This is a genomic window from Campylobacter sp. 2018MI10 (assembly GCF_018501175.1).
Lineage (GTDB): Bacteria > Campylobacterota > Campylobacteria > Campylobacterales > Campylobacteraceae > Campylobacter_E.
The window spans coordinates 1-57,671 of the sequence record NZ_JAHCZD010000006.1 but is presented as its reverse complement, the minus strand read 5'-3'; the positions used below and the strand labels follow the sequence as shown (position 1 = coordinate 57,671).

Below are 57,671 nucleotides of genomic sequence, written 5' to 3'. Positions count from 1 at the left end.
TAGTAATTGATTATAATCATCCTTATGCAGGAAGAGATTTATTATTTACCGTAAATATTAAAGAAGTAAGAGATGCTACTCCTGAAGAATTAGAAAGTGGTGCAGTAGCACAAGCTGGTGGATGTGGATGTGGAAATCACGGACATAGTGGTTGCAAAGGCGATGGAAGTTGCGGTCATCATCACGATGATGAAGATGATCATCACCATCATCACCACGGCGGCGGTTGTTGCAGAGGTTAAGAGCTAAGGTTTAGCTAAAATTGTTAAGGCGATTTATTTCGCCTTATACTAATATTTATTATATACTCAAAGTATTCAGTTTTTTAAAATTAATCATTTTTATAATTTTATTTTTTATGTCAAATCTTTAAAATACATTTATTGCTATCAAATTCATAAATTACAAGCAATTTTGAATATATAATCGTAAGTTATAAATATACAAAACTTATTATTTTTAACTTGATTTTTAATTCAATCATAAAAAAGTGCTAAAATTGTGATATTAAAAATATAGATTGTATTAGTATTACAAGTTAAACTTCGTTTATTATTTTAATAATGGAATTTATATTTTTATAATATTATACAAAATGTAAAAAAGATTTATAATAGCTGTAATTAAAAGATTTTAATACTTGTATTATAAGATTTGATAATAAAATAAATTAAAAAGGAAAAATATGAATTACGCATTTTTATACCCAGGTCAAGGTTCTCAAAGTGCTTTTATGGGTCAAGAATTATTTGATAATTTTGAGTTTGTAAGAAAAACTTATGATGAAGTTAGTAGTTTTTGTGGTATTGATTTTAAAGAATTAATTTTTAGTAAAAATGATAGATTAGATATAAGTGAATTTACCCAACCTGCAATATTACTAAATAGCATTATGTATTATAAAGTATTTGAAAAATTATTAGAAGAAAATGGAATTTCTTTAAGAAAAAAAGATGATATAAAGCCTTTTATTAGTTATGAAGACACTCCATCTTTAGGACATTCTTTAGGAGAATTTTCGGCTTTATGTGCAAATAATGCACTTGAATTAAAAAATGCTTTAAAGCTAGTAAATATGCGTGGAAAATATATGCAAGAATGTGCAAGTAGCGAAAATCCTGCTTCTATGATGGTTATTTTAGGTTTAGATGATAATTTAGTAGAAGAAATTTGTGCTAAAGCAAATAAGGAAAATAAGCAAATCTATGCGGCAAATTACAATTGTGATGGTCAAATAGTTGTAGCTGGGCTTAAAAAAGATTTAGAAAATAGCATAGATGATTTTAAAAATGCTGGAGCAAAAAGAGCAATGCTACTTAATATGAGCGTAGCAAGTCATTGCCCTTTAATGCAAAGTGCAGCTAATAAATTAGAAAAAGAATTGTTATTTAATGATGATTTCATACCAGTAATCTCAAATGCTTTTACAAAGCCTTATAGCACTAAAAATGAAGCTATTTTAGCTATAAAAGAGCAACTTATTAAGCCTGTTTTATATAAACAAAGCATAAAAAGTATAGAAAATAGCGTTGATGGTTTTATAGAATTTGGAAGCAGTGTTTTATGCGGACTTAATAAAAAAATAACAAACAAACCAAGTATTAGTATAAAAAGCCTAGAAGATATTGAAAATTTTATAAAAACATTTAAGGAAAACCTATGAAAATAGCAATTTTAGGTGCTATGCGTGAAGAAATTGAGCCAATTTTAAATGAGTATTCTTATAAAGAAAGTAAATATGCAAATAATACTTATTATTTCATTGATTACGCAGGTCATGAACTAATTATTGCTTATTCAAAAATAGGCAAAGTAAATTCAGCCCTAAGTGCAAGTGTAATGATAGAAAAATATAAGGCTGATTGTTTGCTTTTTACAGGCGTTGCAGGGTCGCTTAATCCTAATTTAAAAATAGGTGATTTATTAATTGCAGAAGAATTAGTGCAGCACGATATAGATATAACAGCATTCGGACACAAACCTGGCTATGTCCCTGAAACTAGCGTTTTTATAAAAACAAGTGAAAAATTAAATAATATTGCTAAAAAAGTAGCAAAAGAGCTTGATTTAAATGTAGTTAGCGGCATTATTGCGACATCAGACCAATTTATTTGCGATGAAACTAAGAAAAATTGGATTAAAGATACTTTTAATGCTGATGCGGTTGAGATGGAAGGAGCAAGCGTTGCTTTAGTTTGCGAAAGCCTTAATGTGCCTTGTTTTATACTAAGAGCAATTAGCGATGATGCAGGTGGAAATGCTGATGTTAGTTTTGATGAGTTTTTAGAACTAGCTGCTAAAAATAGTGCTAGATTTGTCTTAAAAATGTGCGAACATTTGTTTAAAAATGAGCTTAGCAAAAGACTTATTAAAGAAGTAGCAAGAGCTTGTGATAAGTTTAATTTGATTGAAGAAGGCGATAAGGTTTTAGTAGGACTTAGCGGTGGAAAAGATAGCTTAAGCTTACTGATGCTGCTTAAACATATGCAAAGAGCAGTCCCATTTAAGTTTGAATTTGAAGCAGTAACGCTTAGTTATGGAATGGGTGAAGATTATAAATATCTAAGTAATTATTGCAAGATTTTAGGTATAAAGCATACAATAATTGAAAGTAATATTTATGAGATTTCTAGTGAAAAAATCCGTCAAAATTCAAGCTTTTGCTCGTTTTTCTCTCGTATGAGAAGGGGATATTTATATACTTATGCTAAGGAAAATGGCTTTAATAAATTAGCTTTAGGACACCATTTAGATGATGCTATTGAGAGCTTTTTTATGAACTTTACTTATAATGGAGCTTTAAGAACACTTGCTGCGAAATTCACTTCAGCACAAGGAATTACCGTAATTCGTCCTTTGATATTTGTTCGTGAAAGAATGTTAAGAGAAAATGCTATCAAAAATGGTCTTAAAACAATAGGTGATGAAGCTTGCCCTGCTATGAGATTTGATGTGAAAATGCCACACGCAAGAGCAGAAACAAAAGAGCTTTTAGCAAGTCTTGAAGCACAAAATCCAAAATTATTTAAAAGCCTTGAAAACGCCTTTTTTAACATTCATTATGATACTTTTTTTGCAAACGAAGGTGCTAATTATTGCAAGGAATAATTTTAAATACCTTTAGCGTTAGGGATAAAGATTTAATAGTCTTTATCCTAAGCAGCGAAGAATTAGTAAAATGCTATAGATTTTACGGAGTTAGACACTCACATTTAATAGTCGGAAATATTATTGATTATGAGCTAAGTATTCAGCCTTTATTTTTGCCAAAACTACACTCAACAATGCAATTAGCCTTGCCTTGGAATGATTATGAGATTATTAAGGCTTGGCAGAGTTTTTGTGTGCTTTTATATGAGCATTTAAAAGATAATCAAGAGTGCGGAAGTTTTTATTATGATTTAAGTTTAAGAATAATTAATAGATTAAAAACTCAACATTATAAAAGAGTATTTTTAGATGCTTATGCTTTGATGATTGAGTATGAAGGTAGGCTTTATTTTAGTGAAACTTGCACGGAATGCAATAAAGAATTAAATGATTTTTTTTCTTTAGGAGAAGGATTTTTAATGTATTGTAGGGGTTGTAAAGTGAGTGTAAGTATCAATAAAATTAAGATGAAAGATTATCTAAAAAATAAAAATTCAGCTATATTTGAAGATAGTGAAATAGATTTATTGTACGAAGTATTTTCTAAAAAATTATAAAACTACAAAAGCTAAATTAAATTCTTTATTTTAAAAATCTTAAACAATATTACAATGAATTTGAATTTTAAATAAAATTTATTATCAATATAACTATCATTTATTTAAAACTTATAAATATTATGATAATTATTTTTGTTATTAACTAAAAATATTATAGAATATCATTTTTATTATCAATTAAGGAGATATTTTGAGAAAATCTTTAAAACTTTCTTTGGCTTTATGCTTATTTGGTGGTGTTGGCTTATTGGCTAATGAGAATGCTAATCTTGATACTATTGAAGTAAATGCTAGTTCAATCGGATATTCTAATGTTGATTCGCTAAAAATCTCAAACAAAAACGCAGGTGCAATAAGAGATGTTATGCGTGATATTCCAGGTGTTTATGTAGCAGGGACAAATCAGTTTAATCAAAAACTTTATATGCGTGGCGTAAATGATAGGGGTATTAATATTACTATTGATGGTGCAAGACAACGTGGAAATATTTTTCATCACTCGGCTGATTTAGTTTTAGATGTTGATTTATTAAAAGCTATTGATGTTGGCGTGGGTGTTTTAAGTGTTGCTAATAACTCAGGTGCTTTAGGTGGTTCGGTTGCGTTTAAGACTGCAAGTGCATTTGATTTATTAGAAGGTGATGAGAGTTTTGGTGGTAAGTTTAAGACAGGCTATTCAACTAATAATAAAGAATGGCAAAAAAGCATAATGGCTTATGGTAAAACTGATAATAATTTTGGTCTTTTAGCATATATCAATCATAAAAATTATGGCTTCGGAAAAGATGGAAATGGCAATGATATTGGTGGTAAGGGTCATGATTTAAGCTATTTATTTAAAGTAAATTATGAAAAAGATGAGCATAAAGCAGGTCTTAGCTATGAGCATACTGAATATGATGGTGATTTTCCATTTAGAGGTGAGTTTGGTGGCTCGGTGGCATTTGATACAGGCACACTAAAAGCAGGAGAAAGAGCTCAACCTATTTTGCCTCAAATTATGCAAAGAGATACCTATACATTTAATTACAATTACAATCCAAATGAATTAATTGATAGCGAATTTAGAGTTTATCATACAGAGCATAGGCTTATAAAAGATGAAGTTCCAAATTATGCAGAATTTAAAAAATCAGGTGGTAAAGCATTTTTATCAAATGATGGGGTAAAAACCACAGGTGCTTATTTAAACAATAAATCAAGATTTGAAAATACTAGCTTTAATCAAGAAGTATTTTATGGACTTGAGTGGTATCAAACTACAAGTTTTAGAAAAAATCATGCAAATATGAAAGATGCAACAAATGGAGCGATTACAGTAACTCCTACTAAAAATCATCCTAAAGAAGTAGCAAACAACCTATCAGTATTTTTACAAGATACTATTCAAATCGGTGGATTTAGCATAATTCCTGGAGTGAGATTTGATAGATTTACTATAGATAATTTTGGCAAGAAAACTCAAGGATTTAATAATTTTAGTCCTGCATTAGCACTTGATTATAAGGCAGAAAACGGCATTAATTTATTTGCTGGGTATTCAAAAGTATTTAGAGGACCTGATCCGATTGAAGCTTTAAGACTTAGCGAAAATACATTTAATACAAATTATATTGATGAGAATTTAGAGCCTGAAACAGGTGATGCTTATGAAGCTGGATTTGGGTATAAAAATAACTTTAATGAACATAATGTTAATTTTGTAGCTAAATATTTTTATACTGATTATAAGAATTTAATTAAAGAAAATGTAAGCGTAACAACTACTCAAAACGGACAAAATGTTACAAATAATTACAATCGTATGAATATGGGTAAATCTAATGTTCGTGGGGTTGAATTATATGCTTCTTATGCTTATGAGAATTTAAAATTTAGTGCAAGTTATACTCATCAAACAACAAAACATAAAGACAAAAGTAAAGTTGGTGGCGTAATGGCATATAGTGATAGTGGGGATAAATATACATTTAATGCTGAATATTTTGCTAGTCCAATTGATACATTATTTGGTTATAACCTAATAGCTTTTGCTGGTAAGACTTTAGAAGATGGAACTAAAAAAGCAGGTTATGGAGTAAGCGAAATATATGCAAGTTATATGCCTACTCAAAATCTTGAAATAAACTTAAGCGTTGGCAATCTATTTGATAAAACTTATGTTTCACATTCTCAAAGAAGATTTGGGGTTGAGACTGCAAACGACTATGAAGCAGGAAGAAATATAAAACTAGGCTTTAGTTACAAATTCTAAACTAAAAAAGGCTTTTTAGCCTTTTTTAGAATATCAATTATTAGGAGAAAATGTGGAATTTTTAAAAGAATATTTAGATTATTTTGTGTTTGCGATATTATTTTTTATGAGCTTTTTAGTTTTGGCATTTAGTATTGAAAGGCTAATATTTTTTAAAAATATTGATATTAAACATTATAAATGTAAAGATGAATTAGAAATAGCACTTAGTAAAAATCTCACCTGTCTTTACATCGTTTATCAAAACGCTCCTTATATAGGTTTGCTTGGCACGGTAATAGGCATAATGATTACATTTTATGATATGGCAAATGCGGCTACTATGGACGCAAAAAGTATTATGCTAGGGCTTTCGCTAGCACTAAAAGCAACAGCACTTGGACTTGTTGTAGCAATCCCAACTCTTATGATATATAACGCATTTATTAGAAAAGTTGATGTTGTATTATCAAGATTTAAGGAAAATAATGAGAGTAAATAAAGAAGGCTTAAATCTAGTTCCATTTATTGATATTATGCTAGTTTTACTTTGCATTGTTTTAAGTGTTAGCACCTTTATAGCAGAAGAAAAAATCGCTATAAACTTACCAAAATCAGAAAATAGCGTAAGCATTGATGATAAGCAAAAAGTATTTATAAGTATTAATGAAACTGGCGAGATATTTTATAATGAAAGTTTGCTTAGCGTAGATGAATTAAAGACAAAATTATCAAGCATTAGTAAAGATGAAATTGTAATTTTACGCTCTGATGAGAACGCTAGTTATAAACATTTTGTAAAAATAGTGGATATTTTAAAAGAGTTAAAGCATGAAAATTTTGCTATTGCAACAGAAAAATAAAATCGCATTTTTCATCTCCTTTTTAGTTCATGCGGTTTTGTTGGCGTGTTTTTTTAGAATTGATGTAAAGACAAGTGAGATTAAAAATGATAAAGCTTTAGCGGTGCTTTTTTATGCTCCTAGCATACCTCAAAATGCTGTTAAAGAAGAAATAATTGAAGAAATCAAAGAAATAAAAGAAGAAATAATCAAAGAAGAGATAAAAGAAGAAAAATTTGCTTTAAAACCTAAAAAAAAGCACCATAAAAAACCAAAACCAAAGCAAGAAGTAAAAGAAATTAAAAATTCTCAAGATGAGCCAATCACACCTCAAAACGAACCTTTAGCAAGCAAGATAAATGAAGCTAAACCAACTACTACAATTAGTAATAATACTCCTGCAGGTGGGAATAATCAAGATGAATTAATCTCTCATATTCAATCAGTTTTAAATAAAACTGCTAAAAGCAATTATCCTATGAGTTCAAGAAAAAGGCGTGAGCAAGGAGTAGTGGTTGTAGGATTTACCTATGATTATGGTAAGGCAAAAAATATAAAAATACTTAAGCCATCAAAATATGAAAATCTAAATCAAGCAGGAATTAAAAGCGTTGAGATAGCGAAATTTAAGCGTTATGAAAGAGTTTTAGATATTAGTGTGCCGCTTAAGTTTAGTTTACATTAAAAATTAGTGCTTAATTGCACTAATTTAAAAATTATAATTTAGATTAAAAGTATATAGCCTTGAATTAGCGTATTTATAACATAATTCGTTATTGCAATTAAATACGCTGATTTTATTTTTGCTATTTAAAATATTTAAGATATTAAAACTTATTTTTAATTTAGTATTTTTAATATTTTTAGTATAGCCAAATCCTAAATTCCAATTCAAATATGACTTAAGTTTAGTATCGCTAAATATTTGCATATTTAAATTCTTATCGTATTGTGAGTATAAATCATTTTTCGCTGAATGATAAGTTATTTCATTAATCAAGTTAAAATTATCATAAAATAAATTATGAGTAAAATTAGCTATAAAAGGCTCATAAACAAATGGCAATTCACTTGATTTTATAGTTTTACCATTATAGATTATGTTTTTACCAATTGTGCTTAAATAATTAGTCGCACTACCTTTTTTATGTAAATAGCTAAGATTTAAATCAAAATAATTTTTAGTATTAAATATACTAATTTCATTGCTAGATAAATTAAGACTTATAATATCATTAGCTGTTTTTTTGCCATTATAATAAACTTTATAATTATTATCAGTATCTTTTATATTTTCTAAGCCTAATTCTTCTTGATTTGCTGAATAAATTTCATTATAAGTTTTGCGTTTAATGTATTTTAATAGCATTTTAAAATATTTAAATTCTGCGTTGTAATATAGGCTAAACTCATTAGCATAAGGGCTTTTTAATCCCATAAAAACTCTATCTTTTTGCCATTTTGTATCTTGTATCCAAGGGCTATTATAATCAATTCTTGAATACTCTTCATATCCACTAAAATAATCATCATATAAAATATAAGCTAAAAGCCCTTTATCATAATATTTATTAAATCCAAATCCTAAAAATTGATTATCATTTAAATAATACTCAAGTCCTGTTCTAGGGGCTATATTAAATCTTTTGCTAAGACTATTATAATCATTTCTAAGACCTAATCTAAAACTAAAATTATGATATTTAATATCGCTTTGTATAAATTGAGCGTAGTTGTTTATTGATTTTTTAGCTTTTGCAAAATGTGTTTCATAATATGAAAAATATTGATTATTTATGCAACTAATATCATTTTCTTTACAAGCTAGAATATCAATTGGTTTTTCATATCTTGTATAAGGATTAATTCTATTTATTTTACCTTGATTTTTACTAAGTTCAAAACCAAAATTAAAGCTATATTCTAAATCATTATTTTTAAATTCATTAGTTTTAGCGTCTAATTTATATTGATATGATTTTTCAGTTTGTAAGGTATCTCCTAACCCACCATAACTTTGCTTTATACCTGAAGGTAAAATGAATTGATACTGAACTTTTTTATCATAAATTCTTGAAGAATTTGATTTTAAAAATGATAAATGCTGATTAAGATTTATATTTTTTAATTCACTTTCAAGATTAAAAGCTAGGCTAAATCCACCATAATTTACTTTCATATTAGAATCAATTACGCCTTCTTGAAATTGATTTATTAAATAAGGATTATAAATAAAAGTTGAGCTAAGAATATGGTTATCATAATCTTTTTGAGTTTTTAGCAAAATTAAGTTATTTGTATCGCTAATTTTATTTATTGTATATATATCTTTTTGCTTTATTTTTGTATTTGAATAATTACTACTTGCAAAAAATAAAATTCCAAAAGTATCATTTAAATATGAGCTAAAATTAGCACTGAAATATCTTTTATAATAATTACTAAAATCTTGATAACCATATCCACTAGAATATTTTTGCCTTATTTTATCATCTATAAAAATATTATCTTGAAAGCTATATCCAAGACTAAATCCACCGCTTGGATTTTTTGATGGGCTTTTGATTTTTGCATCAATTACTCCACCTAAAAATCCACCATAACTAGCACTTACAAAACTATCATAAATGCTTAAATTATCTATAATTTCACTATCTATATTAAGCGAATATGAACCAAGAGATGGGTTATACCAGACATTTTTATATAGCGTTTTTGACATAGCTGGTTGAATGGTGCTTGTTATGTTTATTCCATCTATAAACATTTGATTTTGATAGGTTTTAGCACCGTTGATTGAAAAATCATCTGGCTTTAAAGAATTTGAATTATCGCTATCTTTAGTGGTAATTCTTATATTTGTATGATTTTTGATAAGTTCATCTAAAGTGTGATTTTGTTTTATTTGAGTATTAAGATAGGCTTTATTGTAAATAGTGTTAGAAAATTCTAAATAATCAATATTTTGCACTGCATTAATATTGATTTCATCTAAGGTATTTGCATAAATATATGTAGCTAAAAATATGCTTAGCTTAATTTTATTTTTGCAAAATTGCTTCATAGCCATCTTTTGCTAAACATTTTAAAAGTGATTTTTCATCATAAGTTTTATCACTTATTTTTAGAGTTTTAGAATTTAAATCTACTTTATAATTTTTGCTAACTTTACTAGCACAAAAACTAATAAAATCAACACAAACTTCACAAGCCATATCTTTTATAAAATAAACATTTGCATTAAGATTAAGTGCTAAAAGCATTATAAAAAATGCTTTCATTGTTGCACTGCTTTATAGCCGATTTCGTTGATTTTTTCTACTATTGCTTTAATATCTACATCTTTAGCAAAAGTAATAACTAAATCTTTAGAATTAAAATCAGCCTTATAATCTTTAACTTCAGCAATACTTTTAGACGCTTCTATTATTTTTTTAGCACAACCATTGCAACCCATATTTTTTACATTTAATAAATAACTTACATCAGCAAAAGCTAAACTTGATAAAATTGACACAAATAATAATTTTTTCATACATTCTCCTTAAAAAATATTAATTATAAAAATCATTTCTTAAGAATAATTGAAAATAATTATAAATATTATATAAACAATTAAATTAGAATTTAAAATATTATTTTGATATTTTAATATTAGCTAATTTTTAAATATAATTAAAAATTATTTTTATATAAAGGTTTATATTGTTTAAAAAATATTTGTTATTTTTATTTAGTTTAACTTTTTTAAATGCTTTAATTATCAATGAAAATGAAGTGATTTCAAATCAGATAATTACAAATGAAGATATAGATAATGAAGGCGTCATAAATAGTGATAAAAATCAATTTTCTGGTGTTTTTAATAATAATTTTGGTGCTACTTTAAGTGGTAATTTTTCTACTTTTAATGAGGTGTATAATGGTGGATTTTTTGAAGGCTCATTTCATAATATTCAAATGTTTGTTAATAATGGATATTTCTTAAGCACCAATACTACTACAAATCAAGAGTTTTTTAATCTATATGATGGAATGATAGAAGCTAATCATAATAATTTTTTTAATATGCAAAATTATGGCTTAATTTATGGAGATGATAATATTTTTTATGATTTTATTAACTTTCAAGAAGGCTGGATTTTTGGAGATAACAATACTTTTAATGGAGATGTTTTAAATGATACTGATGGGCTTATATCTGGAAATAATTTATCATTTAAATCAATTTTAGAAAATAATTCATATATTTTTATAGATAATAAAGCTAGTTTTAATGAAGTGATTAATAATGCTGTTATGGATGTAAATAATGCAGAATTTATTGGCGAAGTAATCAATAATGATACTATCAATGGGGATTTTTTAGAATTTAAAAATAATCTAAAAAATAATCAAAATAGCACTATTTCTGGAGAGAATTTAACTTTTGCAAATACTTATAATGATGGTATGATTTTAGGTGATATTACTACTTTTAATAAAGAATTAGATAATGATATTAATGGCTGGGTTATTGGAAATGATATTACCTTTAATGATAGGGTTATTAATAATGGCGATTTAGTAGGAAGCAATTTTAAGTTTAAAAATCAATTAGAAAATACTTTAAATGTAGATAGTATTTATTCTAGTTTTGAAAAGATAAATAATAGTGGATTTTTTACAAGTTATAAATCTACTTTTAATAATACCATTACTCAAAGCGATAATGCGTATTTTTATGCTAATGCATCTGCTATTAATGCTGATATTTTAGGTGGGGATATTGAGATTGCTTATAGTAATTTAGCTAATGAAGAATTAAAAGTAAAAAATGCAAAAATCAATAATTCTACAATTAATTCAAAAAATATGATTTTTGATAATTTGATTTTAAATTCTTCATCAATTTATGGTGGTTTTAGAGCTAAAACACTAGAAGCTAATAATAATAATTTTGTTCTTTATTTTAATGATGGTTTTAGTGGGGCTATTGTCGTTGATGAAGAGATAAAAGGCGTAAATAATGATATAAAAATTGTAAATTATCAAAATAATTTAGGATTTTTTCCTTTACTTTTAGCAAGGAGTAGTAAGGATTTAAGTAAAGATTTTGCTGTATATACTATAAAAGGCTTTAGTGTTTTTGGTTTTGATAAAGAAGTAATAGTAAAAAAAGAGCAAAATGGAGCTTTTTTGCTTGGGATAGGGGATTTTAACTCTTTAAATATTAGCGATATTAATGAATTATTTGATGATAAATATAAAAAGAATTTAGAAAATAATGCAATAAATAAAATTACAGCAAAAAATCCTGATATTGCAAAAATTGGTGTGGATAAAAAGCTAATTAATAATATAAAAAATAAATTCTATAAAGAAGACTTATTAAATTATTCTATTTCAAGATTAAATTTTGATAGCAAAAGGTTTGATTATTTAGATTATGAGTATTTAAGTGGGGATATAAATGATATAAATTATTGGCTAAATCTAATAAAAATAAATAAATCTAATGAATATAATTATTTTTATAATAATTTAGGATTGTTTTTATATAGCTTAAATAATGAAAGCAAAAATCATAAAATCTATGGCGGCGGATTTTATGCTAATTTTAATTTTGATAATTTTTATATAAATACTGATTTTAAATACAATGAGCACGAAGTTGCGATAAATCTTGATGATTTAGGGATTATAAATAAAGATTATTTTAGCGTTAATTCAAAAGTAGAATTTGGATTAAGTTATGAAAATTATTTTGTATATAAACCAAATATTGCTTTTGTTTTTGAATACTTACCAAAGACAAAATATAAAAATGAATATATAAAAGCTTTATTTAAAAGGCAAAATAATTGCTTTTTAAAATTAGGTTTTGCTTTAGAATACCTTAACAATGATTTTGCATTTTCGCTAAATAGTAATTATTTTAAAAGCTTAAGCAAGGATAAATTGCTTATTATAAGTGATGGATATTCTAAAGAAAATCTATATTTTAAAAATCTTAATAGTTTTGAGCTTGGAATACAAACTAAGTATTTATTAAATGATAGTTTAAGTTTGGATATTGATTTAAGTAAGCAGTTTTTTAAAGAATTTAATTCTTATTTTTTTAGAATGGGTTTTGGATATAAGTTTTAGGCAAAATTATATATTTTGCCTTTTTATAAATTAAACATATGATTTAATGGGCCTCTACCACTTCCTAGATTTGGAGCAAATTCCATTGCATTTTGTGTATATAATTTAGCATCTTTTACAGCTTGTAGTTTAGAAAGTCCATTAGCTAAATTAGCAGCTATAGAAGCACTTAAAGTGCATCCTGCTCCGTGATCGTTTGTGGTATTTAAAGGTTTGCCGTAAAGCTCGTAAAAGTCTTTTCCATCATAAAAATAATCTATCGCTAAATCAAAATATTTTCCACCTTTAGCAATCACGCTTTTAGCACCTAAGTCTATTAATTTTTTAGCAGCATCTTTTAGTTTTTCTTTAGAATTAATCTCAAATCCACATAAAAGTTCGGCTTCTAATTTGTTAGGCGTTAAAATATCAGCGAATTTGATAAACTCATTTACATAAAGCTTAAAATCTTCATCTCCTATTAATCTAAAACCACTTTTAGCAAACATAACAGGGTCAATTACTATATTTTTAGGTTTATATTCTTTAAATTTTTCAATAGTTAATCTTATTAAATTAGCATCCCCCATTAATCCTGTTTTTAGTGCTTTTGGTGGAATATCTTTAAATACTGCATCAAATTGAGCCGATACAATATCTTCATTCATAACACAAGCACCATAAACTCCTTGAGTATTTACAGCATATACTCCTAAAACTACTGCCATTCCAAAAGTTTTATGCATAGTAAAGGTTTTTAAATCAGCTTCAAGTCCGCTACCACCACTGCAATCACTTCCTGCAATTGTTAGAACTGGATTTAACATATAAACTCCTTATATTGGTTAAAAGAGAAATAATACTCTAAAAATTTATAATTTTATTATAATATTTGCCTTTTTTATAAATTTATTAGGAACAAAAATGTTTAACCTTGATATAAACTTATTTTCTTACATTAGCGTTAGGGCTTTTTTAGCGTTTTTATTATCGTTTATTATTACATTAATTATTATGCCACTTTTTATTTCTTGGGCAAAGAGTGTAGGGGCAAATCAGCCAATTTTAAGTGATGCACCACTAAATCATCAAAAAAAATCTAATACTCCTACAATGGGTGGGGTTGTTTTTATTTGTGCTGCTTTATTATCTAGTCTTGTTTTTACTACATTTAATGTTTATAGTTTTAGTGCGATTTTGTGTATTGTTTGTTTTGGTGCTATTGGAATAATTGATGATTTAGGCAAGGTATTAAAAAAGGCAAATAAGGCTGGGTTAAAACCACGCTCTAAAATGATTTTAATGTTAATTGCGTCTTTAATAACAATATTACCTATTATGATATATGGGAATTTTAGCACAGAACTTTTTGTCCCATTTTATAAATATCCTATAATTGATATGAAGTATTTTGCTTTATTATTTTGGGTATTGGTGTTAATTTCTAGCTCAAATGCTATTAATCTAACTGATGGGCTTGATGGGCTTGCTTGTGTGCCTAGTGTGTTTTCATTATTTACATTATCAGTGTTTTTATATCTTAGCTCAAATGCTGTTTATGCTAATTATTTATTGTTACCTAGAGTAAGCGGGAGTGAAGAATGCGTTGTAATTGCACTTGCATTAATTGGTGCTTTACTAGGATTTTTATGGTATAACTGCCATCCAGCACAAGTATTTATGGGAGATAGCGGTTCTCTTACATTAGGAGCTATTGTTGGATATTTAGCGATAATTTCAAAAAATGAGATTTTATTAATTTTAATAGGTTTTGTTTTTGTTCTTGAGACTATTAGCGTTATTTTACAAGTTGGAAGTTTTAAAATATTTCATAAAAGGATTTTCAAAATGGCTCCAATTCATCATCATTTTGAGCAAATTGGTTGGAGTGAAAATAAAATCATAGTTAGGTTTTGGCTAATTGCATTTATTTGCAATGTTTTAGCGTTAATTACTATTAAATTAAGGTGAGTTTTATGTTATCAATGTTTGGATATGGAAATGTTGCTAAGGCGATTACAAGCACTTATAAAAAGGGTGAATGGTATATATATGATGATAAATTTAGCGTTTGTAGTGAAGATGAATTTGGTAATAAGCTTTTACCTACAAGCTATTTTAATCCTGATAAAAGTAGCATAGAAGTAGTTAGTCCTGGAATTGCACCTAATCATATTTTATGTAAAAGTGCTAAGAATTTAACAAGTGAGATTGATTTTTATAACGAAGCTTTAGGGCTTAGTATTTGGGTTAGTGGGACTAATGGTAAGACTACTACAACGGAAATGATTTCTTATTTGCTTAATATTGAAGCAGGAGCAAATATAGGAAAACCAATTGCATTAATGAATCTTAAAGCACCTTTAGTTATCCTTGAGATGAGCTCTTTTGCCCTTCATTATACTAAGGTTGCAAGACCTGAGCTTTATGTGTTATTACCTATTTGTGATGATCATATTTCTTGGCATGGAAGCTTTAATAATTATGAAAAAGCAAAACTTGATTTAATTTTTAGAATGAATAAAACAGCAAGTATTATTGTGCCTAAAAAATATGAAGAGTATTTAAAGAGTGCAAATTGTATTAAATATTTTTATGAGAATTCTAGTGATTTAGCTAAACTTTTTGATATTGATTTAGCTAGATTAAATTACAATGAGCCGTTTTTATTAGATGCGTGTTTAGCGTTGGCTGCTTGTAAGATTATTAGTGGCAAAATTGAATATGAAAAAATATCTAAGTTTAAAATTGGTCGTCATAGGGTTGAGATTTTTAAAGATAGCAAAAATAGGATTTGGATTGATGATAGCAAGGCTACTAATATTTCAGCTGCACTTGCTGCTATTAATAGTTTTAAAGAGCCTTTACATTTAATTGCTGGTGGAGATGCTAAAGGTCAAGATTTAAATGAGTTTTTCTCAAAATTAGACAAAAATACAAAGCTTTATTTAATAGGTAAGAGCGATTTTAGTGATATTGCTAAAAAGCACGGATTAAACCCAATTAGAACCAATCTAAAAGAAGCTGTAAGTATGATTTATAAAGATTTAACAACTAAAGAAATAGCATTATTAAGTCCTGCGTGTGCTAGTTTAGATGAGTTTAGTTCTTATGCTGAGCGTGGGGATTTGTTTATAAAATATATGAAAGATTTAGATGTTTAGCTTTTTAAGACTTGCAAAAAGTGCTTTAATTACAAGTGAGTATAGTGTGAAAAATAATAAATTATTTTATAAAAATAAAGAATTTATAATCCAAGATGAATTAAAAAATTACGAAAATACTTATTTTGTAGTTGCTATTGATAGGGTGATTTTATTTAAAAATCAAAATGAAAATAATTTTGATAAGGCTAAAAAAAGACAAATAAAAGCGATAAGTCTTAGTTTTTTAGTAATGATTTTATGTTTGATAATTTTATTTTTTCAAGAATTTGAAATAGGAATTTCATTTTTAAGTATTGCTAGTATTGTAGTTTTTATACTTTCAATACTTAATTATTCGTTTTTAAAACAACAAATTTTCGCATTAGAAAAAATTTAAGCGTAATTTAAGAATTATCATATATAATAACGGCTTTTACTTCGGTGGTTGGATAGCTCAGTCGGTAGAGCAGCAGACTGAAAATCTGCGTGTCGGCAGTTCGATTCTGCCTCTAACCACCATTTTAAATTTCCCACTTTTTATTATTTTTTATTTGAGAATTTGAAATAGGAATTTCAAAATAATTTTTCTATACATTAAATATTTTTTCATATACTCCCCAAATGATTAAGGCAAAAAAGAAATTCGGACAAAATTTTTTAAAAGATGAGTTAGTAAAACAGCAGATCATCCAAGCGATACCCAAAGATTTAAAAGCAAAATTAATTGAAATTGGGCCTGGCTTAGGTGATTTAACTGCTCCAATACTTAAAAGCGGTTTTAAATTAACAAGTTTTGAAATAGATGATAGTTTAATTCCTATTTTAAACGAGCGTTTTAATAAAGAGATTTTAAGTGGAGATTTTACGCTAATAAATGCTGATGTTATGAATGTAAAAATTAGCGATGAGCCTTATTTTATATGTGCTAATTTGCCGTATTATATTAGTTCGCAAATTATTATAAATGCTTTATTTGATGATAACTGCATAGGTATGCTTGTGATGATTCAAAAAGAATTAGCAGATAGATTTTTTGGGATTGATTATTGTGCTTTAAGTGTTATTACGGATTTACTTTGTGATAAAGTTAATGTTTGTGAAGTGCCACCTAGTGCATTCACTCCTATGCCAAAAGTAAATTCTAGTGTAATTAAGCTTATTAAAAAGCCTAGTTTGTTGGATAAAAAAGATTTAAAAGCTTTTAATTCTTTTATCAAGATAGCCTTTAATCAACCAAGAAAAAAAATGCTTAGTTCATTTTCAAATAAAACAAAGGTAAAACAAGCATTAGATAAGCTAGAAATTGATGAAAACAAAAGAGCTCATGAAATATCTGTTAAATCATTCTTAGAACTTTTTAAATTACTAAAGGATGAAAATGAATATTGAAGATTTAGAAAAAACAAAAGTAGCAAGAAGTTATGAAAACGCTGAAAACGAAGATGAACTTTTAGAAGAATTAGAAGAAGAAATTGACGATAAAAAAGCTAAAAAGAAAAAAAAGCGTAAGAAAAAAATCTTACCAGCTTCTTTAAAAGGTGATTTAGATTGGCAAAAAGCCTTAGCTGAATCAATGAAAGAAAACGAAAAAGCTCAAGAAAAAAGGCTATATCCTTGGATAAATTACAAAGGTAATGCAAGTGTTAAATTTACTCCATTAGGCGGACTTGGTGCTATTGGTGGAAATATGAGCGTAATTGAGTATGAAGATGAAGCTATTATCATTGATGTTGGAATGAGTTTTCCTGATGCTGATACTTTAGGTGTTGATATTGTAGTTCCTGATTTTTCTTATGTTAGAAAGATAAAAGATAAAGTAAAAGCTGTTCTTATCACTCACGCTCACGAAGATCATATTGGAGCAATGCCTTATTTTTATAAAGAATTTGATTTTCCGATTTATGCTACGCCGCTTCCACTTGGAATGATTTCAAATAAATTTAGCGAACATGGGCTTAAAGATAAATGCAAATTATTTAGACCAATTACAAAAAGACAAATTTATGAAATTGGCTCTTTTAAAGTTGAGTTTATGCATATAACTCATAGTATTATAGATAGCTGTGCATTAGCTATAAATACTCCTGCTGGAACTATTATTCATACGGGAGATTTTAAGATTGACCATACTCCAATAGATGGTTATGCTAGTGATTTACATCGTTTAGCTTATTATGGCGAAAAAGGTGTTTTATGTCTATTTAGCGATAGTACTAATAGTTACCGCGAAGGTGTAACTAAGAGTGAAAGCACCGTTGGTGGGACTTTTGATTTGATTTATTCAAGATGCAAAGGTCGTGTGATTATGAGCACATTTAGCTCAAACATTCATAGAATCCATCAAGCAATCACACACGCACTTGTATATAATAGAAAAGTTTGTATTATAGGTCGTTCTATGGAAAGAAATCTATTTACAGCAATTGAACTTGGATATTTAAAATTTGATAAAAAGATTTTCATAAGTGCTGATGAGCTTGATAAGTATCCTGATGAAGAGATATTAATAGTAACTACAGGCTCACAAGGTGAGAGTATGAGTGCATTATATAGAATGGCTACAAGCGAACACAAACATGTAAAAATTAAGCCAAATGACCAAGTAATTATAAGCGCTAAAGCAATTCCTGGTAATGAAGCAAGTGTGTCAGGTGTAATTGATTTATTAATGCGTCATGGAGCAAGTGTTGCTTATCAAGAATTTAGTGAAATTCATGTAAGCGGTCATGCAGCAAGTGAAGAGCAAAAGTTAATCTTAAGACTTGTAAAACCTAAATATTTCTTGCCTGTGCATGGAGAGTATTCTCATATTAGTAAGCACAAAGCTAGTGCAATTGCTTGTGGTGTGAATGAAAAAAATATATATTTATTAAATAACGGCGATCAAATGGAGATTAGCTGGAATAAATTAAGAAGATTAAAAACCGTTAAAACAGGTAAAACTTATATAGATAATCAAGTAGATAGAGAAGTGCATGATGATTTATTAAATACTAGAAAAAATCTTGCAGAGCATGGAATAGTGCAGCTTAATCTTCATATTAATATGGGTGCAAGGACACTAAATCACGCACATATAATCAATTTTGGTTTAGTATCAAATAAACTAGCTCAAGATTTTGCAACTGATGTTAGCAATTATATTAAATTATTTATAGCTGATGCAAAAGATACTTTATTAAAGGATAAAAAGGCATTTGAACCTGCACTTAGAAATGCACTTAAGAAGTATTTTTTCAAAAAGTATAAAAAATATCCGTATTTATTATTAAATATTCATTAAGGATAAAATATGCTAGAAATTGCAAAAAACATTCTAAAGCGAGAAGCCTTCGCTTTAGAAGAAGCGTCAAATTCTTTAGATGAGAGTTTTTGTGAAGTTGCTAAAATAATTAGCGAATGCAAAGGGAATTTAATCATTGTTGGAGTTGGTAAAAGTGGTATCGTTGGACGCAAAATTGCAGCTTCGTTTGCTAGTTGTGGGGTAAGGTCATTTTTTATTCATGCTAGTGAGTTAATGCACGGAGATTTAGGAAATATTTGTAAAGATGATGTGGTGATTTTAATTTCTTTTAGTGGTAAAAGCGAAGAAGTGTTAAAAATATTACCATTTTTAAATGATAGAAATGCTACTTTAATTAGCATTTCTCAAAGCAATTCTCCATTAGCAAATGCTTGTAGTTTCAATATTGCTACAAATTGTAATGAAGCAATCACAAATCTACCAGCACCTACTAGCTCAACTACTCTAACTCTAGCTTTAGCTGATGCGCTTTTAGCTTGTGTTATTAATTTAAAAGATTTTAGCGTTAGTGATTTTGGTATAAATCATCCGGGTGGAGCATTAGGTAAAAAGTATTATGTAAAAGTTAGTGATTTAATGCATAAAAACAATCTACCGATAATAAGCAAAAATGCTAGTTTAAAAGACGCTATTATTTGTATGAGCAAGGCAAGTTTTGGTTGTGCTTTATTGGTTGATAATGAAAAATTAGTTGGTTTTTTAAGTGATGGGGATTTAAGAAGAGCTATGGCTAAGGATGATTTTTCTTTAGAGCAATTAGCCTTAGAATATGCTAGTAAAAATCCTAAAACCATAGAAAAATCAGTTTTAGCACATAAGGCGTTTTCTTATATGAAAGAAAACAAAATATCAATTTTAGTAGTTCTTGAGAATGAAAAAATAATAGGATTGTTACAATTATTGGATGAGTGATGAGACTTAATAAATTTATAGCACACAATAGCAAGTATTCAAGAAAAGAAGCTGATAAATTAATAAAAGAAGGCTTAGTAAAGATTAATAACAAAGTTTGCTTAGAAGACTGGAGTGAAGTTGGAGTTGATGATAAGGTCTTTGTAAAAGGTAAAAGAATTTATAAAAAAAGTGAATTTAGCGTTATCGTATATCATAAAGATAAAGGCGAATTAGTAAGCCATAAAGATGAGCGTGGAAGAGCCTTGATATATGATAATTTGCCAAGAGATTTTAGACATTTTAATCCTGTTGGAAGATTAGATTTTTCATCAACGGGCATACTTTTATTAGTAGATAGTCCTGTAATAGCTGATTTTTTAATGCAAAGTAACTTAGAGCGTGAATATTACTTAAAAATTAAAGGAACTATCACAAAAGAAGTAATTAATGCTATGGAAAATGGACTTGAGATTGTAAATAGCTTAAAAGGAGCACACCCAAAAAGCAAAATCACAAATCTTAGTCTAAAGCCTTTTTTAGAATATGAGATTTTTGGAAGTAGTGGCGGATATACAAAACTAAGAGTTATTATTGATGAAGGTAAAAATAGAGAATTAAGACGCTTTTTTGCTGAATTTGATTTAGAAGTAGTGGAGCTTAAAAGGGTTGCTTTTGGTAGGGTTGATTTGGGTGTATTAAAGCCTAAAAAATATAGATTTTTAACCAATAGCGAATACGAAGATTTAAGAAGCTTTTTAAAAGAAAATAAGGTGTATTATTAATGAAAGAATTAAATAATTTACATAAAGAATTTATAGAGTTAAGACATAGCATACACGCAAATCCAGAGCTAGGATTTAATGAGTTTAATACCGCAAAATTAGTTGCAAATAAACTAAAAGAATTTGGTTATGAAGTTTATGAAGGCATAGGAAAAACAGGTGTTGTAGGAGTATTAAAGAAAGGAAATTCTACTAAAAGCATAGGTCTTAGAGCTGATATGGATGCGCTTAGTATAGAAGAATGCACAGGACTTGATTATGCTAGTAAGAATGGCTGTATGCACGCTTGCGGACACGATGGGCATACGGCAGGATTATTAATGGCTGCTAAGTATTTAGCAAGTGCTAATTTTAATGGAACTCTTAATTTATTTTTTCAACCTGCTGAAGAATGTTGTGATAATGAAATGTTAAGCGGTGCTATGAGAATGATAAAAGATGGAGTTTTAGAACGCTTTAAGGTTGATTATATTTATGGAATTCATAATATGCCAATTTCACAGATGAAAGGCTATGAAAATAAGAAATTCTTTATGAAAAAAGGCGTAATGATGGCAGGTGTAAGTGCTTATAAAGTAGATTTTATAGGCTTAGGCGGACACGCATCGGCTCCACATTTATGCAAAGACCCAATAAGCGTTGCAAATAATTTTGTAAATGCTTTATATACTTTTAAATCTTTAGAATTAAAAGATAGCGTTGTAAATGTTACAGGCTTTCTAGCAGGGACTACAAAAGCATTTAATATAATCCCAAATGAAGCTAGTGTTATGATAAATGTAAGAGGTCTTAGCAATCAAGAGCTTGAATTTATTGATACAAGAATTAAAGAATTAGCAACAAACTTAGCAAATGCTTTTAATATAAAAGCCATAGTAAAAAGAGCTGAAAATATAAAAGCTACTATCAATAACGATGAAGCACACGAGTTAGCAAGACTTGCTGCGATTGAGAGTTTTGGTGAAGATGAATGTGAGTTTGAACACCCGCATTTAATGGGTAGTGAAGACTTTTCTGCATTTTTAGATGAGGTTAAAGGAACATATGCTTTTATAAATAACGGAGATAGTGCAAATCTTCATCATCCAGAATATAATTTCAACGATGAAGTATTGCTGCTAGCTAGTAAGTATTTTGCAAATTTAGTATTAAATTATTTAAAATAAATTTATTTTTATTAAAAAATTAAATAAATTTATTATTTAGCCGATATAAAAAAGACTATATTTAAAAGGAGAAGATTATGAATGTAGGTTCTGTTAGTAATTCAGGTTTTACGAGTGGCTTACCAAAAAGTGTAAAAACTCAAGATGATGCAAGAAATGCTATAAAAGATAATTTAAAAAATATAGGCATTGACTTAGGAGATAGGGATTTAAGCAGTATTAGTGGTAAGGATATTACAAATGCTTATATAGCACAAAGTATGCAAATTAGCTTTTCTCAATTTAATACTCAAGGAAGCATATTTAGTTTTTCAAAAAATGAAATGCAACTTAATACTTTTCTTGGAACTTTAGGTAAATTAGGTGATGGTTTTGAGAATTTACAAAACTTAACTCCTGCAAAAGCTAAAGAATTAATTAGCGAAGATGGCTATTGGGGTAGTAAGCAAACTGGCGATAGAATAGCTGGTTTTGTTCTAGCTGGTGCTGGAGATGATATTGAAAAGCTAAAAGCAGGTCGTGAAGGAATTATGCGTGGTTTTAAAGACGCCGATAAGACTTTAGGTGGTTTTAGTAAAGGATATGCTGATATTGCAAATGCTACAATTGAACGCGCTGTAAAAGCTATAGATGATAAAATAGCTGAATTAGGCGGCAATGTAGTAGATATAAAAGCTTAATTAAATGCCTATTTTTAGGCATTTAATACTTATAAATATAATTAATTTTAAAATCTTAAAAATAAATATTCTTATATTAAGACAATTTAAAATAAAAAATTTTCATACTAATTAGATAATTCAATCAATTAATTTTAGCTTTTATAATAAAGTAAAATCATTATATTTTGCACTTATAATTTATACATCATAAAACATTAATTACAAAGTAAAATAATTAAAATATATATTATGAAAATAATTTATTTTTATAAGATTTTGCTATGTATTGATTAAACATTTTATAATTTTTCTCTCTTAAGTAATTCTTTAATACTAGGCTCTATGCTATTAAATTCATTTATATAATTTTTATAAATAAATTCCATAATCTTTAAAATTTTGGTTATTAATAATATATAATAAACTTTTCTTTAAACTACCAATGTATTACATAAAACTCTTTGTATCCAACAATAATATGTAATATAGTAGATAAAAAATGTTCTACTCTATTACATAAAAAATAAAAAATGTTCTACTCTATTACATATTTTTATGTTATCAATACTTGCATATTATAAAAGTATTATTGTGTTAAAAACTATAGCTATGCTTTCAGGTTTATCGCTATATATTCATTAATATTGTAAAAATAAAAATTATTCTTTATATAGCTCAATAATTAATACTATTTTAAAACAACTTTAAATAAAATTACTATTATTTTATTTAAAGGATTAAAGATGATTTCTTTTTTAAGACCTGTCAAAAAGGATAGGGTGATTAAAGATGATGAGTTGCTAAGCACTTATTATAAGTATAGAAAGCTTTCATTAAGTGGCGTGTTTGTTGGTTATATGGGATATTATTTAGTAAGAAATAATATTACCCTATCTACTCCATTAATTAAGACTGATTTAGCAGTAAATAATTCTGATATAGGTTTAATTACTGGTTCTATGCTAATTGCTTATGGTATTAGCAAAGGCGTTATGAGTGCTTTAAGTGATAAGGCTGACCCAAAAAGATATATGGCTTTAGGTCTTATTTTATGTGCGTTAATTAATGTATTATTAGGCTTTTGTAATGCTTTATATGCTTATGTAGGTGCTGTTATTGCACTTGGAGTTTTTCAAGGAATGGGCGTTGGACCTAGTTTTATTACTCTAGCTAATTGGTATCCTAAAAAAGAAAGAGGAATTTATACTGCTATTTGGAATATTAGCCATAATATTGGAGGGGGTTTGGTAGCTCCAATTATTTCTAAATCTGTTTTAATATTATCTCCTGTATTAGGGATTGCTGCAGCTGATTTTAATGCTACTTATTGGAAAGTAAATCACTTTTATGTCCCAGCAATTTTAGCCTTGTTAATTAGTGTTTATGTTTTATACGCTGTTAAGGGTAATCCTAAAAATGAAGGGTTAAAAGAATTAAACGAGATTAATAAATTAAGAGGTTATGAAGAAGATATTAAAAACTCAGCTTCAACTACTGATTTAAGTAGTAAAGAAATATTTGTTAAATATGTTCTAAAAAACCCTAATGCTTGGTATGTTGCTTGGATGGATACTTTTGTTTATATGATTAGATTTGGGTTGATAAATTGGCTTCCTATTTATCTTTTATCTGTAAAAGGCTTTAGTAAAGAGCAAATGCATACAGCGTTTTTATTTTTTGAATGGGCTGCAATTCCATCAACAATGTTAGCAGGAATTATATCTGATAGATTATTTAAAGGATATAGAATGCCACCTGCAATTCTTGCTGTTTGTATAATATTTTTTATGATTATTGGATATTTTACGAGTGATAATATTTACTACACTATATTTTTTGCAGCAGCAGCTGGGTGTTTAGTATATGTGCCACAATTTTTAGCAAGTGTTCAAACTATGGAAGTTGTTCCTGCTTTTGCTGTAGGTTCTTGCGTTGGTCTTCGTGGATTTATGAGCTATGTTGTAGGAGCTTCTTTAGGAACTATGCTTTTAGGTGCTATGGTTGATGCTTTTGGTTGGAATGCAGGTTTATATATGCTTTTATTTGCTTGTATTATGTGTATTGTGTTTTCTTTACTTTGCCACTTTGGTGCTAAGAATAAGAAATTTTAATTTATGAGATTATATTTTTTATTATAACGAAGTTCTAAATTCTTAGAACCAATTAATCCGCCTTGATGAATGTATAAGATATTTTCTTTTAGTTCATCAAGGTTTTCATAAATTGCCTTTAAGCAAACGCTATCATAAAGCAAATCAAACTCAATATCGCTAATATTTTTTGTTAAAATAAATAGCTCTTCGTAAAGATTTGCAAAATGATATTTTCTAGCAGTTTTTAATAATTTTAGCTTGGAATTTGGATTAAGTTTGTTTATTTGTTTTACAAAATATTCATTAGCATTTACGCAAGATGCTGTAAAAACTCTAGCATTTGAGAGTGTGCTTAGATATTTTTCAAGATAAATCGCACTTGTATAAGTCCCACTTGCTAATACCACATCACAATCTAATTCATTTACGATTTTTGCTATTTCTTTTGCCATTTTATAAAAGCCAAATCTAGCATAATCTTCACAAACACCTTCGCTAATTAAAAAGCTATTATTATCATTTTTATGCAAAGTTTTTGCAAATTCTTTAGGATTATTCGCATAATAAATCACAGCATTATTTTCTAATGCACTTTTTAAATTCCCACTAATTTCGCATCTTCTAGCACAGACAAAAGAAAAATTATAATTATTATTTTTAGTCCAGAGTGCTAGTGCTTGCATAGCATTTGATTGACTTGAACCATAGCAGATTATATGTTTATAAGGGAGTTTTAAGTCTTTAAATATATCTAATTTTCTTGCTTTATTGCCGTTAATTTCGCCTAATAAATCATCTCTTAAAATAATCATATTTTTATTAAAAATCTTAAGAGTTGAAAACATTTAATACCTTGATAAAATCTTTTTCCTAAAGCAAATCTTAGAAATTATTAGCGAAGTGAAAAATACAAAAGTAATAGTATAAAAATGATAATTTAAAAACATCATCATAGGAACTAGATAAATTATCAAAAACACAAGCATAGCTAAATACTCGTGGCTTTTTTCATATCTTGAGCTAATAATGCTAAATGCTAGTGCGTAATGAACACTTGCAATAGGAAGTAGGCTAAGTAGGACATAGATTACTAATTCTTTTGATTTTGAAGGGGTTTTATAATCTTTCCAATAGTCTTTAAATGATTGAATATTAGTAATTTTTGAATTAATTAAGGTGCTAAAGCTAAGGTTTTTAATCTTTGCAATTTCTGTATTTTGCTTGAAATTATATAGCATTACATTGTCTAAATTAAATGTGATTTTATTATCTTCGTTTAGGATTGTTCCTTGATTGGCTAATAATATTTGTTCGTTTTTAGAATTTGTTTTTGGCAAATATAAAACAATATTTTTATAAATTCCATTCTCTAATTCATCTGCAAAATATATATAATCTCCTAATTTTTGACCAAAATTAGCATTTTTAAGATTAATTTTAGAAAAGGCTTTTTTATAATCAATAAAATTATCATATAAAGAAAAACTAAGCGGCATTAAAACTATGCTAATTACTAATAAAACCAAACTTACTATAAAGGCTAAAAAGCTAATAAAATTAGCTATTTTTCTAGGGTTTAATCCTAGAGAAAAAAGCATAATTATTTCGTTTTCTTTAGATAATCTTAGAATACACATAAAACATGTAATAAAAAAGCTAATAGGAGTAGTAAAAATGATGAGTTTTACACTCATAAGAGAATATAATTTAAATAATTCATATAAGCTTAATTCTATATAAGAAGTAATTTTTGCTATTTGAAATAAGACAATGATAGAGCTTACTAAAAATAGCGTTAAAAATATTGATAAAAAAGAGCCTATGAATTGTCTAAATAAATATTTTTTAATCATTGCACATAATCTAAACAAAATTGCCCAACGCTAGGGAAAAACCATACTAAAGCAAGTCCTATGCTTAAAAATGGTATAAAAGGAACTTGTATGTTTTCCTTGCCTTTTATTCTAAGATACATAAAAACAGGCAAACTCACAACAGCTCCTAAAAATATAGCCACAAAACCAAGTTTAATTCCTAATAACGCTCCAATTAATGCCATTATTTCAATATCAGCTTCGCCCATTACTTGAATACATTCATCATCGCTTTTTGCTTTTGCATTCATTATGCTCTCTATTAAAGATTTTAGCAAATATGCACCACCTGCAAAGATTAAAGCATCTTTAAAACTACTTATTGAATGAGTGTAAATTAGAGCAAAAATCAAAGTTAGCATTAAAGTAAAGCTAGGCACAGCAAGGTAGCGAATATCAATAATGCAAAGTGCAAATAATAAGCTAAATGATAATGCTAAGCAAATAGAATAAGCAAGATTTTCTAAACTACTAATATCTATGCAATATAAAAATATAAAGCCAACAATTAGCTCAATTAATGGATACTGAATGCTTATTTTACTTTTACAAAACCCACATTTACCACCTAAAACTAGCCAAGAAATAATAGGGATATTGTGATAGAATTTCAATTTGTTATTACAGCTTCCACAAGAACTTGGCGGATAAAAAACACTTTTTCTCTCAGGTAGTCTTAAAATCAATACATTTAAAAACGAGCCAAAAACAAGCCCAAATATAAAAACTAAAATACTAAACTCCACCGAAATTCCTTTTACAAATTCTATAATTTTTAATAATTTCTTTTAATTCATCTTCTTTAAAATCAGGAAACAAAGTAGGGGTAAAAACAAACTCTGCATAAGCACATTGCCAAAGTAAGAAATTTGAAATCCTAAAATGTCCGCCAGTTCTAATCAATAAATCAACATTGTTTTTAATATCTAAATATTTATTAAAATTATTTTCATTTATTTCTTCATCACTTGCTTTTAATTTTTTAAAAGCTCTTAATATTTCATCTTTTCCGCCGTAATTTATGCCTAGATTAAAAATAATTCTTGAGTAATTTTTAGTTTTTTCTTCAAAATCTTCAATTAAATTCTTAGTATCTACATCAAGAACACTAATATCTCCAAAGCTTTTAAATCTAATTTCGTTTTTTATAAAATTGTTTAATTCACTAGATAAGTATTCTTTAAGTAGTTTGAAAATAAACTCAATTTCTTCTTTAGGTCTTTTCCAATTTTCGGTAGAAAATGCAAACAAACTAAGCTCTAAAACGCCTTCTTCAATACAAGCTTTTACCAATCTTTCAATAGTTTTTGCACCTGCTTTATGCCCGAAACTTCTTAATAAACCTTGATTTTTAGCCCATCTGCCATTACCATCCATAATGATTGCTAAATGATTTAACTCATTCATAAATTTCCTTTATAACTAAGGCTAAAAAAATCATCTTTATAAGTAGTCAATTCTACATTTTGCGAATATTCAAAGCAGATTTTTTGAACCTTAGAAAAGCTAGTTAATATTTTATTATCATTTAAAAAAAGGCTTAATTTAGCAAAAACATCATAATAAATTGCTAATTCATTTTTTTTCTTTCTATATTCAATTAATATAGGTTTTCCTTCAAGCAAACAAGGTAAATATAAAATATCTTCATTCAAAGCAAAAAGCATTGTTTTATAGCATTCATAATCTGATTTTTGATTTGTTTGGATTAATGAATTAATTAGCGTGTATTTAAAATCATCTCTAAAAGCGATTTTTAATAACTCAAAACAATCATAATCAATATAGGCAAAAACCTTATCAGCTTGAAGATTTTTAAAGACTAAACTATCATAAATTTCAGCTAAATAATAAGTATTTGGCTCTAAATTAATGTTTGATTTTGTGGTTAATTCTTTTTTACCAATTAATAATTTGTAGCGATTAAACATTAATTTATCAATTACTTTAAATTTAATTGGCAAAACATCATTAAACATCAGCTTTTACTCTATCAAAAATAATTTTTGCTAAGTTTTCTTTAGTATCAAAATACCCTTCACTAATGCCTGAATAATCACAGAAAAATATCTCGTTTTTACTTGAGCCAAATTGAGTATGTTCTCCTAAAATATTAAGACATAATAAGCTTAAACCTTTATTTACTAAAGCTTTTTTTGCATTATCATAGGCAGTCTTTTCATCACACTCTAGCTTAAAGCCGATTTTTTTACCCGAAAAATTAAAAGTAGCTAATAAATCATCATTAGGTCTTATTTTGATATTAAATTCTTCATCGAATTCATCTCTTTTTATTTTTCTTTCTTGTTTGATAGGGATAAAATCACTAACCGCAGCACACATAAATAAATAATCAAATTCTTTATAATCTTGCATTAAGGCTTTTAATTCAGCACTTGTATCGTAGCTTAATTGTGTGAAATTTTCATTTTTAATCTCATCACATCTAGCCTTTAAATACACCACATTTGCACCCCTTAAATAAGCTTGTTTAGCTAGTGCATCTGACATAGTTCCACTTGAATAATTTCCTATATTTCTTACTAAATCAATGCTCTCACGAGTGCCGCCACCTGTTATTAAAATATTTTTTCCCATATAGAATTTATCTTTATAAATTTCTCTTAAAGTTGCTAGAAAAATATCTTTTGTATTAGCTAAAGCTCCTATGCCAAATTCTTTACAAGCTAAGGTTTTGCTAATTGGCTTTACTATTTTTACACCTAAACTCTTTAAATATTCTAAGCTTTTTTGTGTTTGACTTGCTAAATACATATTAGTATTTGCTGCAGGTGCTATTATTAGTGGTTTGTTTGAAGCAATTAAGGTGCTTAAAAATACATTATCACAAACTCCATTAGCTAGTTTATTTATTGAATTAACACTAGCAGGAGCAAATACAACAGCATCACAATCTTTTGAAAACATTATGTGATTTTTATCATTTTCCCAGCTTTCATTCTCACTTGTTAAAACGCTTTCACATAATGCTTCATAAGCTAATTTATTTACGAATTTCAAAGCCCCATCACTTAATAAAGCTTTTACTTTAATTCCTTCTTCTTTAAACATAGAAATTAATTCAAAGCTTTTATAAAAGCTAATACTTCCACTAACACATAATAATACTTTCATTAAAAATCCTTAAAATTATTAAAAATCACGCCTTTATTACGCTCTATAAATAAATCTTTTGCTTTTAATTTAGCAGCGTCTTTATTGCTAATCGTGCTACCTGCTGCAATTAAAGTATCGCTAGGTATGTTAATTGGTGCTATTAGGTTTGAGTTTGAGCCTATGAAGACATTTTTACCGATTTTGCTTAGGTGCTTGTTTTTGCCATCGTAATTACAAATTATCACACCACAGCCAATATTTACACCGCTACTAATCTCACAATCTCCTAAATAAGCTAAATGCCCAGCTTTTACATCTTCTAATTTTGCATTTTTGCATTCTACGAAATTACCGATTTTACTATCTTTAATAACGCATTTTGGACGAATTCTAGCCATTGGTCCTATGCTTGAATTAATTATCTCACTATTTTCTATAACGCTATTTGCTAAGATTTTTGAGCTTTTTATAATAGAATTTGCCTTAATCACAACTCCGCTTTCAATCTCACAATCATTGCTAATTTGTGTATCAAGCTCTATGAAAATACTATCTTTATTATGCATAATAACGCCATTTATAAGCAATTCATCTTTTATTCTTTTTTGCATAATTTGCTCGGCTTGTTCTAAATCTAATTTATTATTAATGCCTAAAAACTCAATCTCATCAAAGGTGCATTCACTAACGCTTATTTTATCATCTATAGCCATTTTGATAATATCAGTTAGATAATATTCTTTTTGAGCGTTGTTGTTGTTTAGCTTAGGAATATAAGTTTTTAATATATCTTTACTTATTTTATAAATTCCAGCATTACACAAAGTGCATTTTAATTCTTCATTGTTTGCATCTTTTGTCTCTACAATTTTACTTATTTTGTCGTTTTCTTTAATCACTCTTCCGTAAGAATTAGCACTATATTTATTAAAAGTGCTTAAAACTATTTTAGAATTTGTATTAGCTATAATTTTTAGACTATTTTGTGTGATTAAAGGCATATCAGCATTTAAAATCAACGCTTCTTCGTATTTTGGCTCATAATTTATTAAAGCCCCGCCTGTGCCTTTATGATTTTGCATATCTTGATATATATATTTTAAATTAGAATAATCTTTTAAATGCTCTTTTATAGCGTCTGCTTGATGGTGTAAAATCAAAGTTATATCATCACTAAGTTGCAAAGCATTTTCAATAATAATTTTAATTAAAGATTTCCCACAAATTGTATGCAAAGGTTTTGCTAAATTACTATTCATTCTAGTGCCAAAACCAGCTGCTAGTATTACTATGCTTAATTTCATATTTTTCCTTTAGATTTTAAGAAAATGTTAGCAAGTTTTGGATAACATTTTTAAAAACTATTTAAGGAAATTAGTGAAAAAACTATTGCTTTTATTATTGTTTTCAGTGTTTATTTATGCTGATACTCCACTTAGCGTTCCTACATTAAATCTAAATCTAAGCGCACCAGAAACGCCTAGTCAATTAGTAACTACTTTAAATGTAGTCATAGTTTTAACTATATTGGCTTTAGCTCCTAGTATTATATTTGTATGCACTTCGTTTTTAAGATTAGTTATAGTGTTTTCGTTTATGAGACAAGCTATGGGAACACAAGCAATGCCGCCTAATACAATTTTAATATCTTTAGCACTTGTGATAACTTTTTTTATAATGCAACCAGCTGCTAATAAATCTTATGAAACAGGCATTAAGCCTTATTTGGAAGAAAAAATAGGTTATGAAGAAGCATTTGCATTAAGTGTTAAGCCGTTTAAAGAATTTATGCTTAAAAATACTAGAGAAAAGGATTTAGCACTATTTTATCGCTTAAGAAATATTGATAATCCTAAGAGTATTGATGATGTAGATTTAGTAACTTTAGTTCCTGCTTTTATGATTAGTGAATTAAAAACTGCATTTGAGATAGGATTTTTGCTATACTTACCTTTTTTAGTAATTGATATGGTTGTATCATCAGTATTAATGGCTATGGGTATGATGATGTTGCCGCCGGTTATGATATCTTTACCATTTAAAATTCTAATTTTTGTTTTAGTTGATGGTTGGAATTTATTAATTGGTAATTTGGTTAAAAGTTTTACATAGGAAAAAATATGAAAAAATTATCTTTAATTTTATTAAGTCTTAGTTTGCTGAATGCAACTAGCTTAAAAACTATGCTAGAAAGTATTGAGAATAATGAGCAATTAAAAGCTAAAAATTATGAAACTTTAAGCAAAGAAGAAAGTGCAAAAAGCGTAAAATATAAATACTATCCTAGTGCTACTTTACAAGTTGGATTTGTTAGTTTTGATTATGATAGATATATAATAAATCCAAATAATTTAACAAATGTGAGCTTAGCAATAGATGCTTTAATTTATGATGGTAAAAGAAATTCTAATATAAATCTTGCGAAAAAAAATCACGAATTAAGTCAAATTGAATTAGAAAAGGCTAAAAATGAATTGGAATTTAATTTAGCAAGTTTATATTATTCTTATTTAGCTTTAATGGAAAATATTGAATATAAAGAGCAGAATTTAAAATATTTAAATGCGAGTTTAAGTAGATTAGAAAATTTAAACAAAGTAGGCTTAAGACCTAATGATGAGCTAGAAATATTTAGAGCAAAAGTAGAATTAAATAAAAGTGAATTAAATAATTTAAATTATCAAAAAGATGAGATATTAAGTAATATTTATTTAATAACTAATAATAATTTTATTCCTACAAAAGGAAGTGCTATTATTTATGAAGATAGTGCTAATAAATCTTATGATATTAAAATAAATTCTTTAAAAGAAGAGATGAGCGAGCTTAATAAGGATTTATCATTAGCACCATTTAAACCTACTATTTTTGTAAAAAATATTGTGGGATTTTCAAAAAATAATTTCAATTATTCTTTATATGCTCCGTTTGATATGATAGTAAAAGAAAGAGTAAAAGAAAAAATGTTTTCAAATATATTTATGCTAGGTTTATCTTGGAATGTTTTTTCTTTTGGAGCTGACAAAAAGGCATATGAGAGTGCAAAACTTAGTAATTTAGCCGCTAAAGAAATGAATATATATAGTAAAAAATCAGTTAGTGAAAAGGAAAAACTATTAATTCAAAAAATTTCATTTTTACAAGAAGAAATCAATGCCAATGAAAAGCTTTTAAATGCTAGCAAAATTGCTTATGAGAGTATTGCTAAAAAATATGAAGCTGGACTTGTTGGATATGTTGAATATTTAAATTCTTTAGAAACTATGCAAGGAGCTTTGGCGAAGCTTAGCTTAAGTAAAGCTAAATTTGAAATAACTAAGGCAGAATTATTACTTGCTAAAGGTATTATTATTAAAGATTTTGTAATTGATTTATAGGAGAAATGTTGAAAAAATTATTATTTTTGTTAATTAGTCTTAATTTATTTGCAGATTCTATTTATGCTAGTTTTGATGTGGTTGCTCAAAAAAGTGCTAAATTGTCATTGCAGTCTTTTGGAATTGTAAATAAAATTAATGTAGATGTAGGTAAAAGCGTGAAAAAAGGTGATATTTTATTAGAACTTGATAGTTCAATTGAGCAAGTTGGATTAGAAGAATCAAATGTTCAACAAAAATTAGCAAATGAAGCTTTAACTTTAGCAATTAGCACTCTTAAAAGATATGAGCAAGTAAAATCAGTATTGAATGAACAAATTTTAGATGAAATTAATTTTAAAAAAAGCGAAGCAGAACAAAGACTAAAATCAGCAAGAATGTCTAGTAAAAAATATGAAACTTTAATAAATCAAAAAAAATTAAAAGCTCCTTTTGATGGAGTAATTACGGCAAAATATATTGAAGTTGGAGAAGGCGTAGCAAGTCCTAATCAACCTTTATTGATTTTAGATAGTTACCCTGAAGTTAAATTACTTTTAAGTTTTGATGAAAAGTATTCTGATAAGGTTAAAGTAGGTAATACTTATGAATATAGTATAAATGGTTTAAATATGAAGGGTGTAATTAGTAAGGTATATCCAAATATAGATATAAAAACTAGAAAAATTTATGCAGAAGTCTTAGCAAATGATATACAAATTGGTTCATTTGGAGATGGTTATATTATTACGGATAAATAAATGTTAAAAATTGCAATTAATAGACCTGTTACTATTTTGATGACTTTTTTAGGGTTATTGATTTTTGGTGTTATATCAATTTTTACAATGCCAATTAATTTATATCCTAATGTTGATATTCCACTTGTTAAAATCACTACATTTGCAAATGCTGATTTAAGCTATGTAGAATCTCAAATTACTAAAAAGTTAGAAAATCAAATTTCAGGTGTAAGTCAAATCAAAAGAATTACTTCAAAAAGTTTTAATAATTTAAGTGTAATTGCTGTGGAATTTGAATTAGGAAGAGATTTAGAAATAGCAGTAAATGATATTCGTGAAAAAATATCAAAAATAAAATTAGAATATCCACCTAGCGTTGAAAAAGTCTCATCTGATGCAGGTGCGGTTATGAGTATTTTTATTTCATCTAAGCAATTAGATGATAAGGCTTTGATGCAAATTATTGAAGATGATATAGAAGGTGATTTCCAGCGTATAAAGGGCGTTGGAGAAGTTAAAATGGTAGGTTATTTAAAAAATAACATAAAAATAGATTTAAATTTAGATGAATTAAATAAATACCATATTAATTCTTTAGATGTAGCAAAACTAATAAAAATGCAGAATTTTAAAACTTTTTTAGGAAGTATTGAAAATGAAGCTAAAAATATAACTATTAAAGGTTATTTCGACTCAAATAGTATAGAAGAATTAGAGCAATTAAGAATAGCTCCAGGAGTATTTTTAAAAGATGTAGCAGATATTAGTATAGGATATACTTTAAAAGATAGTTATGCTCATTTTAATGGAGATAATGGGGTTTTAGTAGAGCTTAAAAAAATCACAGGTCAAAATAGCTTAGAAGTTGCTAAAAATATTAAACAAGCCTTAATAGGTATTCAAGATTATCATAAAAATATAGAATTTGAAGTTGTTTATGATAAATCAGAAAATATTACAAAGCATATAAATCAAGTTGTATTTGATATGTGTTTAGGGGTGATTTTAACAATTTTAATAGTATTTTTATTTTTAAGAAATATTAGTGCTACTATTATTGCTAGCATTGCAATTCCTACTTCAATTATTTCAAGTTTTTTTCTAATAGATTTATTTGGATACGATTTAAATCGCTTGACATTAATAGCACTTACTTTATCTATTGGTATATTCGTAGATGATGCAATAGTTGTAATTGAAAATATTAGTAAAAAAATTAAGGCAGAGAAAAATGCTTTATATGCAAGCTATGAAGGTATTAAGGATATTGCTTTTTCTGTATTTAGTATCAGTATAGTTTTATTATGCGTGTTTATTCCGATTTCGTTTATGAATAGTATTTCTGGTTTGTTTTTTAATACATTAGGAATGAGTGTTGCCTTTGGAGTAATTATATCGTTTTTAGTTTGTGTATTTTTAGTCCCAACCATTAGTGCTAGGTTTTTAAATACCAACGAGAGTAAATTTCACGATAGAACAGAAAAATATTTTATTAAATTAGAAAGTTGGTATGAAAATACACTTGATACTATATTAGAATATAAAAAGATTTTTATAGGTATTATTTTAATTTTATGTGCTTTATCTTTTTCTTTAGCACCTAAAATAGGACTTGATTTCTTACCTATGGAAGATGATAGCGAACTACAAGTTCAAATAGAATCTAAAAAAGATTTATCAATAGAAGTTATGGAAGCTAAATCTTTAGAAGTCTTAAAGCAAATTAAAGAAAATAAAAATGTAGATTATGCTTATTTATTAGTAGGCTACGATGATGCAAAAGATAGAAAAAAATCTAAAATATATGTTAAGCTAAAACCTTTAAATGAAAGAACCGAAAGACAAAAAGAAGTAGTATCTAATCTAAGAGATAGTTTGAGTTTAAAAGAATTTAAAATCAAAGTTTTAGAAATACCTAAATTTGAAGGTGCAGGTATTGATGAGCCAGTTCAATTTGTATTATTAGGTGATGATTTTTCTTCTTTAGTAAGTGCTAGTAGAAGAGCGAAAAATATTTTAAGTGAATTAAAAGGCGTTGTTGATATTAGTGATGATATTGATGCTTATGCAGATGTTTTAGCTATTTATATAGATAAAGAAAAAGCAAGAAAATTAAATGTAAATACCCAAGAATTAGCAGGGATAATTCAAACTTCTTTTGCACACGCTAATGTCGGGGTATTAGATGGTTTAAAAGATAGTAAAGATATATTTATTCAACTTGAAAAAGTATCTAAAGAAGATATGAAATCGCTTGAGAAAATACAAATAAGAACTATGGATAATAATTTAATTAGCCTATTAAATGTAGTAAATATTAGGCTAATTAAGGATAGTAGTAGTATTAATAGACTTAACAAAACTCGTTCAGTAAAAATTACTGCAGGGGTTGATAGAGTTTCTTTAGACGAGGTTAAGGCAAAACTAGAAACTAATATGAGTAAGATTATGCAAAATACTGGATTAAGATATACTTTTACTGGTTTTATTGACCTTTTAGAAGAAACAATGATAGGGTTTGCTATGGTTATGCTTTTATCATTTTTATTAATTTATTTAGTATTAGCAGCTCTTTACGAAAGCTTTATCGTTCCATTTGTAATAATGATTACAATGCCACTTGCGTTTGCAGGAGCTTGTATTGGTCTTTATTTGACAGGCAATACATTTTCTTTATTTGTTTTGGTTGCTCTTATTTTGTTATTTGGAATGGTTGGCAAAAATGCAATTTTATTAATTGATGTTGCAAATAAATTATGTGATAGCGGAGTAGGGGTTAAAGAAGCTCTTAAAATAGCGGGCAAAAGTAGAATTAGAGCGATATTAATGACTACGATTGCTATGATTTTTGCAATGCTACCTTTAGCTATTTCACACGGAGCTGGTTATGAGAGCAATTCTCCTATGGCAGTTGCAGTAATTAGTGGTCTTATTAGTTCAACTATATTAACACTTTTTGCTATTCCTGCAATTTATGAAGTATGCTATAAATTAGATAGAAAGTTAAAAAGAATTTATAAAAGAGATTTAATTTAAGGTTTTTTATCTTTTGGATAAAAAACCTAAGTTTTAAAATGAATAGCCTAATCCTATTCCAAAATTAACGCCTTTACCTACTAAATTATTATCATAGCCTACTTTTACTTGAGTATAAAATCCATTAAGTTGTCTTGAAATACTATAACCTAATGATATATCTCCTGATAGGGCTGATTTTTCTTTTATATTATTGTTTGTGTAGTGCTTAGTAAATAATCTCATTCCAAGTATTAAATTGCTGTCCAAATACGATTTAGCAGCAATTCCTAGCGTTAATAGATTTGATTTTAAATTCTTATTAAAATTAGCGTTTTTTATAATATCACTACTTAAATTATATTTAGCCTTTTCATATCCTACACCACCTAATAAAGAAAGCGATATATTGTAAATATCACTATAAAATCCATATCCACCTAAAGCTGTTAAATTATATAAATCAATATCAGTTTTGCTTCCTTGATTTCCTATAAAAAATCTTGAATATATATTAAAATGGCTAAAATCTATCCCACCTACAAAATCATTATCATAATTATCCATTTTGTATAAATATACACTTGCGTTTAAGGTGCTAGATAAATCATTATCAAAAATATTATTTTTGTCTTTAATACTTGCACCTAGAGTGTTAAATTCTATAAAAGTTTGAGATATTAATAAATTGCTACAACAAAGTAAAGAAAAAATGATTTTTTTCATAAAAACTCCTTAAATAATTTATACAAATAATATTTGCATAGGTAATTATATTTTAAATATTATATCTATGGATAATATAAATAATAATTTTTATTAATTAGTATTTTTATTAAATAATAAAGCTTTTTTGATTTATAAGATACAATTTTAAATTCTTTTAATAAAAATATAAATATTTATGATAATTTTAAGTCTTTATTATAAGTAGTATATTTTGTAGATAAAAATAAGGCTTTAGGTAATTTTTGTGATTAAGCATATTAAATCATATATTATTTTTATATTTTTTTAAGGATATATAAAATCTCTTTTACATGGATTTTACGATTATTTAGATTTCTACTTGCTCTAAAGGTATTATATTTTTGCTCTAATATATTTAAGCTACCAAATTTTAAAAGAGTGTTTTTAAATTCATCTTCACTTATTATGCCTTCGTTGTTATATGAGATTAAAATTATTTTTGCTTTTAGATTGTTTATTAGCTCAAAAAAGCTTTCGCTGGCTGTTTTTTTAGAATTATAAACGCTTTTATTCCAATCCTTTGTAATACCTGAAACCTTAGAAATATCTTGTGGTTTAATATAATTTGTAATTAGATTTAGCATAAAATAATTTGAGCCATAAGGGTGTTGATTGTAAGGTGGGTCAATATAGCATAAATCACAATCAAGCTCATTTGCTAAAACATTTGCGTCTTGCCAAAACACATTAAAAGGCACATTATGGTTTGAAAAAATAGGCATTGCTAATTCAATATTAGCAATAATTCTACTAAGAGCATTTTTGCCACTTCCACCCCATTCTCCTATGCCATTTTTATTCTTGTAAAAGCCTTTAAAAACACCACTTGTATTTACTTTTACACTAGCTTCATATAAAAGTGGTGCTAAAAAGTATTTTTTATATTTGTGATTTTCTAGCAATAATCTTGCTGTATCAATATAACTAGCATTATAATTTGTATAAAAAGCTCTATCATTTTGAGTGATATTTAGCTCATCTTTAGGAGAGTAAAGCTCTCGTATAAAGCCGTTTTCATTAAAATTATTAATGATTTGTTCTTTTAGTTTTTTATGCTCTATTTCAAGCTCTTTATAAAAATTATTATCAATATTTGATAAATAGCATTCATTGATTGCTTTGCTATAACTTTCTAAATCATTTGCTATTAAATAGCTTGAGTGTTGTTTTAAAAATCTTGCGACAATGCCACTGCCACTAAACAAATCAACCGAGCTTAATTTATTTTTTTTAAGCTCGGTTTTTGCATATTTTACGCCTTTTTCAATAAAGCCTAATAATGAGCGTTTATTGCCTAAATAAGTAATTATTTGTTCGCTTAAATAGGCTTTGTTTTCTTGCATTAAAACGCTTTTTTAGCTAGATTTATAACAGCTTCGTTAAACTCACTAACCTTAGCAAATTCTAAGCCTTGAGCAAGTGCTGCGGTGCCATAAGCTATAAATGCTAGATTTTTAAGGCTATCTTCGTTATTTTCGTTTATTAGTTTTGCTACTAATTCGTGTTTTGCATTTAGTTGTAAAACGCCTTTAGCATTCATTTTTTCTCCGCTAAATTGAGCCATCATTTTAGCCATCATATATTCTTGGTCTTTAGTATCATAAACTAAGCTTGATAATGAGCTTTCTAAAGAATTAGATAAAACTACTTCTTTTACATCATTTTCTAATATTTTGCTTAGTTTTTCACAAAAGCCTTTTTGCTCATCGTTTAATTCATCTTTTTTGATTTCATCAACTTCGTTTATAGCTTTTAAATCAAAATCTTTATATTTATGAACCATAGGAATTACGATTGGGTCAATCTTGTCGCTTAAAAGCAATACATTTATGCCATTTTTTTTGTAGCTTTCAAGTAAAGGTGAGTGTTTTAATAATTCTTTATTTTCACCGATTAGATAATAAATAGTTTTATTTTCGCCTAAATTAGCACAATATTCATCAAGTGTGATTTGACTATCGTTTTGACTATTATCAAATTTGCATAATGCTAAAATTTCATCTTTGTTTGCACTTGGGTCAAACAATGCTTCTTTTAATACAGCACCAAATAATTTATAAAACTCATCATATTTATTAGCGTCATTTTTTTGTAATTTTTCTAATTCACCTAAAATCTTTTTAGTGCTGATTTCTTTGATTTTTCTTAAAATTACATTTTCTTGTAGTATCTCACGACTTACATTTAAAGGTAAATCCTCAACATCAAGCACACCTTTAACAAATCTTAAGTAACTTGGTAAAATCTCTTCTTTTTCGCTAATTAATACTCTTTTTACATAAAGTTTTATACCTTTTTCATAATCTACTCTATATAAATCGTGTGGAGCATTTGCAGGGATAAAAAATAAGCTTGAATATTCTAAAGAACCGCCTTCGCTTTTAGTATGAACATATAAAATCGGCTCTTTACTATCATAACTTATGCCTTCATAGAATTTTAAATAATCTTCTTTTTTAAGACTTGCTTTGTTTTCTCTCCATAAAGCTTTTGCTTTATTGATTTGCTCGAATTTTAATTCAGTTTTAGCGTTTTCTCCTTCGCCAACACTTATCTCTTTTTCTAAGAAAATCGGATAAGAAATATGATTTGAATACTTGCTAACTAGGTTTTCAATAGTGTGAGTGTTTAAAAACTCATCATCTTTTAAATGTAGAACTATTTTTGTGCCAAAACTATCTTTATTTGTTTTAGTGATTTCATAACCATTTGTATCAGAACTCCACAAAAACGAATCATTGCTTAAGGCTTTTTTAGTATAAACTTCAATTTTATTTGCAACCATAAATGCTGAATAAAATCCAACACCAAATTGACCTATCAAATCGCTATTTTTCTTAGCATCTTCGCTTAAATTTTCTAAGAATTTCTTAGTTCCACTTGAAGCAATTGTGCCTAAATTATTATTTAAATCAGCTTCGTCCATACCTATGCCGTTATCTTCTATGATTAATAATTTAGCGTCTTTATTAATGCTAATTTTAATACTAGGATTAAAGCTAATTCCTTTATAAGCTTCATCGCTAAGGCTTAAGAAATTTAGCTTATCTATAGCGTCGCTTGAGTTTGATATAAGCTCTCTTAAAAATATTTCTTTATTTGAGTAAAGTGAATGAATCATTAAATTAAGTAATTGATTTACTTCGGTTTTAAATTCCATATTTTCTCCTATTTAAAAAAATTTAAAGCAATATAAGTTGCTATTAGTCCAAATACTACATTTAAAATAATATTTGCACTAAAGGCAACGAAGCCTAATGATTTTAATAATGTTATGCTCTCATAAGTAATTGATGAAAAAGTAGTAAAAGCACCCAAAAATCCTACTACTATTAATAATCTTATCTCGTTTAAACTCTCGTAATTTTTAGCTAGTGCATAAAATAATCCTATCAAAAAACAGCCTATTAAATTAACGATTAATGTCCCAGCTATAAAGAATTTAAAATCAAAATTACGATTTATAAAAGTACTTAAAATATATCTTAAAACAGCACCAATGGCTCCACCTAAAGCAACCATAAAAATATTCACTCATTAGCCTTGAAATATTCATTAATTGCTTCTTGCATTAAGTCTTTTGCATTGTCTAATTCATTAGCTTTTAGTGGTTGTAAAGGTATTATTGTAAGTTTTTTACCTAAGTGAATTGTTATTCTTTTACTATCTAAAATCTCTTTTGAACCAATAATTACAACAGGTTGAACTAAAACATCTAATTTAGTAGCTAGCATTGAAGCGCCTTTTTTAAATCTTAATAACTCATAGCCATCACTTCTAGTTCCTTCAGGAAACATAGATATGTTTCTATTATTATTTAATCTATCGTTTGCTTCATTTATAACTCTTACAAAATCTCTTGCGTTTTCTCTATCTATTGAAATCATTTTAGGTAATTTTATGATATTTCCAAAGAAAAATAATTCTTCAATCTGTTTTTTTGCAATCCAAGCCAAATCGTATGGATATATATCTTCAAGTGCGATAATATCTAGCATTGAGCGATGATTTAGGATAATCATTCTTGCATTAGGATTAAAATCGCCTTTTATTTCTATTTTATAACAGCACAATTTACGGATAAATTTTGCCCAAGTTTTTCTAATAACCCAATTTTTTTTAGGGAAAATAAACATTAAAACAATTACAAAAGCAATACTGATTGCTATGATTATTGCTAGAAAAATACTTAAGATTTTATTCAATATCTTCATTTTTTACCCAACCACTTGTATTTTCATCAAGTGCTATTTTCACAAAATTGTCTTTTTTGGTTATGATTTTTACTTCTTTTATGTCAGTATTTTTATAAAAAATAGTTGAATTATTAGTTGGTAAAATTCTAACACTTGCACCTGATTTTAATTTAGCACTACTAAAATTCCCACCATCAATAAAGCTAAAAGCTACAAAAACTATAGCAAGTGCTATTAAAGAAAAAAACCTTTTAAAAATTACTACAATTATGAGACAAATTACAGCTAAGATTAAGCTTCCAATTTGTAAATAAAAATTAATTTCTTTTGTTATTGGATTTAAGTCTGTTTGAGTGCTTATTTCTTCAGATTCTACTATGATTTTATTAGAATATTCTATGAATTTATTTTCTAATGGGTCATAATATGAAAAAGAGAAATTTTTCATATTATTAGGAAAAATTAAAGCAATTGAGCATTTTGCATTTTCATAGTCTTTTCCGACATTTGTAATGCTTTGTGATTTTGCAGTTTTTAAAGAAAAATTATTAAAATTAGTGTTATTTGCTTTTGCGTCCATTCCACATATAACGCTAGTTTCATCATATTCAGTGCATTTTAAATTCGTAATTTTTAAATCACTTGCAACTAACTCTACATAATCTTTATTAAATTTTAATTCTTCAATTTTTAAATTATCTAGGCTGATTTTAGCATTTCCTACTTCTTGAGTATTTCTAAATAACTTAGCATCAATTGAGTTTAGTTTAGCATTTGCTGTATTTGCTTGAAAATAAACACGAGTAGTATAAATTCCATTTTCGCTATTAAATTTAATATCTTTATTTAATTGTTGCATATCAATGCTTTTTTCAAAATTAATTTGCGGAGTAAAATTTGTTTTGTAATTAGAATTAATTGTTATATCTATATAAAAAACTTCTTTAGTTTTTACAGAATTTTTTGAAAAATTAGCATTAATAGCAAGTTCTACTTTATCATTAAATTCTTCTTTAATATCGCTAGTAAAACTATTTGCATCTTCATTATTTTGATTAAGGTTTGTATAAACTTGAGCGTCCATTACACTTAATTCTTTTGATGGAGCTGCAAATAAAATACTAGCAAATATCAAAAAGATTATTTTTTTCATTAATTTCCTTTAATTACTAAGATTTTTAAAGCGTCAATTGCTGATTTTAATTGAGAATCTTCATTGATTTGCTCTTGAGTTAGCGTATTTTTATCGGTTTTGTTTTCTTTTTTACCATCAATTTTTTCTAATTCATTTTCTAGGTGTTTTTTAAGTTCACTTTCTTTTATACTAAAGCCACTATCTTCAGTATTTACCTTACCAGGATACACAATAATATCAGGAGTAACTCCTACTGCTTGAATTGTTCTTCCACTTGGTAGATAGTATTTTGCAATTGTTAGTTTTATACCTTCTTTATCATTGATTTCTCTAATCATTTGAACACTTCCTTTGCCAAAAGTCTTCTCACCAACAATAATCGCTCTTTTTCTATCTTGCATAGCTCCACTTACGATTTCGCTTGCACTTGCACTTCCACCATTTACAATTATACTAATAGGTATTTTTGTATTTATTGCAGCACCTTTAATTGCTAAAGTATCTATTTTAGCACTTTCATCTCTTCCTTTTTGAGATACTAAAATACCTTTATCAATAAATAAATTCAATAAATCTGTAGCTTGGTTTAATAAACCACCTGGGTTGTTTCTTAAATCAATTACTATCCCTTTAATATCCTTATTAATAGCTAATGCGTCTTTTACTTTACTTACAACATTTCTATCAAAACTTGTAATTCTAATGTATAAAAAGTCTGTATTTTCTATTTTTTTAGTATAAACGCTTTCAACTTTTATAATATCTCTTGTTATCGTAAAATCTAGTGGCTTTTTCTCGCCTTTTCTATATATTGTAATATTAATCTTAGTATTTGGTTTGCCACGCATTTTAGAAACTGCGTCATCAAGATTCATTCCTATCGTGCTTTCATTTTCAATTTTTAAAATAACATCGCCTGATTTAATGCCTATTTTATCAGCAGGAGTTCCTTCAATTGGTGCAATAACGGTTATTGCATTATCTTTAATTGATAAAGTCATTCCTAGACCGCCAAATTCTCCATTTGTGCTTTCTTGTAAAGATTTGAAATTCTTTTCATTTAAAAATGCTGAATGTGCGTCAAGATTACTCAATAATCCTTCTAAAGATTTATCCACAAGTTGCTCTATACTGATTTCATCAACATAATTTGCTTCAATCATTCTAAAAGTTTTAATAAGCTTTGAGAATGCTTGTCTTTCAGCTTCTTCATCAGTTTTTGCAAACAACGAAATTCCAAGTGCAACACACAAAAATATCTTTTTATTAAAATTCACGATAGCTCCAATAAGATTTAAGATTAAAGCTGTGATTTTAACGCAATTTTTTAAATACAAGTAAGCAATTATGTGTATTTTTAAATAAAAAACTTAGCACTTAAGATATTTAAGTGATAAATTTAATTTTATACTTGACAATAATAGACTAAAGTAATATAATGCGAACCATATCAATTAAAGGAGATAATATGAATATTCAAGATAAATTAACAAATCAATTTAATGAAACTTTAAGTCAAGCAGTAAGCTTATGTGTATTTAATAAAAATCCAAATATAGAACCATTTCATATTTTATGGGCTATTGCTAATGATTCAAGTTCTATTCTTAATCAAGTATTTAATAAATTATCAATAGATAAAACCGCAATTTCACTAATGTTAAAAAGCAAGGCTGATAATTTAGTAAAAAGCGATGGAGTAAATGCTAATAATGTAAAACCTAGCAATGCACTTTTAACTTCACTTGAAAAGGCTATTGGATTTGCTTTAAGTAAAGGTGATAGCTACTTAAGCACTGATATGTGGATAATTAGTGAGTGTGATAAGGGTGGAATTTGTGAGTTATTAAAAGATTATTTAGATTTACTTGTATTAAAAAGTGAATTAAATGCTTTAAGAGGTGATAGAAAAATTAGCGAAAAAGAGCAAGATGATATAAGTAATAAAGAATTAGAAAAATACACCACAAATCTAGTTGAATTAGCAAAATCAGGCAAACTTGACCCGATTACAGGAAGGGATAATGAATTAGAAAGGCTTATGCAAATCTTAATTAGAAAAAGCAAAAATAATCCTATTTTATTAGGTGAGCCAGGAGTTGGTAAAACAGCTATAGTAGAAGCTCTAGCTCAAGCAATTGCTAATAAACAAGTGCCAAGCTCTTTAGCTAATAAACAAATATTAAGCCTTGATTTAGCAGCACTTGTTGCAGGAGCAAAATACCGCGGGGAATTTGAAGAAAGACTTAAAAATATAATTGAAAGTGTAAAAGCAAATCCTAATATTATAATTTTCATTGATGAAATTCATACAATATTAGGTGCAGGTGCAAGCGAAGGAAGTATGGATGCTGCTAATATACTTAAACCTGCTTTAAGTAGGGGCGAGTTTAAAACCATTGGTGCAACCACTTTAAAAGAATATAAAAAATATTTTGAAAAAGATGCTGCAATGCAAAGAAGATTTCAAAGCATAATTGTGAATGAACCAAGCGTAAATGATGCAATAGCAATGCTTAGGGGTCTTAAAGAAAGATTAAGCGCTCATCATAATGTAAGTATTAATGATAAAGCTTTAGTAGCTGCTGTTAAGCTTAGTAATCGTTATATTCAAGGAAGATTTTTACCTGATAAAGCAATAGATTTAATAGATGAAGCTGCAGCTGAACTTAAAATGCAAATTGAAAGTGAGCCAAGTGCTTTAAGAAATGTAAAAAATAATATCGTTAGATTAAGAGTTGAAAAAGAAGCTTTATTAATGGAAGGTGAAGAAAAAAATAAAGAAAGATTAAAAGAAATTGAAAATGAATTAAGTGAATTTAGCGAAGAAGAAAGAAAATTAAGAATGAAATTTGAAAACGAGCAAAGAGTATTTGCCGAAATTTCAAAAAAAATGAACGAGATTAATAATTTGCAAAATGAAGCAAATATTGCAAAAAATAAAGGAGATTATCAAAAAGCAGGAGAGATTGAATACGGAAAAATCCCACAAGTTAAAAATGAGCTTGAGAATGCTAAGGCAAATTGGCAAGAGTTAAAACAAAGCGGAACTTTACTTAAAAACGAAGTTGATGATGAACAAGTCGCTTTAATTTTAGCAAAAATGACAGGAATAAAGGTTAGTAAATTACTAAGCAATGAGAGTGAAAAATACTTAAATCTTGAAAATAATTTACAAACTCGTGTGGTAGGACAAGATAAAGCTATAAAAGCTCTAGCTCGTGCAGTAAGGGCAAATAAAGCAGGGCTTAGTGATAGCAATCGTCCTATAGGAAGCTTTTTATTCTTAGGGCCTACAGGAGTTGGTAAAACTGAATTAGCAAAAGCAATTGCAAAAGAGCTTTTTGATGATGAGAAGGCTTTAATTCGTTTTGATATGAATGAATACACTGAAAGTTATAGAGTAAGCAATTTAATAGGTTCTGCGGTTGGTTATGTAGGAAGTGATGAAGGCGGACAATTAACAGAAGCTGTTAAAAATAGACCTTATTCGGTACTGCTTTTTGATGAGATAGAAAAGGCTCATCCTGAGATTTTTAATATATTTTTAAATATGCTTGATGAAGGAGCTTTGAGTGATAATAAAGGCTTTAGGGTTGATTTTAAAAATACTTTAATAATATTTACAAGTAATATTGGAGCAGCTAAGTTTGTAGATATTAAAAATGAAAAAGAAAGAAATGAATTAATAAATAAAGAATTATTAAAATACTTTAAACCTGAATTTGTAAATAGGCTTGATGAAATAGTAGGATTTAATGCTTTAAATAAAGATTTATGCTTACAAATTGTTGATATTTTGCTTAAAAATACTAGCAATAAATTAGCTGAACTTGGAATTGGCTTTAGTATTAGTGAGAATGCAAGATTAGAAATTTTAAATCTAGGATATAGTGATGAATATGGTGCTAGAGCCTTAAAAAGAACTATATATCAAGAAATTGATTCAAGACTTAGTGAACTTATTTTACAAGGGAATTTGAAATCTTTTGTAGAAGTTGATTTTGATAAGGAATTTATATTTAATACGAAATAATTTTATCCCGATTAAATTCGGGATAATTCTTTAAAAATTACTAAAATTATTAAAAATACAATATTTATCCAAGTAAAATTGATTATGTATTTAAAGGCTTTATTTTTATAAGAATTAATATAGTATTTATAAGAAATTAAACTCGCCATAGAAGCTATTAAAGTCCCTAATGAGCCAATATTTACCCCTAATAATAATTCTTTATAATCATTTGTAAAACTAGCTAAAAACACACAAGCAGGAACATTGCTAATAATCCAAGATAAAAATATACTTAGATAAAAAATATCAAATTCTTTAATACTTATAAAATAACTTATATTTTTTACAAATATAAAAAGATTTATAAAAATTATAATAAGAGAAAAATCAGCTTTAAAAATTGCGTTTTTATTGCTAATAAATAAGCTTATAAAAACTATAAAAAAGCCTAAAAATATATTTAAAATATTACTAACACATAAAATTGATATGAAAAATAATGCTAGGTTTTGGATAAATAATTTTTGATTTATTTGAGTTTTTATAAGATTTTTTAGTTTTATGTTTTTGTTTTTAATGTTTATGGTAAAAATAAATAATAATATTAAAGATATAAAGCAGTAAATATAAGTGCTTTTAAAAAAGCTTAAAAAATCTAAATGAAAATATGTGAATATAAATAAATTTTGTGGATTTCCAAATGGGGTTAGCATTGAGCCAAGATTTGCTGCTATTGTTTGTAATATTATGATTTGCATAGTAAATTTTTTCGCTTTTAATTCTTTTAATAAATAAATACTAAAAGGCACAAAACAAAGCAACGCTACATCATTAGTAACTAACATAGAGCTAAAAAAACATATTAGTATTAGTAAAATTGCTATGGTTTTTAATTTGGTAATTTTGTTTAATACATAAAAGGCAAGTAGCTTAAATGCTCCTATTAATTCTAAGGATTTATTAACAGCTATAAACATAGAAAGTAGGGCAAGTGTCTTAAAACTTATAAAATCATATAAAGAATTTAAATAAGTAAAATCAATACCTTTAAAAATAATTAAAACAACAAAACTAATTAATGAAAGAATAAATGTAAATAGCATAAGTTTAATTCATTCCGAAAAACGGAATGAATATTAATAATCGTCTTTTTCGCTTACTTGATATTCAAGCTCTTCAATTCTATCTTCTAAACCATAAATAATCTCTTTTAATTTTTCAAGTTCCATAAAGATTTTATCGCTTGAGTTTTTATCACGATTATTGTTGAATTGTTTCATAATACCAAGTTCAGCTTTTAATTTTTCAATTTCATTTTGTAATTCTTCAACTTTACTTACTTCGTTAGACAATGTAGTTTCCTTTGATTTAGATTTAACAGCTTTATCTTCAACTACTTCTTTTTCTACTTTTTCAGCTTTTGTTGCAGTTGGTTTTTTTGCTACTTCTTTAGAAGTTTCTTTTTTACTTACTTCTTTTTTAGCCGTTTCTTTTTTAGCAGTAGTTTTTTTAGCTGTTTGCTTTGTTTCTTTTTCGCTAGTTTTTTTAGTAGCCATTATTTCTCCTTTATATATTTAAAAACCGAATTGTAAAAGTAAATAGTTAATTATTACCTAAAAATTCGCTAATTTTTTTCTTAACATTCGCATTTGTTAAATTGCTTATTTCTCCTTTGAAATTACCATCTTTATCAATTATATAAAAACTTGAGCTATGAGCTACGGTGTATTCAGCAGCACTATCTTGATAAATATACTCATATTTTACCCCATAGTTTTTTGAAATTCTTTTAAGCTCATCTTCGCTAGGCACAAGTCCTAGTGAGTTTTTATAAAAATATTGTACATATTCATTTATATCATTTGCCGTATCTCTTTTAGGGTCAAGACTAATAAATAATATTTTTATATCATTTCTATTTAATTCATTTAAAGCTTTAGTGGCAATAGCTAAAGAAGTAGGGCATATATCAGCACACAATGTGTAGCCAAAGTAAATTAATAAATTATCTCCTTTAAAATCTTTAAGGGTATAAGTTTTATCACCTGCTCCTTTTAAATTAAAATCATATTTATTATTAAAACAAGCAGTTAAGATTAATCCTAAAAAAATAAAAATAATTAGTTTTTTCATACTATCTCCTAACATCAAAATCTATAGATAAATCAAGGCTTTTATTGTCATTAAATAATTCTAGTCTATATCTCATAGTATTTTCAGTACAAGCACTAAAAACAATATCTGCAATATAAGCATTATCAATCTTTTCAAATTCTCCTACAATATCTCCCATATACATATTAAGCCCATAAAGTCTTGCATTTAATTTAGGAAAATCTTCTAAATTTTTAATAATTACTTTTGTTTCTTCTAAGGTTTTTAGCGGTTTTGGACTTAAATCAAATATGATTTTTTTACCATTATAATCTACTTCACACTCACTTACATTTAAATCGCAACTAAGTGGAGTTAATGTAGTGATTAACTCCCTTTTTTTAGAATTTGGATAAAAATAAAACAAACTTGCAAAAATAGCAATTATTACTAATAAAAATATTAATTTTTTCATTAATGAGCATGAATTATTGATTTTGCTGGAATGTCTTTTAATTCAACTTTTTCGCCATTACTAAAGCTTAGTTCTAAATTAAGTTTAGTATCTTCTTTAATGCTATCTTTAATATCCATTAGCATAATATGATAGCTTTTTGGTTTTAGTTCTAAAGTATCATTTGCCTTGATTGTTGCGTCTTGTATTCTAATCATTTTCATCATACCATCTTCGTGAATATGAGTGTGGATTTCTGTATTTTTTGCAAAATCACATTTAGCATCAACTAATTTTATATCTTCATTTGAGTTGTTTTTAATATTCATAAAAATAGCTGAATTTTTTGCATTTGGTGGGGTAATTTTAACATAAGGCTCACTTATTTCTATGTTGTTTGCAAATAAACTTGCACCTAAACTTAACGCTAATAATATCTTTTTCATTGAATTCTCCTTTTTAGTAAAAACGATAAGGATTATAAATAAATTTTTCTTAATGAAAGCAATAATCAAAAAAACATTTTTGGTATTAACTTAGCTTTAAAATTACTTTTTATAATTAGTCCTTAACTTTTATAGGAGCTAATAGTGAAAAAAATCATAATTTTATTATTATCAATTTATTTATATTCAGACAATTTATTACAAATTTATTTAAAAGATGGCATAGGTGCAGTTGAAAATAAGCTTGAAGCTGGACTTAGTGATGTTAAGTTTTGGCAAACTCAATTGCAAGGACTTGATTTAAAATATGGATACTATAGCGATGATGCTATGGTGGTAGTGGTTGATAAAGATAAACAAAAATTAGTTTTATTTGAAGAAAAAAACAACAAATTAACACCTAAATTCGAGCAAAGTGTAATAACAGGTCTTATGGGTAATAAAGAAAGAGAAGGGGACTTAAAAACCCCTATTGGAGCTTATCAGGTTTTAAACAAAATGGTTCCACCTGATAATTATTATGGACCTTATGCTTTTGTTTTAAACTATCCTAATTTATATGATAAAGTTCGCAAAAAAACAGGCTCTGGAATTTGGATTCATGGTTTTCCACTTGAAGGCGATGTAAGATATGATGCTTATAAGACTAAGGGTTGTGTTGTAATGACTAATGATGTTTTGCTAGATTTTAATGGCATTGTAAATAATAAAAAAATATATGTATTAATTAATGAAAAAGGCGTTGTTAGCACAAATGCTGATGAAATTGCTTTAATATTGGCTAATTTATTTGATTGGAAAAATGCTTGGACTAACAATGATTATAAAACATATCTTAGTTATTATAGTGATGAGTTTATTAAATATGATGGCACGAAAATATCTGCTTTTAAGGAGCAAAAAAAGGCAATTTTTAGTAGAAAGCAGGATAAAACAATACAATTTAAAGATATAAATATAATTCCTTATCCTAATTTAGAGCAAAGAAAAATATTTAAGATTACTTTTTATGAAAATTATGCTACTTCAAGTTATACTTTTAATGGCGAAAAAGTTTTATATATTGAATTAGTAAATGGAAAAATGTCAATCTTAACGGAGCAATAATGGCATTTATCACAATTAATAAAGCAAATTATTTTCATAATTTAAATGAGTGCTTAAAAAAAGTTAGTAGCATTGATAAATTAATCATTATTTTAAAAGACAATGCTTACGGGCACGATATTAATATAATTAGTGATTTGGCTTTAGAATTTGGTATTAAAAATGTCGCAGTAAAAAACATAAATGAAGCTAGTATTATTCAAAATAAATTTAAAAATATATTAATACTATCTCAAATTCCAAAGCATTATAAAGCTTGCGATAATTATATTTTAGCGATTAATGATTTGAGTTATTTTGATTATTTAAATAATGAAGATAAAGTCGCTTTAAAACTTGATACTAATATGCATAGAAGTGGAATATGTGAAAACAATTTAGAATTAGCTCTAAAAATTATTAAAGAAAAAAAGCTGAAATTAGTATCAGCTTTCACTCATTATTCAAGTCCAAATAATATTAAAAATCAAAAACCACTTTATATAAAAATGTGCGAGTTTATAAAGAATAATTATTCTGATGAAGTGTTTTTTCACTCTGCAAATTCTAGCACTTTATTTTTAGATGAAAATGAATACGATAAGGCTGCTAGAGTAGGTTTAGCGCAATTTGGATATTGCGATGTAAAGGCTAATTTAAAGCCGGTTTTAAGTCTTTGGGCTGAAAAAATTAGCTCAAGAATTATTAGTGCTGGAGATAGTATTGGATATGATGAGATTTTTGTATCTAATAAGGATTTAAAAGTTGCTAATTATGATTTAGGATATGGAGATGGGCTTTTATATTATAAAGGTTTAAAAGAATTTAAATTAGCAAATAACGAACAAGTTTTAGGCAAAATCTCAATGGATAGCTTTAGTATTGAAGATACTAATAAAGAAAATATCTGCGTATTTAACGATGCTTTAAAATACGCAAATTATTTTAATACTAATGTTTATGAAGCTTTAGTTAGATTAAATCCAAGCATTAAAAAAATAATAATTTAATGCTTTTCTATAATTAATACATAAAGCTTTACAACTGATAAAAATAAAGCCAAAATAGCAGGCCCTAATATAACTCCCCAAAAGCCAAATGTAGAAATACCAGCAATCATTGCAAAAAATATCAAAAGCTCATTTACATTTGCTGGTGTTTTTAACAATTTTTCATTAATCCATCTAATTATTAATGGCTTTACAAAAGTATCTGCAATAATAGAAATCATAATAATTGAATAAAGTGCAATTATTATAGCATTTGCTGTATTGCCGTGAGAGTATTCATATAAACTAACAGGAACCCAAAGTAAAGCACCGCCTATTAATGGAATTAGCGAAGATATTGCATATAAAATACCCATTAAAAGTCCGTTATATCCAAAATACATTAAAAATACTGCAAATAATAAACCTTCAAAAACAGCAGTAATAATTACAGAATAAAACACAACGCTCATTACATTAGATACTTCGCCTAATACATTTTCAAATTCACTTTTTTTAAGCGGCATAAGTTTTCTAAAAAATCCTACAAGTTCTACTCCATAATAATTTGCGAAGAAATAAAATATTATTATTAATATAAGTTCAGTAAAGAATTTAACACCTGATTTTGTAAAATTTGAAGCATAATTTAATATATTTTTACCTACATTATTTAAATCTATTTCATTTAAAGCTTCTTTTACTTTTGGCTCTATGTAGTCTAAATTGCTTGGCAAATTAAATTCTGCTGATTTTAATTTTGTAATTGTTGTTTGAATTTGAGCTATATCTAAGTCTTTAATTGAACTTGCTAAAGAAAAGCTAGTGTATGCAAGTGGAGCAAAAAATAATAAAGACATCATAGTTGTTAAGATAATTGGAGCTACATATTTTCTTTTTGTTTTTACGAATATTTTATGATGAAGATTTGCAGTAGCAACTGCCATTAAAACAGCAATTGCAATAGTTAATAAAAAAGGTTTAAATAAATAAAGCAAACAACATAAAACCAATAAAACAATAGCTGTTATAAAATATTTAGCATTCATTTATTTAGCCTTTGTGGTAGGTGAATAATTTTTGGATTTAAAGCTGATAGATAAGGATTATTATCGTTAAAATCTCTTTTGTATATCATAAATTGGTCAGTTACAAAAAGTAGCCAATCTACTAATTCATCGCTAGCAGGACCTCTCATATCTCTAGCTTCATCTAAGACATCTTCAACAATTTTACAAATATTTACGAATTGATTAATTTTTAAAAAACCACTAGCGCTTTTCATATTATGAAACATTCTAAAAAGCTCATTTACTTTATTTTTATATTTATCTTCATCTTCAAGTGCGATAATAACAGGCTCTAAAGAATCGCAAAAAATATTAAAATGGGTCATAAAATCATCAACGATATCAAAATCAAATTCTAATTCTAATTGCCCTAAAAGTCCTAAATTTTTATTCATGTAATCACTCGTTTTTATATTTTGCTAAGATTATACAAATTATTTACAAACATTATTTAAGGTAAAAAATGGAAAGAATAGTTGAAATTGAACAATTTAAAGATGATAGCAAATATGAAATTAGCCTAAGACCAAGCACTTTTGATGAATATGTAGGTCAAAACAAAACTAAAGAGAATTTAAAAGTATTTATAAAATCAGCAAAGTTAAGAAATGCCCCGCTTGATCATACTTTATTTTTTGGCCCTGCAGGTCTTGGAAAAACCACTTTAGCAAATATAATTGCAAATGAAATGGGAGTAAATATTAAAACAACAGCAGCCCCTATGATAGAAAAAAGCGGAGATTTAGCTGCAATTCTTACAAATCTTGAAGATGGAGATATATTATTTATTGATGAAATTCATCGCTTAAGCCCTGCTATTGAAGAAGTTTTATATCCAGCGATGGAGGACTTTCGTCTTGATATTATAATAGGAAGTGGCCCTGCAGCTCAAACCGTTAAAATTGATTTAGCTAAGTTTTGCTTAATTGCAGCTACTACTAAAAGCGGTGGAATTTCAACTCCGCTTAGGGATAGATTTGGGATTAATTGTAGGCTAGAGTTTTATACCCCTGATGAACTTGCCTTAATTATTAGCAAAGCTGCTTTAAAGCTTGATATTACCTGTGATAACGACGCTAGTAAAGAAATAGCTAAAAGATGCAGAAGCACCCCAAGAATTGCCCTTAGACTTCTTAAAAGAGTTAGGGATTTTGCCATAGTAAATAATGAAACAAAAATCACTTTAAAAAGAGCTAAATTAGCGCTTGAGAGTTTAGGCGTAAATGAATTAGGTCTTGATGAGTGTGATTTAAATTATCTTGAGTTTTTATGCAAGGCTAAAAAAGCAGTGGGCTTAAATACTATTGCAGCAGCTTTAAGTGAAGATGAAAGAACTATTGAAGATGTAATCGAGCCTTATTTGATAGCAAATAATTACATAGAAAAAAGTGCAAAAGGAAGGGTAGCAACCACTAAAGCTTATTCGCTTTTAAAATTAAGTGGTTATACACCTTCTTTATTTGATATAAATTAAGAATTAAATTCTTAATTTATTTTTACACTAAATCTTTTTCTTTTGCTAATTTTAAGGCTTTAAAAAATACATTTAATTCTTCAATATTTCCTACGCTAATTCTGTTAAATAAAGGATAATTATGTATTTTTCTACCTACTTTAACGCCGTTTTCTAGCATAAAATTATGATAATTTTCACTTTTTATTTTATGCAAAATAAAATTAGCATTAGATTTAAAATAAAAAATATCCAATTCATTTAAAACTTGCTCTAATTTAGCCTTATTTTCTAAGGTCATAGCTCTTGTTTTACTTACAAATTCTTCATCTTTTAAAGCATTTATAGCACAAAATAAAGCATAAGCATTGATATTGTCTATTAAAATAAACTCATCAATAAAAGAAAGCAATTCATTTTCAGCAATAGCATATCCTATTCTAAGCCCTGCTAGAGCATAGATTTTAGAAAAAGTTCTAGTAATTATTATATTTTTTTGACATTTTTTAATACTTACAAAATTAGCATTGTATTCAGCATAAGCTTCATCTAAAATCATATAAGTATTATCCTTACAAATTGAGCATAAATACTCTAAATCATTTTGGCTAAGCTCTTTTGCACTTGGGTTGTTTGGATTGGTAATGTAAATTAAATTATATGAGTTACTTAATGGCTTTATATCATTTACATTTAGGATAAAATCATCTTTTAAATAAATATAAGTAATTTTTATTTTTAAAGCTTTTGCAATGCTTAAAACCAAATCAAATGTTGGCATAGGAACTATTAAATTAAGCTCTTTATTTTCGCTTTTTGCTCTTGCATTTAAAGCACAAATTGTTCTATAAATAATATCGCTTGAGCCACAACCTAAGCTTATGTTATTTGATTTTACATTATGCTTTTTGGCTAGTTCTTCTTTTAGCAAATACTCGCTATCGCAAGGGTATTTACACATTAAATCATAATCATTCATAATGCTTTTAAAATCGTGCTTTATTAAGGTATTTTCATTATTTGATAAATCAATCATCTTTTAACTCCTTGTTTAAATAATTTGCCAATTTTTTTGCACTAGCAAATGCAAAATGTATATTAAATCCGCCTAAAATCCCTGCTACATTTAAACATTCACCTATGAAAAATAAACCTTTATTTTCTAAGCTTTCATAATGCTCATTTAGGCTTTTTAGACTAACTCCACCTTTACAAACTTCTGCTTTATTAAATCCTAGATTTCCTGCTGGTGCGAACTCATAATTATATAATTTATTTATAATCTCTTTTTCTTCTAAATTATATTTATTCATTGCTTTATTGCTTAAATTATTTGCATTTAAGTATTCTTTAATAAAAGCTTTAGGTAAAGGCAAATGCGTGCTAGCTTGCTTTAAACTACTAAAATCTATTTTAAAATCATTTAGAAAATTAATTTTGATTTTGCCTTTAGTCCAAAACAATGAAGCACTCAAAACCACAGGGCCGCTAATGCTTTTATGGGTAAATAACATAGAGCCTTTAAAAGTATCATTAATGCAAACTTCAATGCTAATTCCACTAAGATTTTTCATAAAAAACTCATCTTTTTGTAAAGTAAGTGGCACTAAAGCAGGTAAAAACTCGCTAAATCCTATTTGAAATTCTTTTGCAATTTTTAATGCAATATCGCTTACTCCTAAAGTAGCAAAAGAAATTCCACCAGTAGCAATTACTACATTTTTAGCTAAAAACTCGCCTTTATTTGTGATGATTTTATAAGAATTATTTGCCTTTTCTAAGCCTAAAACTTTAGTATTTAGTATAATTTTTGATTTATTTTGACTTAATAATCTATCAAGGATTAATGAAGAATTAGGAGCAAAAAACTGCTTATTTCTAATTTTATTAAACTTAATTCCTTTAAAAAAATTAAGATTATCTTGATAGCTAAACTCATCTAAACTTTGCTTTAATTTATCATAATCATCGCATAAATACGATTTAATATTGATATTTTCATTTGTTACATTGCATTTGCCACCACCACTTATTAAAAGTTTTTTAGCAACGGCGTTATTTTGCTCTAAAATTAAAGCATTTTTTTTCAAATTAGCAGCCAAAAATAATCCCGCTGCTCCAGCTCCGATAATTATTAAATCTTTAATGGTTTGTCCTTTTGGTATTTTTATTACTTATAATACTAAAAATTATAAAGGATAGATAATGAAAATAATAATTGCGAGTTCAAATAGTGGTAAATTAAAAGAATTTAAAGAATTATTAACAAATTGTGAGCTTTATTTAGCAAGTGATTTTGTGAGTGATTTTAATCCTATTGAAAATGGAAATAGCTTTAAACAAAATGCAAAAATTAAAGCAAAAGCATTGTGGGATAAATTAAGCGAAGAAGATAAGAAAAATTATGCAGTATTAGCTGATGATAGTGGTCTTTGCGTTGAGGCTTTAGATAATGCTCCAGGCATTTTTTCTGCTAGATACGCAAATGATTTTAGTGATGAAAAAGATGCTAAAAATAGAGAAAAATTACGCCTTGAATTAACAAAAGTTGGAGTTGATTTTAGTAAGGCTAGTTTTGTTTGTGTTTTATGCTTAATTACTAATTCAAAGATAGAATTTGCAAAAGGCGTTTGTGATGGAACGATTAGTAAAATAGAAAGCGGTAATAATGGTTTTGGCTATGATAGTATGTTTATTCCTTTAGGATTAAGTAAGACTTTTGCAGAGCTTAGTCAAGATGAAAAAAATAAAATTAGCCACAGATTTAAGGCTTTAGAAGAATTAAAAAAGATTTTTTAATAAATTACATATTAGGAACTAGCATACTAATTCCTAATAATAAGTTTATTTTTAAGCTAATGAATCAAGTTCTAAATTCATTTAGCTTTTTGTTTAGTTGTTCTGTCATCTCACTTAGATGATTTGCTGCTCCTGC

55 protein-coding genes, 1 tRNA gene and 1 pseudogene (1 of these 57 running past the window's edge) are annotated in these 57,671 nt (G+C 27.1%); 30 read left to right on the top strand and 27 right to left on the bottom strand.

Features of this window, described 5'->3' with window-relative positions; all coding sequences use genetic code 11:
• The 9 genes and pseudogenes from KJR01_RS03980 to KJR01_RS03940 form a co-directional block, all read left to right on the top strand.
• A protein-coding gene (locus tag KJR01_RS03980; RefSeq protein WP_214117363.1) for an FKBP-type peptidyl-prolyl cis-trans isomerase crosses the window boundary here: on the top strand, positions 1-242 show its 3' portion. It extends 352 nt beyond the left edge of the window; 242 of the gene's 594 nt are visible here — the last part of the coding sequence; its start codon lies beyond the left edge, outside the window; the stop codon is at positions 240-242.
• A 443-nt stretch (positions 243-685) separates the two neighbouring features.
• A complete protein-coding gene (locus tag KJR01_RS03975) occupies positions 686-1,663 on the top strand; it encodes an ACP S-malonyltransferase (RefSeq protein ID WP_214117362.1) in 978 nt (325 codons plus the stop codon).
• Positions 1,660-2,340: pseudogene (locus KJR01_RS03970) on the top strand (5'-methylthioadenosine/adenosylhomocysteine nucleosidase); the annotation flags it as partial. The gene KJR01_RS03975 and the pseudogene KJR01_RS03970, both read left to right, overlap by 4 nt.
• Positions 2,326-3,108, top strand: a complete 783-nt coding sequence (locus KJR01_RS03965) for a PP-loop family protein (protein ID WP_214117410.1) — start codon at positions 2,326-2,328, stop codon at positions 3,106-3,108. The pseudogene KJR01_RS03970 and the gene KJR01_RS03965, both read left to right, overlap by 15 nt.
• Entirely contained in the window at positions 3,096-3,707 is a 612-nt protein-coding gene (gene recO, locus KJR01_RS03960) for a recombination protein RecO (protein ID WP_214117361.1), read from the top strand. The genes KJR01_RS03965 and recO overlap by 13 nt, the downstream gene beginning before the upstream one ends.
• 193 nt (positions 3,708-3,900) lie before the next feature.
• Entirely contained in the window at positions 3,901-5,964 is a 2,064-nt protein-coding gene (locus KJR01_RS03955) for a TonB-dependent receptor domain-containing protein (RefSeq protein WP_214117360.1), read from the top strand.
• 52 nt (positions 5,965-6,016) lie between these two features.
• The gene (gene exbB / locus KJR01_RS03950; protein WP_214117359.1) at positions 6,017-6,445 is read left to right on the top strand and encodes a TonB-system energizer ExbB; all 429 of its coding nucleotides are present in this window, start codon (positions 6,017-6,019) and stop codon (positions 6,443-6,445) included.
• Positions 6,432-6,806, top strand: a complete 375-nt coding sequence (gene exbD / locus KJR01_RS03945; RefSeq protein WP_214117358.1) for a TonB system transport protein ExbD — start codon at positions 6,432-6,434, stop codon at positions 6,804-6,806. The genes exbB and exbD overlap by 14 nt, the downstream gene beginning before the upstream one ends.
• Positions 6,775-7,470 carry a TonB family protein gene (locus KJR01_RS03940; protein ID WP_214117357.1) on the top strand — a complete coding sequence of 232 codons (696 nt, stop codon included), beginning with the start codon at positions 6,775-6,777 and terminating at the stop codon, positions 7,468-7,470. The genes exbD and KJR01_RS03940 overlap by 32 nt, the downstream gene beginning before the upstream one ends.
• 24 nt (positions 7,471-7,494) lie before the next feature.
• Here the strand turns inward: KJR01_RS03940 and KJR01_RS03935 are convergent, their stop codons facing one another.
• From KJR01_RS03935 to KJR01_RS03925, 3 genes are read right to left on the bottom strand one after another with little or no spacing between them, the layout of a single operon-like run.
• Positions 7,495-9,849, bottom strand: a complete 2,355-nt coding sequence (locus KJR01_RS03935) for a TonB-dependent receptor plug domain-containing protein (protein ID WP_214117356.1) — start codon at positions 9,847-9,849, stop codon at positions 7,495-7,497.
• Positions 9,827-10,066 (bottom strand): hypothetical protein, encoded by a 240-nt coding sequence (locus tag KJR01_RS03930; RefSeq protein WP_214117355.1) that lies wholly within the window; start codon positions 10,064-10,066, stop codon positions 9,827-9,829. The genes KJR01_RS03935 and KJR01_RS03930 overlap by 23 nt, the downstream gene beginning before the upstream one ends.
• Positions 10,063-10,320: a heavy-metal-associated domain-containing protein gene (locus KJR01_RS03925; protein ID WP_214117354.1), complete on the bottom strand. Its 258-nt coding sequence runs from the start codon at positions 10,318-10,320 to the stop codon at positions 10,063-10,065. The genes KJR01_RS03930 and KJR01_RS03925 overlap by 4 nt, the downstream gene beginning before the upstream one ends.
• A gap of 170 nt (positions 10,321-10,490) precedes the next feature.
• Between KJR01_RS03925 and KJR01_RS03920 the strand changes: the two genes are divergently transcribed.
• Positions 10,491-12,914 carry a hypothetical protein gene (locus tag KJR01_RS03920; RefSeq protein ID WP_214117353.1) on the top strand — a complete coding sequence of 808 codons (2,424 nt, stop codon included), beginning with the start codon at positions 10,491-10,493 and terminating at the stop codon, positions 12,912-12,914.
• A gap of 23 nt (positions 12,915-12,937) precedes the next feature.
• On the opposite strand, the gene thiD is transcribed toward KJR01_RS03920, so the two are convergent.
• Entirely contained in the window at positions 12,938-13,720 is a 783-nt protein-coding gene (gene thiD / locus KJR01_RS03915; RefSeq protein WP_214117352.1) for a bifunctional hydroxymethylpyrimidine kinase/phosphomethylpyrimidine kinase, read from the bottom strand.
• A gap of 97 nt (positions 13,721-13,817) precedes the next feature.
• On the opposite strand from thiD, the gene mraY reads away from it, so the two are divergent.
• The 11 genes from mraY (at position 13,818) to KJR01_RS03860 (ending at position 24,958) form a co-directional block, all read left to right on the top strand.
• On the top strand, positions 13,818-14,864 hold the full coding sequence (gene mraY / locus KJR01_RS03910; protein ID WP_214117351.1) for a phospho-N-acetylmuramoyl-pentapeptide-transferase: 1,047 nt from the start codon (positions 13,818-13,820) through the stop codon (positions 14,862-14,864).
• Between the two features lie 5 nt (positions 14,865-14,869).
• Positions 14,870-16,057: a UDP-N-acetylmuramoyl-L-alanine--D-glutamate ligase gene (murD, locus tag KJR01_RS03905; protein WP_214117350.1), complete on the top strand. Its 1,188-nt coding sequence runs from the start codon at positions 14,870-14,872 to the stop codon at positions 16,055-16,057.
• Positions 16,050-16,436, top strand: a complete 387-nt coding sequence (locus KJR01_RS03900) for a hypothetical protein (RefSeq protein ID WP_214117349.1) — start codon at positions 16,050-16,052, stop codon at positions 16,434-16,436. The genes murD and KJR01_RS03900 overlap by 8 nt, the downstream gene beginning before the upstream one ends.
• 46 nt (positions 16,437-16,482) lie before the next feature.
• A tRNA-Phe gene (locus tag KJR01_RS03895) sits at positions 16,483-16,558 on the top strand.
• A 102-nt stretch (positions 16,559-16,660) separates the two neighbouring features.
• Positions 16,661-17,428, top strand: a complete 768-nt coding sequence (gene rsmA / locus KJR01_RS03890) for a 16S rRNA (adenine(1518)-N(6)/adenine(1519)-N(6))-dimethyltransferase RsmA (RefSeq protein ID WP_214117348.1) — start codon at positions 16,661-16,663, stop codon at positions 17,426-17,428.
• Entirely contained in the window at positions 17,418-19,322 is a 1,905-nt protein-coding gene (locus tag KJR01_RS03885; RefSeq protein WP_250325130.1) for a ribonuclease J, read from the top strand. Before rsmA ends, KJR01_RS03885 begins: the two co-directional genes overlap by 11 nt.
• Before the next feature lie 9 nt (positions 19,323-19,331).
• A complete protein-coding gene (locus tag KJR01_RS03880) occupies positions 19,332-20,255 on the top strand; it encodes a KpsF/GutQ family sugar-phosphate isomerase (RefSeq protein WP_214117346.1) in 924 nt (307 codons plus the stop codon).
• Positions 20,255-21,019: a pseudouridine synthase gene (locus KJR01_RS03875; RefSeq protein WP_214117345.1), complete on the top strand. Its 765-nt coding sequence runs from the start codon at positions 20,255-20,257 to the stop codon at positions 21,017-21,019. The genes KJR01_RS03880 and KJR01_RS03875 overlap by 1 nt, the downstream gene beginning before the upstream one ends.
• On the top strand, positions 21,019-22,185 hold the full coding sequence (locus tag KJR01_RS03870; protein ID WP_214117344.1) for an amidohydrolase: 1,167 nt from the start codon (positions 21,019-21,021) through the stop codon (positions 22,183-22,185). Before KJR01_RS03875 ends, KJR01_RS03870 begins: the two co-directional genes overlap by 1 nt.
• 77 nt (positions 22,186-22,262) lie before the next feature.
• Positions 22,263-22,865 (top strand): hydrogenase-4 component G, encoded by a 603-nt coding sequence (locus KJR01_RS03865; protein ID WP_214117343.1) that lies wholly within the window; start codon positions 22,263-22,265, stop codon positions 22,863-22,865.
• Positions 22,866-23,590: 725 nt separating this feature from the next.
• Positions 23,591-24,958: an MFS transporter gene (locus tag KJR01_RS03860; protein ID WP_214117342.1), complete on the top strand. Its 1,368-nt coding sequence runs from the start codon at positions 23,591-23,593 to the stop codon at positions 24,956-24,958.
• Here KJR01_RS03860 and KJR01_RS03855 read toward each other — a convergent pair.
• Genes KJR01_RS03855 through glmU form a run of 7 tightly spaced genes read right to left on the bottom strand, consistent with a single transcriptional unit; the run spans position 24,955 to position 31,235 of the window.
• Positions 24,955-25,785 carry a 1-aminocyclopropane-1-carboxylate deaminase gene (locus tag KJR01_RS03855; protein ID WP_214117341.1) on the bottom strand — a complete coding sequence of 277 codons (831 nt, stop codon included), beginning with the start codon at positions 25,783-25,785 and terminating at the stop codon, positions 24,955-24,957. The two genes, KJR01_RS03860 and KJR01_RS03855, sit on opposite strands and share 4 nt — an antisense overlap.
• Positions 25,786-26,811 carry an LptF/LptG family permease gene (locus tag KJR01_RS03850; protein ID WP_214117340.1) on the bottom strand — a complete coding sequence of 342 codons (1,026 nt, stop codon included), beginning with the start codon at positions 26,809-26,811 and terminating at the stop codon, positions 25,786-25,788.
• Positions 26,790-27,560 carry a prepilin peptidase gene (locus KJR01_RS03845; RefSeq protein ID WP_214117339.1) on the bottom strand — a complete coding sequence of 257 codons (771 nt, stop codon included), beginning with the start codon at positions 27,558-27,560 and terminating at the stop codon, positions 26,790-26,792. The genes KJR01_RS03850 and KJR01_RS03845 overlap by 22 nt, the downstream gene beginning before the upstream one ends.
• Positions 27,550-28,221 carry a polyprenyl diphosphate synthase gene (uppS, locus tag KJR01_RS03840; RefSeq protein ID WP_214117338.1) on the bottom strand — a complete coding sequence of 224 codons (672 nt, stop codon included), beginning with the start codon at positions 28,219-28,221 and terminating at the stop codon, positions 27,550-27,552. Before uppS ends, KJR01_RS03845 begins: the two co-directional genes overlap by 11 nt.
• Positions 28,218-28,793 (bottom strand): hypothetical protein, encoded by a 576-nt coding sequence (locus KJR01_RS03835; protein WP_214117337.1) that lies wholly within the window; start codon positions 28,791-28,793, stop codon positions 28,218-28,220. The genes uppS and KJR01_RS03835 overlap by 4 nt, the downstream gene beginning before the upstream one ends.
• Positions 28,786-29,949, bottom strand: coding sequence for a bifunctional phosphopantothenoylcysteine decarboxylase/phosphopantothenate--cysteine ligase CoaBC (gene coaBC, locus KJR01_RS03830; protein ID WP_214117336.1), 1,164 nt, complete (start codon positions 29,947-29,949; stop codon positions 28,786-28,788). Before coaBC ends, KJR01_RS03835 begins: the two co-directional genes overlap by 8 nt.
• Entirely contained in the window at positions 29,949-31,235 is a 1,287-nt protein-coding gene (gene glmU / locus KJR01_RS03825; protein ID WP_214117335.1) for a bifunctional UDP-N-acetylglucosamine diphosphorylase/glucosamine-1-phosphate N-acetyltransferase GlmU, read from the bottom strand. Before glmU ends, coaBC begins: the two co-directional genes overlap by 1 nt.
• A 73-nt stretch (positions 31,236-31,308) precedes the next feature.
• On the opposite strand from glmU, the gene fliP reads away from it, so the two are divergent.
• From fliP to KJR01_RS03805, 4 genes are read left to right on the top strand one after another with little or no spacing between them, the layout of a single operon-like run.
• The gene (gene fliP, locus KJR01_RS03820; RefSeq protein ID WP_214117334.1) at positions 31,309-32,043 is read left to right on the top strand and encodes a flagellar type III secretion system pore protein FliP; all 735 of its coding nucleotides are present in this window, start codon (positions 31,309-31,311) and stop codon (positions 32,041-32,043) included.
• A gap of 8 nt (positions 32,044-32,051) precedes the next feature.
• On the top strand, positions 32,052-33,308 hold the full coding sequence (locus tag KJR01_RS03815) for a TolC family protein (protein WP_214117333.1): 1,257 nt from the start codon (positions 32,052-32,054) through the stop codon (positions 33,306-33,308).
• A gap of 8 nt (positions 33,309-33,316) precedes the next feature.
• On the top strand, positions 33,317-34,048 hold the full coding sequence (locus KJR01_RS03810) for an efflux RND transporter periplasmic adaptor subunit (RefSeq protein WP_214117332.1): 732 nt from the start codon (positions 33,317-33,319) through the stop codon (positions 34,046-34,048).
• The gene (locus KJR01_RS03805; RefSeq protein ID WP_214117331.1) at positions 34,049-37,066 is read left to right on the top strand and encodes an efflux RND transporter permease subunit; all 3,018 of its coding nucleotides are present in this window, start codon (positions 34,049-34,051) and stop codon (positions 37,064-37,066) included.
• A gap of 33 nt (positions 37,067-37,099) precedes the next feature.
• On the opposite strand, the gene KJR01_RS03800 is transcribed toward KJR01_RS03805, so the two are convergent.
• From KJR01_RS03800 to KJR01_RS03770, 7 genes are all read right to left on the bottom strand, one after another.
• A complete protein-coding gene (locus KJR01_RS03800) occupies positions 37,100-37,771 on the bottom strand; it encodes a hypothetical protein (RefSeq protein WP_214117330.1) in 672 nt (223 codons plus the stop codon).
• Positions 37,772-38,049: 278 nt separating this feature from the next.
• Complete coding sequence (locus KJR01_RS03795; RefSeq protein WP_214117329.1) at positions 38,050-39,138, bottom strand: DNA adenine methylase; 1,089 nt, start codon at positions 39,136-39,138, stop codon at positions 38,050-38,052.
• The gene (htpG, locus tag KJR01_RS03790; protein WP_214117328.1) at positions 39,138-40,955 is read right to left on the bottom strand and encodes a molecular chaperone HtpG; all 1,818 of its coding nucleotides are present in this window, start codon (positions 40,953-40,955) and stop codon (positions 39,138-39,140) included. Before htpG ends, KJR01_RS03795 begins: the two co-directional genes overlap by 1 nt.
• 8 nt (positions 40,956-40,963) lie before the next feature.
• Positions 40,964-41,329: a fluoride efflux transporter CrcB gene (gene crcB / locus KJR01_RS03785; protein ID WP_214117327.1), complete on the bottom strand. Its 366-nt coding sequence runs from the start codon at positions 41,327-41,329 to the stop codon at positions 40,964-40,966.
• Positions 41,326-42,009 carry a lysophospholipid acyltransferase family protein gene (locus tag KJR01_RS03780; RefSeq protein WP_214117326.1) on the bottom strand — a complete coding sequence of 228 codons (684 nt, stop codon included), beginning with the start codon at positions 42,007-42,009 and terminating at the stop codon, positions 41,326-41,328. The genes crcB and KJR01_RS03780 overlap by 4 nt, the downstream gene beginning before the upstream one ends.
• A complete protein-coding gene (locus KJR01_RS03775) occupies positions 41,993-43,144 on the bottom strand; it encodes a hypothetical protein (protein WP_214117324.1) in 1,152 nt (383 codons plus the stop codon). The genes KJR01_RS03780 and KJR01_RS03775 overlap by 17 nt, the downstream gene beginning before the upstream one ends.
• Positions 43,144-44,439 (bottom strand): S41 family peptidase, encoded by a 1,296-nt coding sequence (locus tag KJR01_RS03770; protein WP_442862234.1) that lies wholly within the window; start codon positions 44,437-44,439, stop codon positions 43,144-43,146. Before KJR01_RS03770 ends, KJR01_RS03775 begins: the two co-directional genes overlap by 1 nt.
• A gap of 155 nt (positions 44,440-44,594) precedes the next feature.
• Here KJR01_RS03770 and KJR01_RS03765 point away from each other — a divergent pair, with 155 nt between their 5' ends.
• Positions 44,595-47,162, top strand: a complete 2,568-nt coding sequence (locus tag KJR01_RS03765) for an ATP-dependent Clp protease ATP-binding subunit (protein WP_214117322.1) — start codon at positions 44,595-44,597, stop codon at positions 47,160-47,162.
• An 11-nt stretch (positions 47,163-47,173) separates the two neighbouring features.
• Here the strand turns inward: KJR01_RS03765 and KJR01_RS03760 are convergent, their stop codons facing one another.
• The 5 genes from KJR01_RS03760 to KJR01_RS03740 are packed head-to-tail and all read right to left on the bottom strand — an operon-like array spanning position 47,174 to position 50,138.
• Positions 47,174-48,247 (bottom strand): SLC13 family permease, encoded by a 1,074-nt coding sequence (locus tag KJR01_RS03760; RefSeq protein ID WP_214117320.1) that lies wholly within the window; start codon positions 48,245-48,247, stop codon positions 47,174-47,176.
• A 33-nt stretch (positions 48,248-48,280) separates the two neighbouring features.
• Positions 48,281-48,700 (bottom strand): hypothetical protein, encoded by a 420-nt coding sequence (locus KJR01_RS03755; RefSeq protein ID WP_214117318.1) that lies wholly within the window; start codon positions 48,698-48,700, stop codon positions 48,281-48,283.
• A gap of 46 nt (positions 48,701-48,746) precedes the next feature.
• A complete protein-coding gene (locus KJR01_RS03750; protein WP_214117317.1) occupies positions 48,747-49,277 on the bottom strand; it encodes an SCO family protein in 531 nt (176 codons plus the stop codon).
• A gap of 1 nt (position 49,278) precedes the next feature.
• Positions 49,279-49,713, bottom strand: a complete 435-nt coding sequence (locus KJR01_RS03745; RefSeq protein ID WP_214117315.1) for a hypothetical protein — start codon at positions 49,711-49,713, stop codon at positions 49,279-49,281.
• A complete protein-coding gene (locus tag KJR01_RS03740) occupies positions 49,713-50,138 on the bottom strand; it encodes a copper chaperone PCu(A)C (protein ID WP_214117313.1) in 426 nt (141 codons plus the stop codon). The genes KJR01_RS03745 and KJR01_RS03740 overlap by 1 nt, the downstream gene beginning before the upstream one ends.
• A gap of 144 nt (positions 50,139-50,282) precedes the next feature.
• Here KJR01_RS03740 and KJR01_RS03735 point away from each other — a divergent pair, with 144 nt between their 5' ends.
• Positions 50,283-51,245 (top strand): L,D-transpeptidase family protein, encoded by a 963-nt coding sequence (locus tag KJR01_RS03735; protein ID WP_214117312.1) that lies wholly within the window; start codon positions 50,283-50,285, stop codon positions 51,243-51,245.
• On the top strand, positions 51,245-52,234 hold the full coding sequence (locus KJR01_RS03730) for an alanine racemase (RefSeq protein ID WP_214117309.1): 990 nt from the start codon (positions 51,245-51,247) through the stop codon (positions 52,232-52,234). Before KJR01_RS03735 ends, KJR01_RS03730 begins: the two co-directional genes overlap by 1 nt.
• Here KJR01_RS03730 and KJR01_RS03725 read toward each other — a convergent pair.
• Entirely contained in the window at positions 52,231-53,262 is a 1,032-nt protein-coding gene (locus KJR01_RS03725) for an AI-2E family transporter (protein WP_214117303.1), read from the bottom strand. The two genes, KJR01_RS03730 and KJR01_RS03725, sit on opposite strands and share 4 nt — an antisense overlap.
• On the bottom strand, positions 53,259-53,678 hold the full coding sequence (locus tag KJR01_RS03720; protein ID WP_214117301.1) for an Hpt domain-containing protein: 420 nt from the start codon (positions 53,676-53,678) through the stop codon (positions 53,259-53,261). The genes KJR01_RS03725 and KJR01_RS03720 overlap by 4 nt, the downstream gene beginning before the upstream one ends.
• Before the next feature lie 68 nt (positions 53,679-53,746).
• On the opposite strand from KJR01_RS03720, the gene ruvB reads away from it, so the two are divergent.
• A complete protein-coding gene (gene ruvB, locus KJR01_RS03715) occupies positions 53,747-54,757 on the top strand; it encodes a Holliday junction branch migration DNA helicase RuvB (protein WP_214117299.1) in 1,011 nt (336 codons plus the stop codon).
• Between the two features lie 22 nt (positions 54,758-54,779).
• Here ruvB and KJR01_RS03710 read toward each other — a convergent pair whose 3' ends face one another.
• The gene (locus KJR01_RS03710) at positions 54,780-55,772 is read right to left on the bottom strand and encodes a pyridoxal phosphate-dependent aminotransferase (protein ID WP_214117297.1); all 993 of its coding nucleotides are present in this window, start codon (positions 55,770-55,772) and stop codon (positions 54,780-54,782) included.
• Positions 55,765-56,865, bottom strand: coding sequence for an aminoacetone oxidase family FAD-binding enzyme (locus KJR01_RS03705; RefSeq protein WP_350028290.1), 1,101 nt, complete (start codon positions 56,863-56,865; stop codon positions 55,765-55,767). The genes KJR01_RS03710 and KJR01_RS03705 overlap by 8 nt, the downstream gene beginning before the upstream one ends.
• A 76-nt stretch (positions 56,866-56,941) precedes the next feature.
• On the opposite strand from KJR01_RS03705, the gene rdgB reads away from it, so the two are divergent.
• Positions 56,942-57,535, top strand: coding sequence for an RdgB/HAM1 family non-canonical purine NTP pyrophosphatase (gene rdgB / locus KJR01_RS03700; protein ID WP_214117295.1), 594 nt, complete (start codon positions 56,942-56,944; stop codon positions 57,533-57,535).
• The last annotated feature ends 136 nt before the right edge of the window (positions 57,536-57,671 follow it).

What these genes read in the sequence shown, in the direction of transcription:
- KJR01_RS03885 (WP_250325130.1), top strand. Translation starts at nt 17,418, where the DNA reads ATGAATATTGAAGATTTAGAAAAAACAAAAGTAGCAAGAAGTTATGAA.
- KJR01_RS03775 (WP_214117324.1), bottom strand. Translation starts at nt 43,144, where the DNA reads ATGAAAAAAATAATCTTTTTGATATTTGCTAGTATTTTATTTGCAGCT.
- coaBC (WP_214117336.1), bottom strand. Translation starts at nt 29,949, where the DNA reads ATGAAAGTATTATTATGTGTTAGTGGAAGTATTAGCTTTTATAAAAGC.
- KJR01_RS03745 (WP_214117315.1), bottom strand. Translation starts at nt 49,713, where the DNA reads ATGAAAAAATTAATATTTTTATTAGTAATAATTGCTATTTTTGCAAGT.
- thiD (WP_214117352.1), bottom strand. Translation starts at nt 13,720, where the DNA reads ATGTTAAATCCAGTTCTAACAATTGCAGGAAGTGATTGCAGTGGTGGT.
- KJR01_RS03855 (WP_214117341.1), bottom strand. Translation starts at nt 25,785, where the DNA reads ATGTTTTCAACTCTTAAGATTTTTAATAAAAATATGATTATTTTAAGA.
- KJR01_RS03720 (WP_214117301.1), bottom strand. Translation starts at nt 53,678, where the DNA reads ATGAATAAAAATTTAGGACTTTTAGGGCAATTAGAATTAGAATTTGAT.
- KJR01_RS03760 (WP_214117320.1), bottom strand. Translation starts at nt 48,247, where the DNA reads ATGCTATTTACATTTATTCTTTCATTAATTAGTTTTGTTGTTTTAATT.
- glmU (WP_214117335.1), bottom strand. Translation starts at nt 31,235, where the DNA reads ATGAAATTAAGCATAGTAATACTAGCAGCTGGTTTTGGCACTAGAATG.
- KJR01_RS03875 (WP_214117345.1), top strand. Translation starts at nt 20,255, where the DNA reads ATGAGACTTAATAAATTTATAGCACACAATAGCAAGTATTCAAGAAAA.
- KJR01_RS03965 (WP_214117410.1), top strand. Translation starts at nt 2,326, where the DNA reads ATGTGCGAACATTTGTTTAAAAATGAGCTTAGCAAAAGACTTATTAAA.
- KJR01_RS03710 (WP_214117297.1), bottom strand. Translation starts at nt 55,772, where the DNA reads ATGATTGATTTATCAAATAATGAAAATACCTTAATAAAGCACGATTTT.
- KJR01_RS03795 (WP_214117329.1), bottom strand. Translation starts at nt 39,138, where the DNA reads ATGCAAGAAAACAAAGCCTATTTAAGCGAACAAATAATTACTTATTTA.
- KJR01_RS03730 (WP_214117309.1), top strand. Translation starts at nt 51,245, where the DNA reads ATGGCATTTATCACAATTAATAAAGCAAATTATTTTCATAATTTAAAT.
- KJR01_RS03750 (WP_214117317.1), bottom strand. Translation starts at nt 49,277, where the DNA reads ATGAAAAAACTAATTATTTTTATTTTTTTAGGATTAATCTTAACTGCT.
- KJR01_RS03940 (WP_214117357.1), top strand. Translation starts at nt 6,775, where the DNA reads ATGAAAATTTTGCTATTGCAACAGAAAAATAAAATCGCATTTTTCATC.
- mraY (WP_214117351.1), top strand. Translation starts at nt 13,818, where the DNA reads ATGTTTAACCTTGATATAAACTTATTTTCTTACATTAGCGTTAGGGCT.
- KJR01_RS03935 (WP_214117356.1), bottom strand. Translation starts at nt 9,849, where the DNA reads ATGAAGCAATTTTGCAAAAATAAAATTAAGCTAAGCATATTTTTAGCT.
- KJR01_RS03740 (WP_214117313.1), bottom strand. Translation starts at nt 50,138, where the DNA reads ATGAAAAAGATATTATTAGCGTTAAGTTTAGGTGCAAGTTTATTTGCA.
- rdgB (WP_214117295.1), top strand. Translation starts at nt 56,942, where the DNA reads ATGAAAATAATAATTGCGAGTTCAAATAGTGGTAAATTAAAAGAATTT.
- KJR01_RS03900 (WP_214117349.1), top strand. Translation starts at nt 16,050, where the DNA reads ATGTTTAGCTTTTTAAGACTTGCAAAAAGTGCTTTAATTACAAGTGAG.
- KJR01_RS03800 (WP_214117330.1), bottom strand. Translation starts at nt 37,771, where the DNA reads ATGAAAAAAATCATTTTTTCTTTACTTTGTTGTAGCAATTTATTAATA.
- KJR01_RS03765 (WP_214117322.1), top strand. Translation starts at nt 44,595, where the DNA reads ATGAATATTCAAGATAAATTAACAAATCAATTTAATGAAACTTTAAGT.
- KJR01_RS03870 (WP_214117344.1), top strand. Translation starts at nt 21,019, where the DNA reads ATGAAAGAATTAAATAATTTACATAAAGAATTTATAGAGTTAAGACAT.
- KJR01_RS03865 (WP_214117343.1), top strand. Translation starts at nt 22,263, where the DNA reads ATGAATGTAGGTTCTGTTAGTAATTCAGGTTTTACGAGTGGCTTACCA.
- KJR01_RS03780 (WP_214117326.1), bottom strand. Translation starts at nt 42,009, where the DNA reads ATGAAGATATTGAATAAAATCTTAAGTATTTTTCTAGCAATAATCATA.
- KJR01_RS03805 (WP_214117331.1), top strand. Translation starts at nt 34,049, where the DNA reads ATGTTAAAAATTGCAATTAATAGACCTGTTACTATTTTGATGACTTTT.
- exbD (WP_214117358.1), top strand. Translation starts at nt 6,432, where the DNA reads ATGAGAGTAAATAAAGAAGGCTTAAATCTAGTTCCATTTATTGATATT.
- KJR01_RS03815 (WP_214117333.1), top strand. Translation starts at nt 32,052, where the DNA reads ATGAAAAAATTATCTTTAATTTTATTAAGTCTTAGTTTGCTGAATGCA.
- htpG (WP_214117328.1), bottom strand. Translation starts at nt 40,955, where the DNA reads ATGGAATTTAAAACCGAAGTAAATCAATTACTTAATTTAATGATTCAT.
- KJR01_RS03755 (WP_214117318.1), bottom strand. Translation starts at nt 48,700, where the DNA reads ATGGCTACTAAAAAAACTAGCGAAAAAGAAACAAAGCAAACAGCTAAA.
- KJR01_RS03975 (WP_214117362.1), top strand. Translation starts at nt 686, where the DNA reads ATGAATTACGCATTTTTATACCCAGGTCAAGGTTCTCAAAGTGCTTTT.
- KJR01_RS03925 (WP_214117354.1), bottom strand. Translation starts at nt 10,320, where the DNA reads ATGAAAAAATTATTATTTGTGTCAATTTTATCAAGTTTAGCTTTTGCT.
- KJR01_RS03725 (WP_214117303.1), bottom strand. Translation starts at nt 53,262, where the DNA reads ATGAATGCTAAATATTTTATAACAGCTATTGTTTTATTGGTTTTATGT.
- KJR01_RS03860 (WP_214117342.1), top strand. Translation starts at nt 23,591, where the DNA reads ATGATTTCTTTTTTAAGACCTGTCAAAAAGGATAGGGTGATTAAAGAT.
- uppS (WP_214117338.1), bottom strand. Translation starts at nt 28,221, where the DNA reads ATGAATGAGTTAAATCATTTAGCAATCATTATGGATGGTAATGGCAGA.
- murD (WP_214117350.1), top strand. Translation starts at nt 14,870, where the DNA reads ATGTTATCAATGTTTGGATATGGAAATGTTGCTAAGGCGATTACAAGC.
- KJR01_RS03835 (WP_214117337.1), bottom strand. Translation starts at nt 28,793, where the DNA reads ATGTTTAATGATGTTTTGCCAATTAAATTTAAAGTAATTGATAAATTA.
- ruvB (WP_214117299.1), top strand. Translation starts at nt 53,747, where the DNA reads ATGGAAAGAATAGTTGAAATTGAACAATTTAAAGATGATAGCAAATAT.
- rsmA (WP_214117348.1), top strand. Translation starts at nt 16,661, where the DNA reads ATGATTAAGGCAAAAAAGAAATTCGGACAAAATTTTTTAAAAGATGAG.
- KJR01_RS03930 (WP_214117355.1), bottom strand. Translation starts at nt 10,066, where the DNA reads ATGAAAGCATTTTTTATAATGCTTTTAGCACTTAATCTTAATGCAAAT.
- KJR01_RS03880 (WP_214117346.1), top strand. Translation starts at nt 19,332, where the DNA reads ATGCTAGAAATTGCAAAAAACATTCTAAAGCGAGAAGCCTTCGCTTTA.